Source organism: Streptomyces sp. NBC_01216, from assembly GCF_035994945.1.
Taxonomy (GTDB): domain Bacteria; phylum Actinomycetota; class Actinomycetes; order Streptomycetales; family Streptomycetaceae; genus Streptomyces.
On sequence record NZ_CP108677.1, the window covers coordinates 5249324 to 5305425 of the forward strand.

Genomic DNA, 56102 nt, shown 5'->3' on the forward strand with positions numbered 1-56102 from the left:
GTAGCCGGCCCAGGCCAGGCCGGCCAGCGCCGACCAGGGAAGGAACTCCTTGATCCGGCGCCGCGCCGCCCCCGCTCCGAGCGAGACCACCGAGCGGCCCGCCGGGGCGAAGCGCGCGATCACCACGAGGAGGCCGCCGCCGCGCGCGAGCGCCGCGCCGAGACGTTCCTGCGCCCGGGTCAGACGGCGTGAGCGGGCGATGGCCCGGTCCAGCCGTGCCCCACCGCGCCAGGCCAGCCGATAGGCGACGAAGTCGCCCAGGACCGAAGCGGTGGCCGCGCACAGGAGCAGCGGCAGCACGGCGGGTACGTCCTGCGACGCCGCGGTGGCGGTCGCCGCCGCCGTCGCGCCCGTGATCACCAGGATTCCGCTCGGCAGCACGGGCAGGAAGACGTCGAGAAGCACCGACGCCGCCACCGCCGCGTAGATCCAGGGGCCCGCGGTCAGCGACCCCAGGCTGTCGAGCATGTTCACAGCGGGAGCCTACGCGGGGCGGGCGCACCGCACGGCCGGAGGGGCCGGAATTCGCCCTTGCGGCATCCGGCGCCCGCGGCCGCGGTGCCCCGGCCCCGCGCGGCGGGGACATCCGCCGTACGGGGCCGCGGCGCCTGGCCTACGCCGTGAGCGGTGCGCGCTGCTCCTCGGGCCGTGCGGAGTCCTCGCCGCGGGCGCCCAGGAGCCGGTCGAGCGCGAGCGCGCCCGGACCGGTGAAGACGAGCAGCAGGAACACCCAGCAGAAGAGGGCCGCGCCCTCCCCGCCGTTCTGGAGCGGGAAGAGCGACTCCGGCTGGTGCACCGTGAAGTACGCGTACGCCATCGAGCCGGAAGCGAGGAAGGCGGCGGTCCGGGTGGCCACTCCGGCCAGGACCAGGGCGCCCGTGGCGAGGTGGATCACTGCGGCGTACCAGCTCGGCCAGGTCCCGGCCGCGACGGTTCCGCCGCCGAGGACCCCGAAGAGCGAGGCGGCGCCGTGGCAGGCGAAGAGCAGGCCGACGACGATGCGGAAGAGGCCGAGCGCGTAGGGCCGCGCCTGGTGCAGACGGTTCGTCAGATGGTTCATGGGGGATGGACTCCTTCGGTCGTGTCCGTGCGCGGATGCGACGGACATGGGGGCGGAACCGATGAGGTCGCTAGGTTAGGCACCCCTCACTTGTACTTGCAAGTTCAACATTTGGCCTGAGTGTTCCGCCGGCGCCGTCGGGCGCGCCCGACGTGCTGGTCACGCGGGGTCGAGGGAGCGTTCGTCCCTCGTCACCAGCCTGTTCCCGGAACGGGCCTGAGCGAGCGTCAGCTTCGTCGAGCGACCGCGCAGGGTCAGTGTCATGAGCTGATTGCCGAACCACGGCCCGCCCGTCCGCCGCCAGTCGATGGACGGACGGCCCGCCCGGCCGTGGCGGGCGAAGGCCCGCCCCAGCCGACGGCCCGCACGGCTCCAGCCGAACCGGAAGCCGAACCGGATCGAGGCGGGGACCGCGTTGTGAAGGGGGGAGCAGGTCAGCTGGACGACACGAGCCCGAGGCCCTTCGCCCGGCCAGCGAGGCTCCGCCACATAGGCGTGGTGAACATCCCCGGACAGCACGCAGACGGTCGCGGGCGGCCGGAGTCCGCGGCCGTCCCCGAGGTCCACGCCCATCATGGGGTCACTCCCCGTGTCCGTGCCCGTCGCGCCGTCCGGACCCGGGGCTCCGCCGGCTTCCGCCAGCAGACGGGTCAGGGCCTCGAAGGAGGCGGGGAAGGCCGCCCAGTGTTCCAGGTCGGAGCGCTGCCGCAGCATCTCGCCGAACCGGGCCCAGCGTCCCCCCGGCCCGCCCCGTTCGCCCCGGCACAGTGCCGCGCTCCAGCCCTCGACGTCGTGGATCAGCGGCGGCAGCAGCCAGGGCAGCGAGGTGCCCACCAGCAGGTGGTCGTACGAACCGGGGTCGGCAAGGGCCTGCTCACGCAGCCAGGCCGCCTCGTCCGGGTCCAGCATCGCCCGCGCGCCCTCCTCCAGGACACGGGCCGCCCGGGTATCCACCAGCAGGACGCGGGTTCGGCCGAAGTCCCTGCGGTGACTCCAGCGCACCCGGGCCGCATCGGCGTGCGCCTCCGCCGCGAAGCGGCGCAGCCGCTCGGTCCCGTCGGGTGCCGCGCACACCTCGGCGTACAGGGGGTCGGCCGCCAGCTCGGCGGGGGAGAGGTTGCCGAGGTGCTGGTACACCCAGTACGACATCAGCCCGCTCACCACGCGCTCGTTCCACCAGGGCGTGGATCGCATCGCCGCGAGCCAGGCGGCGCTGGTGTTCCAGTCGTCGATGACGTCGTGATCATCGAAGATCATCAGGCTGGGGACGGTGGAGAGCAGCCAGCGGACCTCGGGGTCCCGCCAGGACTCGTCGTAGAGCCGGGTGTACTCCTCGTAGTCGCCCACCTCCGCGCCCGGCGCGTCGCCCGGGTCACGACGGGCGGCCAGCCAGTCGCGGGTGGCCGCCGAGGTCTCGTCCGCGTACACCTGGTCGCCCAGGAGCAGCAGGACGTCGGGGCGCTCCGGGGAGGGGCCGGCGGCCAGCGTGGTGGCCAGGGCGGCGAGAGCGTCCGGCCCGACGGGGTCGCGGCCGGACGCGGGTCCGGCCGCCCAGCGGCAGGAGCCGAAGGTGATCCGGAGGTCGCCGGCCGGGGTGCGGACGGTGCTCGGGGGGAAGGGGGGACGCGGCGGCGGCCAGACGCGGCGCCCGTCGAGCAGGACCTCGTACGCGGTCGCCTGGCCCGGTGTCAGTCCGGTCACCGGGACCAGGGCGTAGTGGTGGCCGGCGATCTGGAAGGTACGGGTCAGGCCGCCGGCGCCGTCCGCGCACCGGATCTCCGCCGCGCAGGGGCGGTCCGCCTCGACCCACACCGTCGCGGAGGTGCCCGTCACTCCGTCGACGTACCGCAGTACGGGTCCGAGTCTGAGTCCGGCCGCCATCGTGTTCCTCTCCGCCGTCGGTCGCCCCGCCGTACGGTACGGAACGACGGGGCGGACCACACGGGTTCCGGTGTCAGCAGCCGTTGAGGACCGTCTGCAGGGCACTCTTCTCGGCGGAGTCGACGTTCAGGTTCCAGTAGTGCTTCACCTGGACCCACATCCGGGCGTAGGTGCAGCGGTAGGCGGTGCGCGGGGGCATCCAGTCCGCCGGGTCCTTGTCGCCCTTGGACTGGTTGACGTTGTCGGTGACGGCTATGAGCTGCGGGCGGGTCAGGTCGTTGGCGAAGGACTGCCGCTTGGAGGTCGTCCAGGAGGCGGCGCCGGAGCGCCACGCCTCCGCGAGCGGCACGACGTGGTCGATGTCGACGTCGGAGGCGGCCGTCCAGGTGGCGCCGTCGTACGCGGAGTACCAACTGCCGCTGACCGAGGCGCAGCTGGAGTTGGTGACGACGTTCACTCCGTCCCGCTTGAGGACGGTCTCGCGGGTGTTGCAGCTGCCTGACTGGGTGATCCAGTGCGGGAAGAGGTCACGGCTGTAGCCGCTGGAGGAACCTTCCGCCTTGACGGTGAGCGAGGTGAGGTACGTTCGGGCCGTCGCCGCGCTCACCGGGGTGGGCGGGGCCGCCTGGGCTGTGGGGGCGGTGGCGAGGAGAGCGGTGGCGGTCAGTGCGGCGGCGGCGCCGGCGACGGTCGCGCGTCGAACGGTTCGACGCGCGTAGAACATGGCGGCGAGCATGTGAACTCCCTTGGTGTGGGGGAACCTTGGCCGTGCCGTCCCGCGTCCTGCCGGGCGGCCCGGTCATCGTGGCGGCGCGAGGTTTCCGCGGGGGATGCGCCAGGTGACAGGGTGACGACATGGACACGTCACATCAAGGGTTCGGGCTGTATCCGACGAGGCGTCAATCGCCCTGCGGGGGGATCGAAGCGCTCGTGCGGAGCCGGTGTCACTCCCGCCGCGGTTCCGGCGCTTCCGGCCATCGCCTGTCGCGCCCCTGGGTTCCCTTCCGCCCGCCGCCGCGACGGGGTGAGGTACCTCGCGCGGCCTCCGGCACGTCATCGCACCGTGTCGCCTCGTTCGCCTCGGCCGCCGCGCGGGCGTGGGTCGCGATCCCTCCGGGGGCCAGCCAGGGTGACCCGCCACGGGATGATCTCGGTGAATCAGCAGTGCGGCTCGGGGAGGTCGTGCTCGTCTTCCTGGACGTCCAGGGGTCGCGGCCGGTGTCGGCGCGCGGCTGCTGGGCGTCCAGGGTGCCCGGGCTCAGTCGATGCCGGTGTCCGCCTCCGGTTCCTTTCGGGCGTTGTTCCTGAGGTTGGCGAAGGGCAGAGCTCCTCCGTGGAGTTCTTCGAACTCGTCGATCAGGTCCTGCTCAGCCTCACCCGCGTCGTCCTCGGCCGTCGGTCGCCAGGCGGCGAGCAGTACGTCCGAGCCGACCAGCTGCCAGATGTAGCGACCGCCCCAATGGCCGGCCGGCAGACCGGCGCCGTGGCGGCGGTAGTCGGCGAGCCGCTGATGCAGTCCGTCCTGGCCCGTGGCCTTGCCGATGTACACGACCGTCGGCCCCGTCCACCCAGGCATCGCCGAGTTTGTCGGCCGTCACGGACGGGTCGCGGCCCTTGAGGTGTCCGGCAGGGCTGGTGGGGAGGAACGACGGGGGCGAGGTGTCCGTGCGGATCACCACGTAGATTCCCTGCCCGGTGGGGACGTTGCTGTCGGGCAGTGCACGGAACGGCACGAAGCCGCGGAAGCCGCGTGCGGTCAGGGTCCTCTGCGTCAGCTCTGGTGTCGGGCTCAGGCCAGGCGTCGTGTCAGGCGCATCTGACGGTCCTTCGGCCCAGTTCTCGTAGCCGCTATGGCCAGGTGGCGGTCTGGCTCTCGGTGATGCTCGGGACGTTCCGTCGACAGCAGAGCCGCCCGCGGCCTCCGTGGCGTCCCTCGCTACTCGTCCTCCGGTGCCTCCGGGCAGGGTCGATCGAGCGGTCCGCAGGGTCGGACGTTCCCGGTAGCGTCCCCGCGATGGTGCGAGCCGGTGCTTCTGTGTGTGGAGAACGACGATCCGACAACGGAGCTTCAGGTACAGCTTTTCGAGGGGCGGGGATCGCGCCGGGAGACGTCGCTCCCTGGAACGCCCACCCCTGGTACATCAACCGCTCGCCGAGGCTGCCGAGCTTCTGGCCGGCGTCGAGGTCCTGAAGCGGCTTCTGGGGTTGATGCCGAAGATCGGGGTGGTGCTTCTCCAGGGCGGCGAAGCCCAGGAAGCGGGGCGCCGCCCGCGAGGCGCACCCCGGAGTCGTCCGTGAACGGAGTCTGAAGGTGGTCGGCACCTACCGCCTGGGACAGCGGGGTCTCTTCGTGCGGACCCGGATGAACGCGCCCGCCGCGCACGGCACCGAGTCGTCGACTCCCGCCAGGCCGTCGGTGGCGTGCTCCGTGGGGAGGGCGGGCAGACGTGGAACTCGGCCGTGCCGGCGCGCGGACCAGGCCGTGGATCATCTGCCCGATGGGCGAGAGGTACCGGCGGCGCCCTGCGGGCGGTAGAGCCCTCGGGCGCGGGCCAGGCTGATGGGCCCGCCCTGGTGCAGGTGCAGGAAGAAGCCCAGCTGCCACGCCTGCGCACTGCCGGCCTGGCGGTTGGCGGGGGCCACCCAGGGCGGGTAGACGCGGAAGGCTCGTTTCCCACCGGAACCGTTCACCGAGACGACGCCGTGCCGGCGGAGCGCGTCCATGGGAAAGACGAACTGGCCGAAGTGGTGATCGTCGCGGGTGCTGATGACGAAGAGGTCGACGGGGTCCGTGGCGTCGAAGGGCTGGATGGGCCCGGCCGGGGACCTCTTCCAGACGGTGACGAACTGGCCGACCTTGGTGGGGGTCGTCCTGGCCGCGCGAAACCGGATGGCGAGGCCGTCGAGGGTGAACACGTGGGCGGCGTACTCGGCACTCTCGGCTTCGGGGACCGGCTGCGAGCAGGCGAACCCGCAAGGGTCGTACACGAGCGCCTTCGCCGCGATGAGGTCTCGGTGGGCCGGGGCGGTGTCCAGCCAGGGTTCGGGGCGCAGATCGACTGACTGCTCGCGGTCCGTGGACATGAGCCCACCCTGTCACACCCACGGGACCGGGCGACCGGTCACATGATCCCCGATCACCCACGCGCACTGACGATCATTCGGAACGACTCGCCCGGCGCAGGACGGTCATGCGGATCGTGCCGTCCTCGGACGCCGTCAGCGAGAGGTCGGTGAGGTCCCGGACGTGGATGTCCGGGCCGAAGACCGCCGCGCGCGGGCCCACGCCCACGACGCGCATGCCCGCGGCGCGCCCGGCCTGGATGCCGGCCTCGGAGTCCTCGAAGACCACACAGTCCTCCGCCGCGAAGCCGAGCTCCGCGGCGCCCTTGAGGAACCCTTCCGGATCGGGCTTGCTGGCGCCCACGCACTCAGCCGTGACGCGGATCTCGGGCATCGGCAGGCCCGCCGCGTCCATCCGGGCGTCGGCGAGCGCCGTGTCCGCCGAGGTCACCAGGGCGTGCGGAAGGGCGGCGAGGGCGGCCATGAACGCCGGGGCGCCCGGTACGGGGACGACACCGTCGAGATCCGCCGTCTCCTCGGCGAGCATCACCTTGTTGTCCGCGTGGTTCTCCTCCATGGGCCGCTCGGGGAGGAGGACGGCCATGGTCGCGTACCCCTGACGCCCGTGGACGACCTTGAGGGCCTGCTCGGGGTCGAGCCCGTGCCGGACGGCCCAGCGACGCCAGCAGCGTTCGACGACCGCGTCGGAGTTGACGAGGGTGCCGTCCATGTCGAGCAGGAGGGCGCGGGCGGTGAGCGTTGCCGGGGTGTCGGCGGGCATCGAGAGTCTCCGAAGGGGTGGGAGGAGAACGCAGTGGACCCGCCCGCCGGTCAGGGAATGCGAGCGGGACCCACTTTGTTTTTACACGATACAAAACGCGGCACGGCGCCGCCAATCCGTCCGTATCGCGGACCTCAGGGGCTCGTCGCCGCCTCCAGCGAGCGCCGTGTGTTCGGCCCGTAGACGCCTTTCTGGTCCCCGTTGATGGCCTGGTACGACTGGTAGACCTCGACCGCGTGGCGGACCTTCTTGTCGTACTCGCCGTTCGACGGGCCGTTGTACAGCCACAGCTGCCGCAGGCGGTCCTGGAGCTCCCGGACCTCCGGCCCCGAGTCGCCCTGGCGCAGGGTCGGGCCGAGCGGGTCCTGCGTCGGTGACGGCGTCGGCGCCGTGGTGGTGCTCGGGGGAGCGGAGGGAGAGGTGCCGACGGTGGGGACGGACGGTGCGGCCGTCCGGGTGGGCGAGGGTGACGCGGAGGCCGTGGGTCGCGCGGACGGTGAGGCCGACGCGGAAGGCGTCTCCGAGGCGGAGACCGACGGCGAGACCGACGGCGCCTCGGAGACGGTGACGTTCTCGGACGCGCTGGTGGTCACCGTGGGGACGGCGGCCCGTTCGTCGGAGTCGTCCCCCTGGTCGAGCAGGCCGGACGCGAAGGCCCCGGCCCCCACGACCGCGACCGCCACGGCCGCCGCCAGCGCGACGACGGCGCCCCGTCGGCGGGTGGCCGGCCGCTCGGGGCCGTACCCCATCGCGTACTCCGGGGCCGTGCCGTCGGACGGCGCGCCGGGCCCGGTGCCCGGTCCGGCGTGCGGAGGGAAGTCCCACTCGGGGCCCTGGGCCGCGTCGGGTCCGGTGTCGGGTGCGAACCCCCCGACGGTGCCGTACGCGACGTCCGGCCGCGGAGCGTGCGTGGGTTCCGCGCCGGCCGCCGGCCAGGCCGCGGCGTCACCGCCGCTCCCCGGCCCGCCGGCGCCCCGGTGACCTCCGGCCCCCGGGAGCAGCAGCGGCATCGTCTCGGACGGGTCTCCCGCCGTGCCCGATGCGGGGGTCTCCGACGGCAGCGGCCCGGAGCCGGACTCCGGCGGCAGCGGCCCGGGGCCGACGGCCCCGGGCGCGTGCAGGGACAGCCCCTGCGCCGTCCCCGGGGCGTGTCCGGCGGCGTCCCGCGGGCCCTGCGCGGCGTCCTGCGCCTCCCGCGCGGGGCCCGGCGGCCGGCCGTGTCCCGCCACGGGGCCGGAGCCGGCCTCCGGCGCGCCCCGGGGCGGAGCCGTCCACGTCGGTACGGGCGGCGGCGGAGCCTTCGGCGGAAGTCCCTGCCCCGGCCCGTAGGCGCCCTCCGGCGCCTCCAGCGTCACGTACGGCCGGATGCGCAGCGGGTCGAAGTCCTCCGCCACGGCCCTCTCGGTCCGGCACGCACAGCCAGGTCTGTGCGCACCGCATTCAGGACATGCTTGTCCACTCACCGTGGATCCCCTCCCCATACCAACGTGCGAGCGATTATGCAGGCCGTTCGTGTACAAGGAACGGGGGGCGGCTCTCCTCCCGCAGGCCATAACCGGACATTCGGATCAGGATGGAGGGGAATCGACCCCGAGGAAGCCCTCCGGAGATGCCCATGGCCCAGGAAGTACGCACGTCGGACTTCGACGGTGGCGCCGCGTCAGGTGAGGGGAACAGCCGACGCGGTGTCATCGTCGCCATCGGCGCACTGCTCCTCGGCATGCTGCTCGCCGCACTCGACCAGACCATCGTCTCCACCGCGCTGCCGACGATCGTCAGCGAACTGGGGGGCCTGGAACACCTTTCCTGGGTCGTCACCGCCTACATGCTGGCGTCGACCGCCGCGACGCCGCTCTGGGGGAAACTCGGCGACCAGTACGGACGCAAGAAGCTCTTCCAGAGCGCCATCGTCATCTTCCTCATCGGCTCCGCGCTCTGCGGCATCGCGCAGAACATGCCGCAGCTCATCGCCTTCCGCGCGGTCCAGGGCCTCGGCGGCGGCGGGCTCATGGTGCTGTCGATGGCCATCGTGGGCGACCTCGTCCCGCCCCGTGAACGCGGCCGGTACCAGGGCCTCTTCGGCGCCGTCTTCGGCGCCACCAGCGTCCTCGGCCCGCTGCTCGGCGGGCTGTTCACCCAGCACCTCTCCTGGCGCTGGGTCTTCTACATCAACCTGCCCATCGGCATCGTCGCGCTCTTCGTGATCGCCGCCGTACTGCACATCCCGTCCCGAGGCACCCGCCACACCATCGACTACCTCGGGACCTTCCTCATCGCCTCGGTCGCCACCTGCCTCGTCCTCGTCGCCTCCCTCGGCGGCACCACCTGGGCCTGGGGCTCCACGCAGGTCATCGGGCTCACCATCCTCGGCACCGTGCTCCTGGTCCTCTTCGTGCGCGTCGAGCAGCGCGCCGCCGAACCCGTCCTGCCGCTGAAACTCTTCCGGATCCGCACCTTCTCCCTCGTCTCCGTCATCAGCTTCGTCGTCGGCTTCGCGATGTTCGGCGCGATGACCTTCCTGCCGACCTTCCTCCAGGTCGTCCAGGGCATCACCCCGACCATGTCCGGGGTCCACATGCTGCCGATGGTCCTGGGCCTGCTCATCACCTCGACCGCCTCCGGCCAGATCGTCTCCCGCACCGGCCGCTGGAAGGTCTTCCCCATCGCCGGCACCGGCATCACGGCCCTCGGCCTGCTGCTGCTCAACCAGCTGACGGAGACCACCTCCACCTGGCGGATGAGCGTCTACTTCTTCGTCTTCGGCGCCGGGCTCGGCCTGGTCATGCAGGTGCTCGTCCTCGTCGTGCAGAACGCCGTCTCGTACCAGGACCTGGGTGTCGCCACCTCGGGCGCCACCTTCTTCCGCTCCATCGGGGCGTCCTTCGGCGTCGCCGTGTTCGGCACGATCTTCACCAGCCGGCTCAACGCCAAGCTCGACGAGGCGCTCGCCGGACAGACGCTGCCACCCGGCACCGGCCCCGGCCAGATCGCCGCCGACCCACGGGCCATCTCCGCCCTGCCGCCCGAGCTGCGGCCCCCGGTCCTGCACGCGTACGCGACCGCCATCACCGACGTCTTCCTGTACGCGGCGCCCGTCGTCCTCGTCGCCTTCGTCGTGGCCTGGTTCCTCAAGGAGGACACACTGCGGGGCTCCGTCACCGCCCCCGACACCAGCCAGACCCTCGCCTCCAACCCGGTGGAGCGTTCCTCCCGCGACGAGTGCGCCCGCGCCCTGTCCCTCCTCGGCTCGCGCGAGGGACGCCGCGAGATCTACGAGGAGATCACCGCACGGGCCGGCCTCGACCTGCTGCCGGCGGCGAGCTGGATACTGCTGCGGATCCGCCGGCACGGGACCGTCGAACCGGTCCGGCTCGCCGAGACCACCCCGGTACCGCTGAAGGTCGTCACCGACGCGTCCCGCCAGGTGGAGGAGCGTCACCTGGCGCAACGCGAGGGGGTCCAGCTGATCCTCACCGAGGAGGGACTCAGCGCCGCGACCCGGCTCGCGAAGGCCCGGGAGGACTCCCTCGCCGAACTGCTCGGCGACTGGTGGGGCCCCGAACGTCCCACGGACCTGGTGGCCTTGGTCGAGGAACTGACGGCCGAGCTGTGCGGCTCGGACGCGGAACAGCCCCGCACTCCCGAACCGCCCGGCGACCACCACGCGTAGGCACCGCCGCCCGGCCGCCGTGGCGCGGGACCCCGTGCCCGGCCGCCGACTCCCGTACCACCGGGCGGGGGAGACGACGACGTACGCGGGCGTCCCCGGGATCAGAGGGCCCTGCCGTACCAGACCTCCATGTACGGTCCGTCGCAGTAGGCGGGGATCTCCCCGTACCCGTGGCGGGTGTACAGCGCGCGCGCCTCGACCAGGTCGAGACGGGTGTTGAGCACCGTTCGGCGCGCACCCAGCTCGCGGGCCGCCGTCTCCAGACCGTCGATCAGCCGGGCGCCGCCGCCTCTGCCACGGAACGGCGGGCGGACGTAGACCCGGGTCAGTTCGGCGCGCTCGTCGTCCAGCATGAGGACGCCGCCGCAGGCGGCCGGCTCCCCGGCGAAGCGGCCGACGAGGAACGCTCCGGTGGGCGGCGTCAGGAGTTCCGCCCCGTCGTCGGCCAGCCCCGCGTCCGTCTCGGCTTCGGTCGCCGGTCGCTTCCAGTAGCGGCCGGCGACCTCGCCGTAGTAGTCGCGGCGCAGGGCGGTGGCGTGCGGGGTGTCGACACGCTCGGCGGTGAAGATCCAGTCCATGCGCGCCATGGTGGACCGGACGGCGTCAGGTGCGCCGCCCCATTTTTCGCGTGCCCGCCGCGCGCCCGCGCCTCGGCCGCCGTCTCCGCCCCGCCGGGGCCCGCCGCGGACTACTTAGGGGACGACTGCTGGACGACCTCGAAGGACCACAGAGTGGAACCGGTCGCGGCGGGCTTCGGCCGCTCGCCGCCGCCCTCACCACCCTGGTGGGCGGCCTTCATGGGACCGTTCATCCAGTTCTGGAAGTCCTCCTCGCTGCGCCAGCGGGTGTACACCAGGTACTGGTCCGTGCCCTCCACCGGGCGCAGCAGCTCGAACCACTCGAAGCCGTCGGAGCCCTCCACCGCCCCGGCCCGCGAGGCGAAGCGCTTCTCCAGCACCTCCCGCTGCTCCTCCGGGACGGTGAGCACGTTGATCTTCACGACACCAGGCACAGGACACCTCTCGGGAAACACGGGCCTGGCGCTGCGCCGGCCCTGATCGCGTACTCGCAGTCTCCTACATCCGCCGGTCGGAGCGGCGTCAGGGTGACACCCCGGACGCCGCCCGCGCCTCGGCCGGTGCGGGCCCGCGCTCCCGGCCGGTCCCGGTCAGCCGACGACGCGCGCCAGCAGCAGTCCGTCGTACCCCTTGGAGCCGACCGTCTGGAAGGCGGTCGCGTCCAGCCGGGGCTCGCGCGAGACGAGTTCGACCATCTCGCGGGTGCCGGTGATCGCGGGGTCGTCCGGGTGCGCCTCGGCCACCTTCCCGCCGCGGACCACGTTGTCGACGATGATCACCGTGCCGGGGCGGGAGAGCCGGAGTGCCCAGGACACGTAGTGCGGGTTGTTCACCTTGTCCGCGTCGATGAAGACCAGGTCGAACGGGCCCGCGCCTTCGGCCTCCAGCCGGGGCAGGGTGTCCAGGGCCGCTCCGGTGCGCACCTCGACGATCTTGTCGAGACCGGCCCGCGCGATGTTGGCGCGTGCCACGTCCGCGTGGGCCGGGTCGTACTCCAGGGTGATCAGCCGACCGTCCGCGGGCAGCGCGCGGGCCAGCCAGATCGTGCTGTAGCCGCCGAGGGTGCCGACCTCCAGGATGGATCGCGCGCCCTGCACGGTGGCGAGCAGGTTGAGCAGCTTGCCCTGGTTCGGGGCGACGGCGATCTCCGGGAGCCCGGCCGCCGTCGAGTCGGCGAGGGTGGCGGTGAGGATCTCGTCGGCGGGGGCCAGCAGTTCGGTGAAGTAGCCGTCCACGGAGTTCCATTGATCATGTGTCATATCGTCGAACGTACCGCAGCGCCGTGTCGCCCGCCCCTGCCGCCACGACGACGGCGCCATGGGGGCCTGGTGTCGCGAGGGACATGGCGCACGCGACGCACGCGTGCCGGACGCCCGCGGTCCCTCCGGTCCCGCCGGGGGAGCCGCACCGCTCAGAGCCTGTCGGTCGAAGGCCGTCGGACGGGCTCTCAGCCGGGGATCCGGACCCGGAGTTCCTTGATGCCGTTCAGCCAGGCGGCGCGCAGCCGGCGTGGTTCCCCCGCCGGTCGCAGGTCGGGCAGGACGTCCGCCAGCGCGTTGAAGATCAGCTCGATCTCCTTGACGGCCAGTGACTTCCCGAGGCAGAAGTGCGGGCCGCCGCCCCCGAAGCCGAGGTGGGGGTTGGGGTCTCGGGTGATGTCGAACGTCCCGGGGTCGTCGAAGACCTCGGGGTCGTTGTTGGCGGAGGAGTAGAAGAGCCCGATCCGGTCACCCTCACGGATCTTCTGCCCGCCGAGCTCGGTGTCCTGGGTGGCCGTGCGCTGGAAGGAGACCACCGGGGTGGCCCAGCGCACGATCTCCTCGGCGGTCGTCGCCGGGCGTTCCCGTTTGAACCGCTCCCACTCGGCGGGGTGGGTGAGGAAGGCGTGCATCCCGTGGCTGATGGCATTGCGCGTGGTCTCGTTGCCGGCGACCGCGAGCAACAGCACGAAGAACCCGAACTCGTCGGAGGAGAGGTTGCCCTGCCCCTCGGCGGCGACGAGCTGGGACACGATGTCCTGGGCCGGACACTTCTTGCGGGCTGCGGCGAGGTTCATCGCGTACCCGATGAGCTCCATGGCGGACTCGGCGCCGACCTCCTCCGTGATGGCGTACTCGGGGTCGTCGTACGCGACCATCTTGTTCGACCAGTCGAAGATCCGGGCGCGGTCCTCCTGTGGGACGCCGATGAGTTCGGCGATGGCCTGGAGCGGCAGTTCGACGGCGACCCGGGTGACGAAGTCGAAGGAGCCGTCCGCGTCCGCGCCGCGCCGCGCCTCCTCGGCGATCCTCTTGGCGCGCTCGCGCAGCGCGGCCTCCAGCCCGCGGATCGCGCGCGGGGTGAAGCCGCGCTGGACGATCTGACGGACCCGGGTGTGCTCCGGCGGGTCCATGTTGAGCATGATCAGCTTCTGGACGTCGATCTGGTCCCGTGTGACGTGCTCGTTGAAGCGGATGACGGCCGTGTTCTCCGCGGAGGAGAACAACTCGGGCCGGGTGGAGACGTACCTGACGTCCGCGTGCCGGGTGACGGCCCAGTACCCCGCGTCGTCGAAGCCGGTGACACCGGCCGACTGGGCGCACCACCAGACGGGTGCCGTCTGCCGGAGCCGCGCGAACTCCGGATGGGGGACGCGGCTGTGGAGCAGGTCGGGGTCGGTGGCGTCGAACCCTTCGGGGAGGTGGGGGCAGGACATCGGCAACACGCTCCATGGTCTGACGGCCCATCAGAATGGCGGGAAAGGTAGTAACGAGTTCCACAAGTGGCAAGGCCCGCGGCGGGAAGTGTTGCCGGGGGCCGCGCGCGGGCGTGTGCACGACCCTTGCGTACCCGCGGTAGCAGTCATAAGACTGCACTCAGAACTAGAACGCGTACTAGTTCCCTGCGGCGGGGTGCCGGGACACCCCGTCCGGGCGAGGAGAGGACGAGCTCATGGCCGCGGAACCCGTCATCGTCGAAGCCGTACGCACCCCCATCGGCAAGCGCGGAGGCGCGCTCGCCAACCTGCACCCCGCCTACCTGCTGGGCGAGACCTACCGTGAACTCCTGGGGCGCACCGGCATCCACGCCGACTGCGTCGAGCAGATCGTCGGCGGGACGGTCACCCACGCCGGCGAGCAGTCCATGAACCCGGCGCGCAATGCCTGGCTCACCATGGGACTTCCCTACGAGACCGCCGCGACCACCGTCGACTGTCAGTGCGGTTCCTCGCAGCAGGCGAGTCACATGGTGGCCAACATGATCGCCTCCGGGGTCATCGACGTCGGCATCAGCTGCGGCGTGGAGGCCATGTCCCGGGTCCCGCTCGGTTCGGGGACCAGGCACGGCCCCGGAAAGCCCTGGCCGGACGAGTGGAACGTCGACCTGCCCAACCAGTTCGAGGCCGCTGAGCGCATCGCCCGCCGTCGTGGTCTCGGCCGGGAGCGGGTCGACTCGCTCGGCCTGCTGTCCCAGGAACGGGCCGCCGTGGCCTGGGCCGAGGAGCGGTTCAAGCGGGAGACCTTCGCCGTCCAGGTGCCCACCACCGAGGAGGAGCAGGCGGCCGGGCAGGGCATGTGGCGGCTCGTCGACCGCGACGAGGGCCTGCGTGACACCAGTATGGAGGCGCTCGCCCGGCTCAAGCCGGTGATGCCGACCGCCGTCCACACCGCGGGGAACTCCTCGCAGATATCGGACGGCGCCTGCGCCCTGATGTGGGCGTCGAAGCGCATGGCGAAGGCGCTCAAGCTCCGTCCGCGCGCGCGGATCGTCGCCCAGGCCCTGGTCGGTTCCGACCCGCACTTCCACCTCGACGGCCCGGTGGACGCCACCCGCGCGGTCCTCGGCAAAGCCGGGATGTCGCTCGGGGACATCGACCTCGTCGAGATCAACGAGGCATTCGCGTCCGTGGTGCTGAGCTGGGCCCGGGTCTTCGAACAGGACCTGGAGAAGGTCAACGTGAACGGGGGCGCCATCGCCCTCGGCCACCCGGTGGGAGCGACCGGGGCACGGCTGATCACCACGGCACTGCACGAACTGGAGCGAACCGACAAGGAGTTCGCGCTGATCACGATGTGCGCGGGCGGAGCGCTGGCCACCGGCACGATCATCCAGCGGCTGTAGTACGGGCCGGGAGACGGGGGCGGGTCCGGCCGGTCAGGGCGGGGGCGGCTTCCGGACACGGCGTCCCGGGGTCGGGTGCCCGTCGTCCCTCTGCCCCGCCCCTCTCCCGCGCGGCTCCCGGCGCTCGGGCGGCCGGTTCCCGGCCCTGAAGGGCCGGGTCAAGCCGACCGTTCCAGCAGCCGGTCCGCCTCCTCCACGAGTCCGGCGAGGTACGAGGCCGCCGCCGGCGTCCGCCGGGCCAGCGCCGCCGCCTGGCCGGCCCACAGGTTCACGTATCCGGAACGCCCTCGCCTCCCGGCCTCCCGGCGGATCGGCCGCATCAGGGCGTTCTGTACGGGATAGGGCGGTACCCGGTCCTCGTGGGCGGCCATCTCCCGGACGAAGTCGTTCGGGATGCCCCGGGCGGTGCGCCCGGAGAAGAGCCGGGTGAGGACCGTCGTCCGGGCCCGCGGAGTGCCGAGCGTCTCACGGTGCACCGTGCTCGCCCCGGACTCCCGGGCGGCCAGGAACCCGGTGCCGACCTGGACCGCGTCCGCGCCGAGCGTCAGGGCGGCGGCCATCCCGCGGCCGTCGGCGATGCCGCCCGCCGCGATCACCGGCACTCCGACCGCGTCCGCCACCTGGGGGACCAGCGAGAACGTGCCGACCAGGGACTCCCGGACCGGCCGCAGGAAGGCCCCCCGGTGCCCGCCCGCGTCGCTGCCGGAGGCGACGACCGCGTCCACGCCCGCCCGCTCCAGGGCGACGGCCTCGTCCACCGTCGTCGCCGTGCCGATCAGTGCGATGCCCCGGCGCCCGGCCTCCTCGACCAGGTGACGGGGCGGCAGTCCCATCACCAGACTGACGACCGGCGGCGCGGCGGCGAGCAGCGCCTCCACCTGCGCCTCGAAGTCCGGCAGTGCCGCCACCTCGGCGGCGGTCGGCGCGGACGTGCCCAGTTCGTCGTAGTACGGCCGCAGGCGGGCCGCGTGCGCGGCCAGCTCCTCCTCCGACGGACGGAAGGCGGTCTCGCCGTCGAGCGGCACCCAGAGGTTCACGGCGAACGGCCTGTCCGTGCCCGCCCTCAGCCGGGCCACCAGGTCCGTGATCTCCGCCGGTTCGAGGACGTGGGCCCCGTACGAGCCCAGTCCGCCCGCCTCCGAGACCGCCACCGCCAGTGCGACGGAGGAGAGTCCGCCGCCGAACGGGCCCTGGACGACGGGGAGGGAGAGCCCGAGGAGTTCGCCGAGCCGTCCCGGCCTCATGCCGTGACCGCCAGGTCGCTCTCGGCCCGGCGGCCCAGGCTCTGGCGCAGGGTGGCGCGGGCGACCCGCTCGCCCAGGTGCCGTGCCGTGCGCAGGTCCGCCGCGCCGGGAGCCTGGTCGGGGCCGAGGTCGGCGGGCGACTGGGCCATGGCGCCGACGAAGCCGCCGAGCCGGTTGAGGTCCTCGGGGCTGCCGGCGGAGGAGTAGATCCAGCCGGGGGTCAGACCGAGCGGCACCCAGGTCATGCCGTGCTGGGCGGCGAACACGGTCATCGACAGCAGCGCGTTGTCCTTGTTCCCGTTGACGCCCGCCGAGTTGGTGAAGCCCGCCGCGAGTTTGTCCTGCCAGCCGCGCTCGGCCCAGACCGGCGCGCTCGCCTCGGCGAACGCCTGGAAGACGGCGGAGGTGGAGCCCATGTACGTCGGCGACCCGAAGATGATCGCCTCGGCACCGGCCAGGGCGGTCCACAGGCTTTCGTCGAGAACCGAGACGTCCCGCGCGTCGGCACGGACGCCGGGCACGGACGCCACGCCCTCGGCGACGGCGGCGGCCTGGCGGGCGGTGTGCCCGTAGCCGCTGTGATGCGCGATGACGACGGTGATCGGGGGTACAGCCATGGAACAGCCTCCTGGGTCGTCGGCGGGCCGGATGCCCGCTGACACCAAGAACGCTAGACGACCGGTCAACTAAAAGCCAGCCGGGGGCCTCCCATGTAGTTGACCGCTCGTATAGTGGCCGTCATGGGACGCACCAGCACGGCACGCGAACGGCTCCTGGACGCCACCGGCGCACTCATGCGCAGCCGCGGCTACAGCAGCCTCGGCGTCGCCGAGATCTGTGCCCGCGCGGATGTGCGGAAGGGCAGCTTCTATCACTTCTTCGAGTCCAAGCAGGCGCTGACCGTCGAGGTCGTCGACGCCTACTGGGAGAGCGAGCGGGACTGCTGGGCCGGCGTCCTGGCCGCGCCGGGGTCCGCTCTCGACCGGCTGCGCGCGCTGCTGGAGGCCATGGCGGCGGTCCAGCGCCGGATGAAGGAGACCTCCGGCACGGTCGACGGCTGCCTGCTGGGCAACCTCGCCCTGGAACTGAGCACCCAGGAACCGGATGTCCGGGCCCGCCTGGAGACGATCTTCGACGAGCAGATCCGGCTGGTGGCCGGTGTCCTCGGGGACGCGGCGGCCGAAGGCGCGATCACGCCGGACCGCGCCTCCGCGGCGGCGGCCCGCGCGGTCGTCGCCCAGTTGGAGGGCATGGTGCTGTTCGCCAAGCTCAAGAACGACCCGGCGGTGCTCGACGACCTCTGGCCGCACACCCTCATGCTGCTGGGCGCCTGAGAGCCTGTCGGGTGACCTTCGATCGGCAGGCGGGCGCGTTCTGGTATGTGCGATTCCAAGGCGCCGGGATGTCGCTGTGGCGGAACTGCCAGGGCATGCCGACAGCACCGGCAGCGCGCGCGCCAGGGCGTGACCGCCCGGCCAGAGGCCACCCGACTGGGTCTGAGGGGCCGTCGGTCGCCCCGGGGTGACCGACGGGCTGCCCTTCTGTCGGGCGGGGCGCCGGCGCGGAGCCCGGAAAACGCGGCGGGCCCCGCTCCTCCGGTGGGGAGGGCGGGGCCTTGCGTCCGCGTCCGCGGCGGCCGGTGGCGGTGGAGCGGGCCCGGGGTCGGGCTCTGGTGTCCGGCCGGTCCTCGGACTCAGTACCAGCCGTTGGCCTGCCAGAACGACCAGGCGGCGTTCGGGCTTCCGTAGCGCTCGTTCATGTAGTTCAGGCCCCACTTGATCTGCGTGGCGGGGTTCGTCTTCCAGTCGGCACCGGCCGAGGCCATCTTCGAGGCCGGCAGGGCCTGGACCAGGCCGTAGGCGCCGCTTGAGGAGTTGGTCGCGGTGAAGTTCCAGCCCGACTCGTGCTCGACGATCTTGCTGAAGGCCTGGTACTGGCCGGCCGGGACGATCTTCTTGGCGATCTCCTGGGGGCTGGCGGCCGAGGCCGAAGCGGTCGTTCCCAGTACCGCGCCCGAGGCTGCCAGCAGCACGGCTGCGGAGGCGGCGACGGTCTTCTTGCGGTCGGAGACACGAGTGGCGAGGGAGCGGAGCAAGGTGCGTACCTAACGTCGGGGACTTGGTCGACGCCGGGCGTTTCGGGCAAGCCGGAACCAGAGCCCGGGAAATCCGGGAACCGGGGGGATCGGCCTGTCCGGGGGAAGCAGCGGCGAACGCTTGCCGCCCGGCGACGTCCACCAGAGAAGCAGGGCGGGAGGACCGGCGCAACGACCCCTTGTACTAGTGCGGTTCGCACGACCGTGGAAGCGTCCGCGGCGACGCTACGGGTGTTTTCGCAGGCCAAGAGGGCCTATGGGGTGATTTGGGCGGGTCTCGACTGTCTACTATTCCGGGCCGTAGGGGACTTTGGTCATGTGGGCCGCCTCACCGCGAAGAGGTCCTTCCGCGGCCTCGAATGTGACCTGGGCCTCGAAATTGGCCCGCCGGGTGGCCCGCCGGAGCGCCTTCAGGAGGGTGCCGCCGACGGTCAGGGTCAGGACGACGGTGAGCGCGGCGCGCCCGAGGTCCCAGCCGACGGACGTCGCCAGTACGTAGGCCAGGAACCGCACGAGGTTCTCCCGCACCGGGTCGCCCGGCACGAAGGCGATCCCGTGCGCCAGGCCGCCGACCGTCACCCAGCCGTACAGATTGGTGACCGTGCCGTACGCGAAGGCGGCCAGGAACCCGTACGCCGAGAGCATCAGCAGCTCGCCCCGGCCGCGGAGCCGCTCCGGTCCCGGCAGCAGGCCGGCGCCCATCGTGAACCAGCCCATCGCCAGCATCTGCACCGGCATCCAGGGGCCCACCCCGCCCGTCAGCAGCGCGGACGCGAACATCGTGACCGAGCCGAGGACGAAGCCGAAGCCCGGTCCGAGGACCCGGCCGCTCAGCACCATCAGGAAGAACATCGGCTCGATGCCGGCGGTCCCCGCTCCCAGGGGCCGCAGCGCCGCCCCCACGGCGGCGAGCACGCCCAGCATCGCGACCGCCTTCGCGTCCATCCCGCAGTCGGAGATCGTCGCGACCACCACCCCGATCAGCAGCGGAAGCAGCGCGGCGAACAGCCAGGGCGCGTCGGCGGCATGGGTGGTGACCGCCGCGTCACCGTCCGCCAGAAGGGGCCAGCCGACGGCGATCAGACCGATCACGGAGACCAGGACGAGGGCGGCGACCGAACGCGGCCCGAGCCGGACCGGTCGTGTCCGGGTGCTCACAACGCCTCCCGCACCTGTTCGACCGTGAGCCACGGCTGGGGGGCCAGGATCTTCGCGACCTGGGGGGAGAAGGCGGGGGAGGAGACGACCACCTCGGCGGTCGGACCGTCCGCGACGATCTCACCGCCGGCCAGGATCACCACCCGGTGCGCCAGCTCCGCGGCGAGTTCCACGTCGTGCGTGGCCAGCACGATGGCGTGGCCCTCGGCCGCCAGCGTCCGCAGATGCGTGACGAGGCGGGCCTTGGCCGCGTAGTCCAGGCCCCGGGTCGGCTCGTCGAGGAGGATCAGGGGCGGGCGTCCGGTCAGCACGACGGCCAGGGCCAGCGCGAGACGCTGCCCCTCCGACAGATCGCGGGGGTGGGTGTCGTCCGTCACACCCGGAAGCAGCGCGGAGACGAGGGCGCGACAGCTGCCGGGTCCGGCGCCCGCGTCCGCGTCGGCCGCGTCGCACTCCGCGCCGACGGTGTCCGCGTACAGCAGGTCGCGGGGTTCCTGCGGCACCAGGCCCACCTGCCGGATCAGCGTCCGGGGGTCGGTGCGGTGCGGGGTCCGGTCGCCGACGAGGATTCCGCCGGACGTCGGCTCGATCATCCCGACGACGGCCCCGAGCAGTGTCGACTTGCCCGCGCCGTTGCGGCCCATGAGCGCCACGGTCTCTCCCACGGTGACCCGCAGGTCGACCCTCCGCAGTGCCTCGACCCGTCCACGCCGGACTCCGAGCCCGCGCACCTCGACCAGTGCGCCCGAGCCGTCGGGCTTCCTCGCCGCCCCGGCGCCCCGGCGCCGTCGGAACAGCGAGAAGCCCGAGCGACGATCGGTCGCGGACGGACTCCCGGCCCGGCCCGCTTCCGCCGAAGCCGACCGAGGCAGGGGCATCGGGGCGGACGGGGGCGTCGAAGGGGACGAAGGCGAGGGTGAGGGCGGCGCCGGGGCCGGGGACGGGAGTGGACGCGCCGGAGTGGCGTCCCGGAGACGCTCCCGTAGTTCGCCCGCCCCGCGTCGGGCGTCCCGCACGGTCAGCGGCAGCGGTTCCCAGCCGGCGAGCCGGCCCAGGGCCACGACCGGCGGATACACCGGCGAGACGGACATCACGTCGGCCGGCGGACCCATGACGCCGTCGGGCAGCAGCAGCACCTGGTCCGCGTACTGCACCACCCGCTCCAGACGGTGCTCCGCCATCAGGATGGTCGTCCCCAGGTCGTGGACCAGGCGTTGCAGCACCGCGAGGACGTCCTCGGCCGCCGCCGGGTCGAGCGCCGAGGTCGGCTCGTCGAGGACCAGGACCCGTGGGTGCGGGGTCAGCACCGAACCGATCGCGACCCGCTGCCGCTGTCCGCCGGACAGGGTGGCGATCGGCCGGTCCCGCAGCTCGGCCAGCCCCAGCAGGTCCAGGGTCTCCTCCACCCGGCGCCGCATCACCCCGGGCGCCAGGCCCAGCGACTCCATTCCGTACGCCAGCTCGTCCTCGACGGTGTCCGTGACGAAGTGGGCCGAGGGGTCCTGCCCCACGGTGCCGACGACGTCGGCCAGTTCGCGGGGCTTGTGCGTCCGGGTGTCGCGTCCCGCGACCGTCACCCGGCCCGTCAGCGTCCCGCCGGTGAAGTGCGGCACCAGCCCCGAGACGGCGCCGAGCAGCGTCGACTTGCCCACGCCCGACGGACCGACGAGCAGGACCAGCTCACCTTCGGGGACCGTCAGGTCCAGGCCCCGCAGAGTGGGCTGGGCCCCCTCCGCGTACGTCACGGAGACGTTCTCGAAGCGGATCACGCGGAAACCTCCTCGGCGCGGGGCGCCGGTGCGACGAACGCGGGCAGCAGGCCCACCAGGACGGAGGCGGCGGGCCACAGCGGCAGCTCCGGCGCCACCAGCGGCACGACTCCGGGGTGCAGCGCCTCGTACATGTACGCGTTCGCCAGGATCATCAGCGCCGCGACGGCGACACCCGACGCGGCGACCAGCCATGCCCGCGGGCCCCACCGGTCGGGCCGGTAGCGGGTCCGTGCCGCACGCCGCCCGCCCAGCCGCAGCCCGGCCACGGCGGCGGTGAGCCCGCCGACCACGAGCGGCAGCCCGTACCCCGCGCCCTCCGCCGCCAGCAGACCGTACGAACCGGCGCACACACCGAGCAGCCCGCCCAGCGTCAGCACGTTCGTCGTCCGACGCACGGCCGCCGGGACCCGCGCCGTGCGTCCGTAGCCGCGCGCGTCCATCGACGCCGCCACCGCGACCGAGCGCTCCAGCGCGCCCTCCAGGACCGGAAGCCCGATCCGGAGCACCGCCCGCACCCCGCCCGTCGGCCGCCCGCGCAGCCGCCGGGCCGTGCGCAGCCGCAGCACGTCCGCGACCATGTTCGGGGCGAACGTCATCGCGACGACGACGGCCACCCCCGCCTCGTAGAGCGCGCCCGGCAGGGACTTGAGCAGCCGCGCCGGGTTGGCCAGCGCGTTCGCCGCGCCCACGCAGATCAGCAGGGTCGCCAGCTTCGCCCCGTCGTACAGGGCGAACACCACCTGCTCGGCGGTGACCCGTCCCCCGATCCGGACCCCTTGGGCCCAGGAGGGCAGCGGCACCTCGGGCAGGGTGAACAGGACGTGTGAACCCGGGATCGGCGAGCCCAGGACGACGGAGAAGACCACCCGCAGGAACACCACGAACAGTCCCAGCTTCACGAACGCCCCGTACGAGCGGGCCCAGGGCGCGTCGGTACGGCGGGCCCCGACGACGTAGCCGGCCACTCCCACGATCAGCCCCAGGACCAGCATGTTGGTGGTGCGGGATGCGGCCACGGCCAGACCCAGTGCCCACAGCCACCAGGCGCCGGCGTGCAGGGCGTTGGAGCGGTTCGCCTCCGGGGCGCGGAGCGTCGTCATCGCCGGCGACGGGCCCGCAGGACGGCGGCTCCTCCGAGTACGAGCACGGCGGCTCCGCCCGCGACGATCCCGACGGACGGTCCGCCGTCGTCACGCTGCTCCCCGTCTTCCGGCGGCGCGGCGGCCGAGGCGGTCGGCCGCCCGGCGGGCGTGCCGGACGGTTCCCGCTCCGACACCTGCTCGCCGCAGCCCTTCGCCGGGTAGCCCTCGATCCCGCACAGCAGCGCGGCGCTGTCGTAGCGCAGCGGCTTCGCGACCGCGGCCAGCGCCTCCGCGCCGGTCGCCGCCTCGCGCACCTGCGCGCAGCCGACCTTCAGCGCGGGCTCCGGCGGCGTCTCGCCCGGCGGGGCGTCCGCCGGACCGCCGAAGTCGATCACCACCGCGACCCGCTTGGCACCGGCCTTCGGCTCGGTGGCGGAGCAGATCGCCTGGAAGTCGGGGGCGGCGGAGGGCCGGGCGGCGTCGCTGGAGTCCTTGCTGACCGCGAAGCGGAAACCGTTCACGTCCCCGTCGGCGGGCCGGGCGGTCGCCGGGCCCTGGGTGGCGTACGTCCAGGCGCCGCCGTCGCTCTCCCAGAAGGACCAGTAGCGGTAGCCGACGGCCTGAGCCGGCGCGGCGGCGGCCATGGTCAGGAGGAGCGGCGCCAGGGCGGCCGGGAGGAGACCGGCGGCGCCACGGGCCGTGGCGCTTCCGCCGAGGAGCCGGGTCCTCACTTCTTGCGGCCGCTGATCAGGAAGCCGATGCCGACGCCCACGACCATGCCGATGCCGATGATCCACCACAGGTCGAAGGAGCCGGAGTCCTCGTCCTCGGCGGTCTCGTCCGCCGAGGACCCGGCCGCCGCCTGGGGCGCCGGGCCGGTGGCGCTCAGCGCCTTCACGAGGTCGGTCGAGCCGAAGTGGCGCGGGTCGACGTCCATCGCGTTCGAGGCGAAGACCAGCTGAGCGTAGGCGGCGGGACCGCTGTCCCGCGCCCAGTCGGCGGAGTTCTGCTGCAGCCAGGTCAGAGCGCCGTCGGCCTCCTTCATGGCGCCGGCAGCGGCGAGCGCCACGACGGCGTCGGCGGTGTTGCCGTGGTCGGGCAGTTCGGCGGCGTCGGCGGCCCCGGGCATCGGCGGGGTGTTCAGGTGGCCCGTCTTCGCCAGGGCGGCGGCCAGGTAGGAGGCGCCGTTCAGGGCGGCCCGCTCGGCGGTGGGCTTGGGCAGGTCCGTGCAGGCCGGGGCCTGCTCGGGGGTGACCCCGTCGGCGGTCATGCCCTTGCCGAGCCCCGCGAGGGTGGCCGCGGCGGTCGCGTCGGCGTTGGCGAGCAGCGTGCCGTTCTTGTCGGGCTGGTAGGCGAAGGCGCCCGCCCCCTCCTGCGCGGCACAGGGGATCGCGAAGCCGAGCAGCGCGTCGTACGGGGTCCTCCCGTCGACGGACTTCACGTCGCCCGGCTTCTCGCCCAGCGCGGTGAGCGCGCCGATCACGACCGAGGTGGAGTTGGCGTCGCTGGGGCCGCCAGGGTTGTAGCCCCAGCCGCCGTCCTTGTTCTGCACGCCCTTGAGCCAGCCCGCGCCGGCCTTGGCGGCCTTGGCGACCGCGTCCGGGTCGGTGCTCTTGGCGCGCACCGCGTTCAGGGCCTGCACGGCGACGGCGGTGGCGTTGGTGTCGAGCATCGTGGCCGGATCGCACGCCTTGGCCGGGTCCGGACGGTAGGAGGCGAAGGCGCCGCTCTCGCACTGCTGCTGCCGAAGCCATGCCACGGCCTGCTCGGCGGGCTGGACCTGCTGCGTCCGCAGGGCGATGAAGGCGAGGGACTGGCGCCAGACGCCGTCGTAGGTCGGGTCCTTCTCGCCGTACAGCCCGGCCGGGACCTCGGGCGCGGGGGTGGGCGACGGCGACGGCGCGGCGAACGCGGTGGGGGCCGTGCCGGTGCAGAGCACAGTGGCGACTGCGAGCGCGGCGGCGCCGCGGCGGACGGTGATCATGCGTGCTGGCCTCTCCTGCGGCCGGGCACCGGCACGCACAAGGCACCAGGCTCGGCTCCGTATTCCTCGACGGTGCCGGCGTTCACGTCCCGGACGGGGCATTCCGGCTCGCCTTCGGCGGGCCTGGGCGGCTGCGACGACGGCTCACGGTTGCGGGTCAGCGCCGGATTCCCACCGGCTTCCCCCCGTACGGGCATGATGACGACCCGCTCACTGTACCGGCCCGTAACGGGGACCTCCCCGAGGGTGCGGGGCGCCGTCGGAGCCCGTCGGGTGGCTCCCGGCGGGGCGGTCACGCTCCACCCGCGCGTCCCCCGCGCCGCCGGCCTGCCCGCCGGGTCCGCGCCGGGTCCGCACGGGGGGCGTCCCCGGTGACGGGGAACACGCACCGCGCCGTGTCCGCCTTCCGGCCGGAGGTCACCCGGCGGGCTCACACCGCGATGTACGCCACCGGGTCCGTGCCCGGGGCCGGCTCCGCGCGGCCTCGCTTCACCAGGCGGCGCACATGGGCCTCGGCCTCGCTGACGGCGATGGTGCGCGAGGTGTGCGGGATCTGTGCCCACGGACGGTTCCACTCCATCCGTTCGGCCAGCTGCCAGGGGGTGAGCGGGGTCGCCAGCAGGCCGAGGAGTCCGGCCAGCCGCTCCTCGTGGTGGCCGAGCAGTTCCCGCACCCGTCCGGCCGAGTCGGTGAAGGCGTGCTGGTGGGCGGGCAGCACCTCGGCGACGCCGAGTCGGCCGACGCGCTCCAGCGAGTCCAGGTAGTCGCCCAGCGGATCTGTGACGGTGGTGTCGTCGGGGTCCTCGTACAGGCCGATGTGGGGTGTGATGCCGGGCAGCAGGTGGTCGCCGGAGAAGAGCCGGCCGTGGCCGGCCAGCCGCCCGGGGTGTTCCTCCTCCAGATGGAGGCAGACGTGGCCGGGTGTGTGCCCGGGGGTCCAGACCGCCCGCAGCCGTCGTCCGGCGAGGTCGAGCAGCTCGCCGGGGACGATCTCGCGGTCGGGCAGCGCGGAGTCCAGTCCGGGCAGACGACGGGTCCGGCCGCCCGATCTGGCGGCGAGCAGCGGGGCGGTGTGTTCCTCGGGTGCGCCGGCGGCGGCCAGCTTCCGCGCGAGATAGCCGAGCCAGACGGCCGGCTCGGCCGTGCGGGTGCGGCGTACGACGGCGGTGTCGGCGGCGTGCATGGCGATCCACGCGCCGGACGCCTCGCGGACCTTCCCGGAGAGCCCGTGGTGGTCGGGGTGGTGGTGGGTGATGACGATCCCGTGGACCTCCGCCACGGAGGTCCCCAACGTGCTCAGCCCGTCGCGTAGTTCGCGCCAGGATGCCGGATCGTCCCAGCCGGTGTCGATGAGGACGGGGCCGCGGCGGGTGTCGACGAGATGGACGAGGGTGTGCCCGAGCGGGTTGTCCGGGATGGGGACCCGGATCGACCAGACGCCTCCGCCGTGCTCGGTCACCTGGGTCATCGGACCTCATCTCTGCTCGGCGGCAAGGCACTTGTTCGGCGTCGGCCCACTATAGCCAGAACTGACACTTCATCAGTCGGATGATGTCCTCGGGCTCGCGAGGGTGCGCCCGCCGTGCGGGGTGTCCCGTTGAGTCCCCACCCCCCGGCGGTAAACCCGCTGGTGGGGGCCTGCCCGGTTCCGCGTCTGGTCAAGTGGGACCGGAACTGGTATCAGTTCTGATGCATAGTCAGAAACCGTCGTGGGTTTCCGGGAGGCAGTGGCCATGACCGAGCTTGTGGAGCACGGAAAGCTGTTCATCGGCGGCGCGCCGGTCGACCCGCTCGGTGGTGATGTCATCGAGGTCGTCTCACCGCACACCGAGGAGGTCATCGGCCGGGTGCCGCACGCCTCCGAGGCCGATGTCGACCGTGCCGTCGCCGCCGCCCGCAGGGCCTTCGACCACGGCCCGTGGCCGCGGGCCACACCGGAGGAGCGCATCGAGGTCGTCACCCGGATCAAGGACGCCGTCGCCGCGCGCCACGAGGAGATCGCCCGGTCGATCTCCTCGCAGAACGGCTCTCCGTACTCCTGGAGCGTGCTCGCCCAGGCGCTCGGCGCGATGATGGTCTGGGACGCCGCCCTCACGGTCGCCCGGGACTTCCGCTACGAGGAGCGGCGGGCCGGGGTGCTCGGGCCGCTGCTCGTGCGGCGCGAGCCGGTGGGCGTCGTCGCGGCCGTGATCCCCTGGAACGTTCCGCAGTTCACGGCCGCCGCCAAGCTGGGCCCCGCGCTCCTCGCGGGCTGCTCGGTGATCCTCAAGCCCTCGCCGGAGGCGCCGCTCGACTCGTACATCCTCGCCGAGATCGCGGCCGGGGCCGGGCTGCCCGAAGGCGTCCTTTCCGTCCTGCCCGCCGGCCGTGAGGTCAGCGAGTACCTGGTCGGGCACCCGGGCGTCGACAAGGTCTCGTTCACCGGATCGGTCGCGGCCGGGAAACGCGTGATGGAGGTCGCCTCCCGGAACCTCACCCGCGTCACCCTGGAGCTCGGCGGCAAGTCCGCGGCGGTCGTCCTGCCGGACGCGGATGTGGCCACCGCCGTCGCCGGGATCGTCCCGGCCGCCTGGATGAACAACGGTCAGGCGTGCGTCGCCCAGACCCGCATCCTGGTGCCACGCGCCCGGTACGAGGAGACCGCCGAGGCGTTCGCGGCTGCGGCCGGGGCGTTGAAGGTCGGTGACCCGCTCGACCCGGCGACCCAGGTGGGCCCCCTGGTGGCCCGGCGTCAGCAGCAGCGCTCCCTCGACTACATCAGGCTGGGCCAGGAGGAGGGCGCCAAGATCCTCACGGGTGGCGGCCGGGGACCGGACCGCGGCTGGTATGTCGAGCCCACTCTCTTCGGCGACGTCGACAACACCATGCGCGTCGCCCGGGAGGAGATCTTCGGCCCGGTCATCTGTCTCCTCCCCTACGCGGACGAGGGCGAGGCGCTACGGATCGCGAACGACTCCGACTACGGGCTGAGCGGCAGCGTCTGGACCGGTGACGTGGAGCGGGGCATCGCCTTCGCCCGCGGGGTACGCACCGGTACCTTCAACGTCAACACCTTCAGCCTGGACATGCTGGGACCGTTCGGCGGCTACAAGAACTCCGGCCTGGGCAGGGAGTTCGGGCCGGAGGGCTTCGGCGCGTACCTGGAGCACAAGATGATCCACCTGCCGGCCGGATACGAGGGGACCGGTGGTGCCTGATGGGCGACCGCTGGCGTGTGGAGGTCGACCGGAGAGTCTGCATCGGTTCCGGTATGTGCGTCGGCCACGCCCCGCACGGCTTCCGGCTGGACACGGCCCGGCAGTCGCACCCCGCCGCTCCGGAGTCCGACGCGAACGAGGGCGTCCTCGCGGCGGCCGAGGGCTGCCCGGTGGAGGCGATCCTGATCACGCTCCTCGACGGCGGGGAGCCGGTCTTCCCTCCCGAGGGGTAACCCGGAAGGCGAGGGCGGGGCCGGGTCCCGCGTGACGGAGCCGGAGCGAGGCGCGGGGAGAGGCCGTCAGCGCGACGACTCGGGCCGCCCCGGGCCCTCGGGAGGCGCGGCCGGAGACGTCAGGTCGATCAGTCGGCAGACCGTCTCGATGTCGATCTTCACCTGCGCGATCGACGCACGCCCCGAGAGCCAGGTGATCAGCGCCGAGTGCCAGGTGTGCTCGATCACCCGCACCGCGGAGAGCTGCTGGGGTGTCGGATGCTCCAGGCCCATGGCGTCCAGGATGATCGCCGTGGTGACCCGCGACACCGTGTCCACCTCGGGGCTCACGCTTCGGTCCGCGAACGTCAGTGCCCTTACCATCGCGTCCGCGAGCTGTGGTTCCCGCTGGAGCGCGCGGAACGCCCGCATCAGGGTCTCCGCCACCCGTTCCGCCGAGGTCGCGCCCGCCGGCGGGCGCTTGCGCAGGGTGGCGTGCAGGTGCTGAAGCTGGTCCTGCATGGTGGCGACCAGCAGATGGATCTTGGAGGGGAAGTAGCGGTACAGCGTCCCCAGCGCCACCCCGGCCGCCTCGGCGACCTCCCGCATCTGCACGGCCTCGAAGCCGCCCCGGCCGGCCAGTTGCGCGCTGGCGTGCAGGATGCGGCGGCGGCGGGCCTCCTGGCGCTCTGTCAGGGGTGGCGAGTCGGGTCTGTCTTCCGCGGTCATGGGTCCCGTTCCGTGCGGTGAGGAGGCGACGGTACGGCACGGTGCCCGCCGTGGCGCGAATCACCTGATCCGGCTCTTACGGCTGAGCTACCTGCCGGTAGATTCAGTGCTCCCTGGAGGATCAAGAACGATCAAGTCTGTAACTTGTTCTAGATTAGCGCGAGCGGTTACGCTCCCGCGAAACGCACGCGAGAATGGGGGCCGCGAATGACCGCTGAGGCCATAGAGGCAGGCCCCCGCAAGGGCGCGACCGGGGATGGTGACCGTCCGTTGCGGATCGCTCTCCTGACGTACAAGGGGAACCCGTTCTGCGGCGGCCAGGGCGTCTACGTACGGCACCTCTCCCGCGAACTCGCCCGGCTCGGACACAGCGTCGAGGTCATCGGCTCGCAGCCCTACCCCACGCTGGACGAGGGGGTTCCGCTCACCGAGCTGGCCAGCCTCGACCTCTACCGCTCGCCCGACCCCTTCCGGACCCCCAAGCGCGACGAGTACCGCGACTGGATCGACGCGCTCGAAGTCGCCACCATGTGGACCGGCGGCTTCCCGGAGCCGCTCACCTTCTCGCTGCGGGCCCGCCGCATGCTCGCCGCCCGCCGCGGCGACTTCGACGTCGTGCACGACAACCAGACCCTCGGCTACGGCCTCCTCGGAGGCCCCGCCGCGCTCGGAGCCCCTCTGGTCACCACCATCCACCACCCGATCACCGTCGACCGGCAGCTCGAACTCGACGCCGCCGCCGGCTGGCAGCGCCGGGCCTCCGTCCGCCGCTGGTACGCCTTCACCCGCATGCAGAAGCGGGTGGCCCGCCGGCTGCCGTCCGTGCTGACCGTCTCCGGCACCTCACGGCAGGAGATCGCCGACCACCTCGGGGTACGGGACGAGCGCATCCGCGTCGTCCACATCGGCGCCGACGTCGCACTGTGGTCCCCGGACCCGTCCGTCGCCGAGGTCCCCGGCCGGATCGTCACCACCTCCAGCGCCGACGTGCCCCTCAAGGGCCTGGTCCATCTCGTCGAGGCGCTCGCCAAACTGCGCACCGAGAACCCGGCCGCGCACCTCGTCGTCGTCGGCAAACGGGCTGAGGACGGCCCCGTCGCACGGGCCATCGAACGGTTCGGCCTCCAGCACGCCGTCGAGTTCGTCAAGGGCATCACCGACGCCGAACTCGTCGACCTCGTGCGCTCCGCCCAGGTCTCCTGCGTGCCCTCCCTCTACGAGGGCTTCTCCCTGCCCGCCGCCGAGGCCATGGCCACCGGGACCCCGCTCGTCGCCACCACCGGCGGAGCGATCCCCGAGGTGGCCGGTCCCGACGGCGAGAGCTGCCTCGCGGTGCCCCCGGGCGACGCCGGCGCGCTCGCCGCCGCCCTTGGCCGGCTGCTCGGCGACCCCGGACTGCGCGCCCGGCTGGGCGCCGCCGGACGCGCCCGCGTCCTGGCGAACTTCACCTGGGCCCGGGCCGCCCAGGGCACGGCGGAGCTGTACCGCGAGGCGATCGCCCGCCGCGGGGCCCGCCGGTGACCGCGCCCCGCCGCCGCGCGCCGCACCCCCACTCCCGCCCGGCGGGATACCCCCTGTCCCGCACCGCGGGCACGACTCCGGGCCGCCCCGCGGCCCCCGGCCATCCGGAAGGGCAGACCTCGTGCTGACCGTCGACTTCACCCGCTTCCCGCTCGCCCCCGGCGACCGCGTGCTCGACCTGGGCTGTGGTGCGGGCCGGCACGCCTTCGAGTGCTACCGGCGCGGCGCCCAGGTCGTGGCCCTCGACCGGAACGCCGAGGAGATCCGGGAGGTCGCCACGTGGTTCGCGGCGATGAAGGAGGCCGGCGAGGCCCCGGCGGGCGCCACCGCGACCGCCATGGAGGGCGACGCCCTCAACCTCCCCTTCCCCGACGACTCCTTCGACGTCGTGATCATCTCCGAGGTCATGGAGCACATCCCGGACGACAAGGGCGTCCTCGCCGAGATGGTCCGCGTGCTCCGCCCCGGCGGCCGGATCGCGATCACCGTGCCCCGCTACGGCCCCGAGAAGGTCTGCTGGGCGCTCTCCGACGCCTACCACGAGGTCGAGGGCGGCCACATCCGCATCTACAAGGCCGACGAACTCCTCGGCAGGATCCGCCAGGCCGGGCTGCGGCCCTACGGAACCCACCACGCGCACGCGCTGCACGCCCCGTACTGGTGGCTCAAGTGCGCCTTCGGCGTGGACAACGACAAGGCGCTGCCGGTGCGCGCCTACCACAAGCTCCTGGTCTGGGACATCATGAAGAAGCCCGCCCTCACCCGGGTCGCCGAACAACTGCTCAACCCGGTGGTCGGCAAGAGCCTCGTCGTCTACGCCACCAAGCCGCACCTGCCCGCCGAGGCCGCCGCCCCGGCCGCCGTCTCCGGTACCACCGCCGAGGCCGGCGCGTGACGAGCCCCGAGCGGATCGCGGAGCACCTCCTCCTGCCCGGGGTCCTCACCGCGGAGCAGGCCGCCGAGACCGTCGCCGGAATCCTCGCCGGGCAGCGCGAGGACGGCGCCATACCGTGGTTCCGAGGCCATCACCTCGACCCGTGGGACCACATCGAGGCCGCCATGGCCCTGGACGCCGCCGGCGAACACCCCGCCGCGGCCCGCGCCTACGACTGGCTGGCCCGGCACCAGAACGGCGACGGCTCCTGGTACGCCGCCTACCACGACGGGGCGCACGACCAGGTCACCGACCGCGGCCGGGAGACCAACTTCGTGGCCTACGTCGCCGTCGGCGTCTGGCACCACTACCTGGCCACCGGCGACGAGGCGTTCCTCGACCGGATGTGGCCCGTCGTCTACGCCGCCGTCGAGTTCGTCCTCGCCCTCCAGCAGCCCGGCGGCCAGATCGGGTGGAAGCGCGAGGCCGACGGCACTCCCGTGGACGACGCTCTGCTCACCGGCAGCTCCTCCATCCACCAGGCACTGCGCTGTGCCCTCGCGATCGCCGAGGAACGCGAGGAACCGCAGCCCGACTGGGAACTCGCGGCCGGCGCGCTGGGCCACGCGATCCGCAGCCACCCCGAGCGCTTCCTCGACAAGTCCCGCTACTCCATGGACTGGTACTACCCGGTTCTCGGCGGCGCGCTCACCGGCCCCGCGGCGCAGGCCCGCATCGACGCGCACTGGGACGACTTCGTGGTTCCCGGACTCGGCGTGCGCTGTGTGCTGCCCAACCCCTGGGTGACCGGCGGCGAGAGCTGCGAACTCGCCCTCGCCCTGTGGCTGACGGGGGAGTCGGACCGCGCCCTGGAGATCCTCCAGTCCATCCAGCACCTGCGCGCCGAGGGCGGTATGTACTGGACGGGCTACGTCTTCGAGGGCGACGCGGCCGTGTGGCCCGAGGAACTCACCACCTGGACGGCGGGTTCGCTGCTCCTGGCCGTCGCGGCGCTCGGCGGCGACGAGGCGACGGTGGCGGTGTTCGGTGCCGAGCGGCTGCCGAAGGGTCTCCCGCCCGAGTGCTGCTGACCGGCGTACGTACGGTGGCCGTCATGCGGCTCAGGTACTCCTTCGGCCTCACCCCCACGCCGGGCCGGCGCACCGCGCCGGCCCGTGCGTTCGGGTGTGCGCGGGTGGTGCACAACGACGCGATCGCCGCCCGCGAGGCGGCCCGCGCCGAAGGGCGCAAGGCGCCGTCGATGGCCGAGCTGTCGGCCACATTGATCACCCAGGCCAAGCGCACGCCGGAGCGGGCCTGGCCGGCCGAGGTCTCCCCGGTCGTCCGAGCAGCGGCGGGTGGGCCCCGCGTGCGGTGTGCGGCTGGACCGGGACATCAACGCAGCGATCAACGTAAAGCACGCCGCTGGCCGAGCGGGACATGCCCACGGAGCGCCCGGAAGACCACAGCCCCAGGCTGTGGCGGGGTGTGAAGAAGCGAGAAGCCACGGACTCCATGCCGGAGCCCGCGCCGCGTAGCGGAGCAGCACCGGACCGGAAGGCGGAATCCTCTCCCTTCAGAGAGAGGTTGCACGTCAAGCGTTGAGTTCCGCCAGGACCCGCAGGGTGTCCGGGTCCGGTGCCGTGACCAGCAGGTCGGTGACCGGACCGGCGCGCCACAGTTCGAGCCGTTCGGCGATCCGTTCCTTCGGGCCCACCAGCGAGACCTCGTCCGCGAAGGCGTCCGGCACGGCGAGCACGGCCTCCTCGCGGCGGCCGGCCGCGAACAGCTCCTGGACGCGACGGGCCTCGGCCTCGTACCCCATCCTTCCCATCAGATCGGCGTGGAAGTTGCGCGCGGTGTGCCCCATCCCGCCGATGTAGAAGCCGAGCATCGCCTTGACCGGCAGGAGTCCTTCGGCGGGGTCGTCGCAGACCCGGGCGCGGACCAGAGGGGCGACCGTGAACCCCTCGGGCAGCTTCTCCGGCAGCCGGTAGGCCCGTGCGTACCGCTGCGGCGACCAGTAGAGCGGCAGCCAGCCGTCCGCGAGCGTGAGCGTCTGCGCGATGTTCTTCGGTCCCTCGGCACCCAGCAGTACGGGCAGGTCGGCCCGCAGTGGGTGGGTGATCGGACGGAGCGACTTCCCCAGGCCGGTGCCGTCCGCTCCGGTGTAGGGATGGGCGTGGAAGCGGCCGTCGAGCGCGACGGGGCCCTCGCGGCGCAGGACCTGGCGGACGACGTCCACGTACTCACGGGTCGCGGTGAGCGGACTGCGGGGAAAGGGGCGGCCGTACCAGCCCTCGACGACCTGCGGTCCGGACAGCCCCAGGCCGAGCATCATCCGCCCACCGGAGAGATGATCCAGGGTGAGCGCGTGCATGGCGGTGGCCGTCGGCGTCCTGGCGGCCATCTGCGCGACCGCCGTGCCGAGCCGGATCCTGCGGGTGTGCGCCGCGATCCAGGTCAGGGTGGTGAACGCGTCCGACCCCCACGCCTCGGCGGTCCAGACGGAGTCGTATCCGAGCCGCTCGGCCTCGCGGGCCAGCGCCGGATGCCCGGCGGCGGGGCCGCGCCCCCAGTAGCCGAGGGCGAGTCCGAGCCGCATGCCCCCACCCACCTCTCTGACGGTGTGTCACATTCTGGAGGGGGGACTGTACGCCAACGGCCCCGCGCCCGGAAGGGATTCCGGGCGCGGGGCCGTCGGGGCGGAAGGCGGTGCGGGTGTCCGGTCAGCCGCGCTGGATGCCGGACGTGTCCTGCAGGACGCCGCGGCGCCCGTCCTGGGTCTGCGCGATCAGGCTCGGACCGCGCTGCTCGACCGCCAGGTACCAGGTGCCGGGGGCCAGTTCGGCGATCGGCGACGGCGAGCCGTCCTCCCCGTACAGCGGCCGGGCGACCGGAACGGCGAACCAGAAGGGCGAGAAGTCGCCGGAGGGCCGCGGGGCCTGGTTCTGCGACGGCTGGGCCGTGGCCGACTGCTGGTGGTCCTGGGCGGCGAACGGCGAACCCTGAACCTGGCTCTGCTGAGGGGCGCCCTGGCCGTACGGCTGCTGCTGGGCGCCCGGGTATCCATAACCGCCGGGGGCGCCGGGCTGGCCCGGCTGCACGCCGTACGGCTGCTGGGCCTGCGGCGACGGCGCGCTCATCAGCGGGGTGTTGAGGGCCGGTACCAGCGGCGCGGCGACCGCGGCACCCGCGAGGACGAGCGCGGCGATCAGACCCAGGACCAGACCGGCGCCGGCGTTCTCCGACTCGAAGAACCACATGAGGAGCGTCCACGCGGAGGCGAAGCCGAAGGCGGTGCCGACCTGGCCGAGCTCCAGACCGGCCACCTTGCGCTGCTGCGGCAGGCCATGTGAGACGACGATCAGCGCGGCGCCGACGATGCCGAGGAAGAACGAGCCCCATCCGAGAGGCGAGATCTCCCAGGAGTTCGGGATGTCGACCGCGTCGCAGACGGCCTTGCCGGCGTCACAGCCGGAGATACCGAGGAACGAGGCGATGAACAGCACCACCGCTGCACCGATCAGCACGCCATCGCCTCGAGTGAGGGAGCGGATATTCACGTAAGAGTCCTTCTTCGGGTCGTCTCGTCGGGGTGGCGCAAGGCACGGGGGCGGCCCCATCGTACGGAGCGAATCTATCGCCCGCCGGTTCTACCCCTCGAGGTAGGTCCTGATGCCGTCCGCGATCCCCTGGGCCGCCTTCTGACGCCACGACGCGTCGGTCAGGAGCGCGGAATCCTTCGGGTCACGCATATTGCCGCATTCGACGAAGACCTTGGGGACGGTTGAGAGATTGAGCCCGCCGAGATCGTCGCGGACGTCCAATCCGGTACCGGAGCCGATGTAGTTGGACGGTGAGGTGTGCGTCGCTCGCGCGAAGTGCGTGGCGATGTCCTCGCCGAGGGACCGTGACGGGCCGACGATCTGGGCGGTGTCGGCGCCTCCGGCGTGGACGCGTGCGGGAAGAATCACATGGAATCCGCGGTTCCCGGCCGCGGAGCCGTCGGCGTGGACGGACACGACCGCGTCGGCGCGCGCCGCGTTGCCGATCCGGGCGCGCTCGTCGATGCACGGGCCGAAGGGCCGGTCGGCGTCATGGGTGAGGACGGTCTTCGCACCCAGCGCCGTCAGGAGCTCGCGCAGTCGCCGGGAGACGTCCAGGGTGAACGCGGCCTCGGTGTAGCCCGCGTTCGTGGACGTGCCGGTGGTATCGCATTCCTTGCGGTTCGTCCCGATGTCGACCTTCTGGTTGATCTCCCGTACGTGCTGGACATTGCCGGGATTGTGTCCGGGGTCGATGACGACGGTCCGGCCGTCGAGGGGGAGGGCGTCGCCGCCATCGCCGGCCGTACCCCCCGTGCCCGCCGCTCCGGAGGGGGTCGGAGCGGGGTCGGCGGTGCGCGGCGCCCCGGCGGACGCGTTGGCGCCCGGTGCGCCCGTCGCGCTCTCGGCTGCTCCACCGCAGCCCGTGAGGGTGACGCCTGCGAGGACGCAGCCGAGCAGGGTGAGGACGGGGGTGAGGATCTTCCGGCGGTCGTACGGCACCCCGCGACTCTAGTGTGAGACCGCGCCGGCCGCGTGAGGCCCGCCGCTCGGGTCCGCCGGTCCGCCGTACGGCCCGACGCGTGCGGGCCGGGCGTGGAAGGGCGTACGCCGATCCGCCCCGGCCCGCGCGTCACGGCGGTGGGGGCCGGGCAACCCCGCCGGGCCCCGGCCGTCCGGCTTCACACCCGTCGGCGCAGGACCCGCAGCGAGTCGGTCACCCCGGTCTCCGCGAAGGCGCCCGACTCCAGCGCCCGGCGGTAGATCCGGTACGGCGCCTGGCCGCCGTCCTCCGGGTTCGGGAAGACGTCGTGGATCACCAGGAGGCCGCCCACGGCGACCTTCGGCGCCCAGCCCTCGTAGTCCGCCGTCGCGTGCTCGTCCGTGTGGCCGCCGTCGACGAAGACGAAGCCGAGCTCGCCGGACCACACCTTCGCCACCTGCGGCGAACGCCCGACGACCGCGATCACGTACTCCTCCAGGCCCGCCTTGCGCAGCGTCCGGCGGAACGTCGGCAGGGTGTCCATCAGCCCCACCTCCGGGTCCACGACCGTCTCGTCGTGGTACTCCCATCCGGGCTGCTGCTCCTCGCTGCCCCGGTGGTGGTCCACGGTCACCACGACCGTCCCCGCGTTCCTGGCCACGTCCGCCAGCAGGATCGTGGAGCGCCCGCAGTAGGTGCCGACCTCCAGGAGCGGCAGGCCGAGCTTCGCCGCCTCGGTGGCGGCCTCGTGGAGGGCGAGCCCTTCCTGCACGGGCATGAAGCCCTTGGCGGCCTCGAAGGCGGAGAGAATCTCCGGAGCGGGCATCGGTCCTCCTACTGGCGGGTAGACGTGCGAGCGCCCATCGTGCCCTAAGGTCGGCCCGCGCGGACACGCGGACCTCACGGGGCGCCCCTGTCCCCGGCACGTGCGCGGGTGGGATGTCCCAGGTGTCCATGGCGTGCCCTCACCCGACGGTCCGACCGGCGGACCGGTTGGTCGTCGTGCCTCTCCGTATCGGGGGCGGCGGGCGCGGACATCGACGCCGACCGCGGGCGGCCCCGGTGTCGTTCCACACGCTCCTGACCTTCCGTCAGAATGAAACGTGTTCTACTCTGCCGCGCATGGGCATCGCCATCACACAGGAACAGCGGGAGCTGGCCAGGTCCGTGCGCGGCTGGCTCGCCCGCACGGTGCCTCCCGAAGAGGTGCGCAAGCACCTCGACGTCCCCGGCGCCACGATCGGCCGCCCCGTCCACTGGGACGCCGCCGCCGGGCAAGGGCTGCTCGGCGTCCACCTCCCCGAGGAGTACGGCGGAGGGGCGGGTGACCTCGTCGACCTGGCCGTCGTCCTGGAGGAGACCGGCCGGGCACTGCTGCCGGGACCCTGCCTCCCCACCACCCTCGCCGCCGAGATCCTGCGGCGCGTCGCAGACCAGCGCCTCCGCCCCGCGGTGGACCCCACCGCCGACACGGCCTCCGCCACCGAGGCCGGGGCCGGTGAGGCCGCGCGCCTCACCGCCGCGCTCGCCGACGGCTCCCGGATCGCGGCCGTGGCCCTGGGAGCCGGGACCCTCACGGCCGTCGCCACCGACCACGGCCTCCTGCTGGACGGCACCGCGCCCCCCGTCCTCGCGGGCGGACAGGCCGACCTGATCCTGCTCGCCGCCACCACCGCCCAGGGCACCGTCTGGCTGGCGGCCGACGCCGCGGACCTCGCCGTACGGACGCAGGAGAGCGCCGACCCCACCCGCCCCACCGCCGAGGTCACCGCCGCCGGGGTCCACATACCCGCCCACCGGCTCCTCCCCGTCGAATCCACCCTCGTACGGGACCTCGCCGCCGTGCTCTACGCGGCCGAAGCCTGCGGGACCGCCGCGCGGGCACTGGAGACGGCGGCCGCGTACGCGAAGGTCCGCGAACAGTTCGGGCGACCCATCGGACGGTTCCAGGGGATCAAACACCTCTGCGCCGACATGCTCGTCCGGGTCGAGCGGGCCCGCGCCCTGACCTGGGACGCCGCCCGCGCGGCCGGAGCCGGTCCGGCGCGGGCCCGGTCGCTGACCGCGGCACTCGCCGCCGCGACCGCTCTCGACGCCGCCTACGACTGCGCCAAGGACTGCATCCAGATCCTCGGCGGCATCGGCTTCACCTGGGAACACGACGCGCACCTCCACCTGCGCCGGGCTCTCGTCGCCCGGCAGCTCCTGGGGCCCGGCGACACCCACCGCGTCCACGCCGTCCGCCTCGCCTCCGACGGCGCCCGGCGCGCACTGCGCCTCGAACTGCCCCCGGAAGCCGACGCGTTCCGTGCCGCCGCCCGCGAGGCCGTGGCGCCCGCCGTCGGTCTCGACCCCCGCGCCGCGCGCCGCGTCCTCGCCCCCACCGGCTACGCCGCCCCGCACCTTCCGCCGCCGTACGGACTCGGCGCCGGCCCCCTCCGGCAGCTCGCCGTCCAGCGGGAACTCGACGACCAGGGCATCACGCTCGCCGGACTCGGGATCGCGGCCTGGGTCGTCCCCTCCCTCCTCGCCCACGGCACGCCCGAGCAGCAGGCCCGCCATCTCGGTCCCACTCTCCGCGGGGACCGGCTGTGGTGCCAGCTGTTCTCCGAGCCGGACGCCGGCTCCGACCTGGCCGCGCTGCGCACCCGGGCCGAGCGCACCGACGGTGGCTGGGTGATCAACGGGCAGAAGGTGTGGACGAGCGCCGCGCGGTCGGCAGACTTCGGCATCCTGCTCGCCCGCACCGACCCCGAGGCCCCCCGGCACCGGGGACTCACCTACTTCCTCGTCGACATGAGGAACACGGCGGGGATCGACATCCGGCCGCTGAAGGAGATCACCGGCGACACGCTCTTCAACGAGGTGTACTTCGACGACGTGCTTCTGCCCGCCGACGCCGTCGTCGGCGCCGTACACGACGGCTGGCGCGTCGCCCGCGACACCCTCGGCAACGAGCGCGTCCACATGGCCGACCAGGTCGCCTTCGACAGCGGACTGGAGGCCCTGATCGGCCGTGCCGGCGACGCCGACACGGCCGTACGGGCCCGGATCGGCGCGCTCGCCGCCGAGGCCCACGCGCTCGCCTGCATGGGGCTGCGCACGACGATGCTCCAGGTCTCGGGCCTGGAACCGGGGGCGGGAGCGAGCGTCCGCAAGCTCGTGCAGACCGTCCACCAGCAGAAGGTCGCCGAACTCACCCTCGAACTGCTGGGCCCGGAGGGAGCCGTGCGGGAGGGAGCGGGCGAGCGGGCCGTGCACGGGCTGCTGATGTCCCGCTGCCTGACCATCGCGGGCGGCACCACGCAGGTTCAGCTCAACGTCGTCGCCGAGCGCCTGCTCGGCCTGCCGCGGGACTGAGAGGAACGGAAAATGGCCAAGGCGTACGTCGTCGGTGTCGGGATGACGAGGTTCGAGAAGCCCGAGACCCGCGACTGGCGGTACTGGGACATGGCGAGGGAAGCCGGGACGGCGGCGCTCGCCGACGCCGGTGTCGGCTACGCGCGAGTGGAACAGGTGCCGGTCGGCTACTGCTTCCAGGCGTCGACGGCCGGTCAGCGCGCCGCGTACGAGCTGGGACTCTCCGGGGTCCCCGTCTACAACGTCAACAACAACTGCGCGACCGCCTCGACGGCGCTGATGATGGCCCGGCAGTTCGTGCAGGGCGGGATGTCCGACTGCGTCCTCGCCCTCGGCTTCGAGAAGATGACGCGCGGCGCGCTCGGAGCGGGCGCCGACGGCGGCGACCTCACGAGCTCGCCGGTGGCCCGGCACTACGGGATCATGGCCGCGGGCCACGGCTTCGCGACGTCCCCGCCCACCGCGCAGCTCTTCGGCAACGCGGCCCGCGAGCACATGGACCGGTACGGGACGACCCCGGCGCAGTTCGCCGCCGTCGGCGCCAAGAACCACCGCCACTCGGCGGACAACCCGAACGCCCAGTTCCGGGACGTCTACACGGTCGACGAGATCCTCGCCTCCAAGACCGTCCACCGGCCGTTGACCAGGCTCCAGTGCTCGCCGACCTCGGACGGGGCCGCCGCCGCGGTCGTCGTCTCCGAGCGGTTCGTGGTGGAGCACGGGCTGCACGACCGGGCTGTCGAGATCCTCGCGCAGGCGATGACGACGGACACGGAGGAGTCGTTCGCGTCGGGCTCCTGCATCGACGCGGTCGGCCGGCCGATGTCCCGGGCCGCGGCCCGGCGGGTGTACGAGACGTCGGGGCTCGGCATCGAGGACGTCGACGTCGTGGAACTCCACGACTGCTTCTCGGTCAACGAACTGTTGACCTACGAGGCGCTCGGGATGTGCGAGGACGGCGCGTCCGGCAAGCTCGTCGAATCGGGCGCGACGACCCATGGCGGGCAGTGGGTGGTGAACCCCTCGGGCGGGCTGATCTCCAAGGGCCACCCGCTGGGTGCCACCGGCCTCGCGCAGACGGCCGAACTGGTCTGGCAGCTACGCGGCGAGGCGGGCGCCCGGCAGGTGCCGGGAGCGCGGGTCGGGCTCGCGCACAACATCGGGCTCGGCGGGGCGGCCGTGGTCACCCTGCTGCGCGGGGCGTAGGACCGCGGTCCCGGCCCCTCCGCCGATATCCGCATGTACGGGCCACGGGCGTTCTGCCAGCATGACAGGCATGGTCCACCCCGAGTCCGTCGCCGAGCAGTCCGCGTCCCCGGGTCCTTCCCCGCGTATCTGGCCGGTCGTACTCGCCGCGTGCGCGGGACAGTTCCTCGTCGTCCTCGACGTGTCCGTGGTCAATGTGGCCCTTCCGTCGATGCGGACCGATCTCGGTCTGTCGGCCGTCGGGCTCCAGTGGGTGCTGAGCGCGTACGCGATCGCCTTCGCCGGCTTCATGCCGCTCGGCGGGCGGGCGGCCGACCTGTTCGGCCGGAAGCGGATGTTCCTCCTGGGGCTCGGGCTCTTCATCGTCGCGTCCGTGGTCGGCGGCCTCGCGCAGGAAGGCCGGCAGCTGGTCGCCGGGCGCGCCGCGCAGGGCCTGGGCGCCGCGATCCTGGCTCCCGCGACACTCACCATCGTGACCTCCGCCGTCCCGGCGGGGCCCGCCCGGACGCGTGTCATCGGCACCTGGACGGCGGTCGGCGCGGCCGGCGGCGCGGCGGGCGGGTTGGTCGGCGGGGTCCTGGTGGACCTGTCCTGGCGCTGGGTCCTGCTGATCAACGTTCCGGTCGGAGTCCTCATCCTCGCCGGTGCCTCGTTGTGGCTGCGCGAGAGCCGGACCGCGACGGGCCGACGGCTCGATCTGCCGGGTGCGGTCCTGGTCACCGGCGGGCTGGCCGCCGTCGCGTACGGCGTCGTGCAGACCGAGGAGGCAGGTTGGGGCGCCGCGGAGACATGCGTCCCCCTGCTCGGCGGACTCGCCCTGCTCGGGGTGTTCCTCGCCGTCGAGGCACGCGCGACGGCGCCGTTGGTGCCGCTGCGGGTCTTCCGCTCGCGGGCCGTGTCGGCGGCCAACGTGGCCATCATGCTGTGTGGTTCGGCCTCGTTCTCGACGTGGTTCTTCATGACGGTGTACGCGCAGAACATCCTGGGGTACACCCCGCTCCAGGCCGGCCTGGCGCTGGTTCCCAGCTCGGTCAGCGTCATCGTCGGCTCGAAGCTGGCGCCCCGTCTGATGCCGGCGACGGGCGCGCGGAACCTGGCCGTGATCGGCGCTGTGGTGGCCGCGGCCGGATTCGGCTGGCAGTCGACGATGACCGCCGACGGCACGTTCCTGGGGATCATCCTGGGGCCCGGGATCCTGATGATGACCGGCATCGGACTGCTGTCCACACCGCTGGCCACCCTCGCCACGTCGAGCGCGGCACCCGGCGAGGCGGGCCTCGTGTCCGGCCTGGTCAACACCTCCCGCACGATGGGCGGCGCGCTGGGCCTCGCGGTCCTGGCCACGGTCGCGGCGGCCAGGACGGGGGGCGTGACCAGCCCCCGGGCCCTCACCGAGGGGTATGCCCTGGTGTTCCGGACGGGGGCGGGGGTCCTGCTGGCCGCAGCGCTGTTCATGCTGTTCTGCCTGCCGAAGCCGGAGAGGGCGCCGGTGCCCGCCCCCGCGGCCTGACCGCCCGTGGCGTCAGGCCGTGGGCGACGGGCCCCCTGGCCGGCCCGGCCAGGACGTGTCGCGGGAGTCCCTCCTGGCGCCCGTGACGCCTGGCACGCACGCTCGCCGCGTTGTCGGAGTCATCCGGGTACGCCCGGTACGAGGATGATCCTCCGTCGCGCGATCGGCACGCACCAGGCGCCGCGGGCCCCGCTCTCCGGGCGGACGGAGCTACTTCCGCAACACGTCCTAGAGCCACCCCTGGCGACGGGCCGCCCGGACCGCTTCCATCCTGTTGCGTGTGCCCGTCTTGCCGATCGCCGACGAGAGGTAGTTGCGTACCGTCGGCTCCGACAGGCGCAGCGTCGCCGCGATGTCCGCGATCGTCGCACCGCCCACCGCCGCACCCAGGGCGTCCCGTTCACGGGCCGTCAACGGGTTCGGGCCCGCGCTGAGCGCCGCCGCCGCGAGAGCCGGGTCGATGACCGTCTCGCCGCGCAGGACCCGGCGGACCGCCTCCGCGAGCTCCTCCACCGGGCCGTCCTTCACCAGGAAGCCCGCCGCCCCGGCTTCCATCGCGCGGCGCAGATAGCCGGGGCGGCCGAAGGTCGTGAGGATCAGGACCCGGCAGTCGGGGACCTCGGCACGCAGGTCCGCCGCCGCGTCCAGTCCCGACCGGCCCGGGAGCTCGATGTCCAGGAGCGCCACCTCGGGACGGCTGACCAGCGCCGCGGCCACGATCTCGTCACCCCGGCCGACCTGCGACACCACCTCGATGTCCGGCTCCATGCCCAGCAGCAGCGCGAGCGCGCCCCGCATCACGCCCTGGTCCTCGGCGAGGAGGACTCTCGTACGCCCGAGGGGTCGGTGGTCCCGCGGCATCTCGTCCACGGAGAACAGCGTAGGGCTGCTCGCCTGTCGCGGCGCGCCCGGAAGGCTCCGGACACGCGGGACCCGCCCGGCTGGTCGCCGGACGGGGTGAGTGATGCGAGGAAGGCCAGGGAGGAATCGGTCCTGCGCTACGCGGGCGGAGGGTGGGGGCGCCTCTTCGACGCGCCGCCCACCCTGGAGTGGCCGCTCCCCGAACCGATGGGCCCGCGCCCGGTGATCGGGGAGTTCGCCATGGCCGATGTCGTGACCGTACCGACTCACCTGTCCGTCCCCGAGGTGACCGCATGCATGACCGGCGGCGCGGCCCGCGACCTCGCGTCCCCCGACACGCCCCCGCCGGCCGCCCCCGGCCCCGTCAGGCTGCCGTGTCGAAGCTGTAGTGGGGCGTGTGGTCGAGCAGGTCGGCGGGGGCCACGTCGTACCAGGGACGCATCGTGTCGTGCAGGTCGATGACGTCCGGGGTGCCCGATGCGGGCAGGTAGGGGGAGCGGGGATGGCGGGCCTGCCACTCCGCCCACAGCTTGTCGACGAAGGCGTGGTGCATCCAGAAGACCGGGTCGTTGGGGGATACGCCGGTCGCCATCTGGCCGCCGACCCAGACGTGGACGCGGTTGTGGAGGTTCACGCCGCGCCACCCCTCCAGGTGATTGCGGAAACCGTCGGACGAGCTGTTCCAGGGCGCCATGTCGTAGGTCTCCATCGCCAGGACGGAGTCCACCTCGGCGCGCGTGGGCAGCTGCCGGCCTCCGGCGCCCAGGTGGCGGCGGAGGTAGTCGCGGCCGTCGACGCGGACGTTGATGGTCCAGCGGCCGGAGTCGCGTGCGAACGGGCCGTCGGTCACCCGGCCGTCGCGGGCGCGACCGGTGCCGCCGAGGAAATCGGCCGCCCAGAGGGAGGAACGGGTGGTGCGGTCGGCCGTCCAGTCCCAGTACGGCAGGCTGACGGTGGGGTCGACGGACTGGAGCGCCCGCTCGAACTCTATGAGGAAGCGCCGATGCCAGGGCAGGAAGGACGGTGAGCGGTGGCCGACGCGCTCGCCGTGGTCGGTGTCGCTCATGATGAAGGCGTTGTGCGTGGTGACGAAGGTGTCGTAGCGCCCGGTGCGCTTCAGTTCGAGCAGCGCGTCGACGAAGCGCCGCTTCTCCTCGGAGGTGAGGGCGGCCTGGCTCTTGCGTACGGTCATGAGGGTGTGGCTCCTGGGTCGGATCAGGCGAGGGCGAGCTGTACGAGCGGGGCGCCCTGGAGTTCGCGGACCGCGGCGCGGGCCGCCGCCCTGGGCGTGGCGACGGGCTCGTAGTGGGAGATCACGCTGATCCAGGTGCCGTCGGCGTTCCGCATCACATGCAGTTCCTCGCCGTCGATCGTGACGGTGTAGCCGCCGCCGTGGTGCCCCCCGTGATGTCCGCCGTGCGCGGGGCCGCCCGTGATGCGGCGGCCCAGGTACGCCTCGTCGAAGGACTCCGGGACGGGTTCGGCCGCCCGATCGGCGGTGCGGGGGGCTGTGGCGCGGGCCGGAGAGGCCAGGACGAGGCCGACGGCGGCGCCCGCGGCGCCGGCGGCGACGCCCAGGGCCTTGCGGCGGGTGATGCTGGACATGGAATCCCCTTGGTGGTCTGTGCGACCGGGGGTTGGTCATATGCCCCCGGCAGAACATCCGTACCCGGGGGTCCCGGCGTGCCGGAAATCACCGCCCCGTGGTTGGTCGCGAAGCGGACAACCTGCCGCGAAATGTGTAAAGTTGAACGAGGTTGATCTTGCCGTGCGCGGGGGGGAAATGGGCTCGGAGCGGAAGGCTCCGCCGCGAGGACGGCCCTCCCCGGGACGATCTTTCGGGCCGGGGCGCGGAATGTGGTGCGGTCCACTTCGCCAGAATGTCCGGAACCGGCCGCAGGCCGCGTCCGGCGGGAACCGGCCCGGCCCCGCGTCCGACGCGGCGCCGCCGCGGGCACGTGAGTCGCCGTGCCGGGCGTCGCGACAGGGCGTAGGCGGCCTGCCGCGGCACTGGCTGGAGGTGTCGCCCAGGGTCCGCGGGCAGTTCCGCCGTCTCCCGTCGGCACCCCTGGTCGTTCGGCTCCGTCGCCCTCGGGCCGTGCTCCCCTCCGTGGTCTCCGGTCCGTCCGCCCGCCCGGCCGCCGCCTTCGCTCTCCGGCCGCGTTCCCGCCACCCCTTCGGGCCCCGCATGGCCGCTCCCCTCATGCCGTTCTGCCGGCGCGGCGATACGAGGCGACCGCGTAGGTGCCGAGCAGCAGCGCCCAGACGGCGATCACCGTGATCGTCGTGGCGTCGGGGGTCCTCCCCTCGGTCACCGCCCGGCCCAGTTCGGCGAAGCGGTGGGTCGGGGTGTACGCGGACAGGGCGCGCAGCCAGTCGGGGAACAGCGCGACCGGGAACCACAGGCCACCGACGACGGCCAGGCCCAGGTTGCAGGCCAAGTTGACGACGCCGGTCGTCTGGACGGAGAACCGGTAGCCGTTGCCGATGCCGAGCAGGGTGAACGGAAACGCGCCGATCCACAGGGCGACGGCGACCGCCGCCCACTGCCAGGCCGCCATGTGTACGCCGTTGACGAGCGCCCCGGCGAGCAGGACTGCGGTGATCGAGGGCAGCACGATCACCGAGCCGGTCAGGGCGCGCCCGGTGACCACCTGGCGCGGGGTCATCGGGGTGACCCGCAGCCGGCGCAGCCAGCCGATCGACTTGTCCTCGGCGACGCCGGTGCCGACGGAGAGGGCGGCGCCTAGCGCTCCGTAGGCGGCCATGCCCACCATGGCCGCGGTCTTCCATTCCGGCGCGTCGGTACCGAGGTTGGTGAACAGGAGGTACATCAGGACGGGCATGCCGATCCCGAAGACCACGAATCCGGTGTCGCGCAGGGTGCGGCGGACCTCGAGCCGGACGTACTCGGTGATCATCGGGCGTTCTCCGGGGTGGTGTGGCCGGGGGCGAGGGTCAGGGTGAGGAAGGCGTCGTCCAGGGAGACGGGGGCCACTTCGAGGCCGCGGATCGCGTCGCGGGCGGCCAGGGCGACGACGGTGGCGTCGGAGTCCTCGGTCCGTAGCCGGGCGCGGTCGCCGCGGATCTCCACGGAGGTGACGCCCGGCAGGAGCGCGAGGTCCTCGGTGGGGCCTCCGGCCAGGTCGAAGGAGACGAGGCTGCCGCCCGCCGCGCGCTTGAGTTCCTCGCTCGTGCCGTCGGCGACGATCCGGCCGGATTCGATGACGACGATCCGGTCGGCGTGGGCGTCGGCCTCCTCCAGGTAGTGCGTGGAGAAGAGGACGGTGTTGCCGAGCCGCGCGTAACCGCGCATCGAGTCCCAGAAGGCGTGGCGGGCCTCGACGTCCAGGGCGGCGGTCGGCTCGTCCAGGACGATCAGTTCGGGTCTGCCGACGAGCGCGAGGGCGAAGTGCACGCGCTGGACCTGCCCGCCGGACAGGCGGTCGACGCGACGCCCGGCCAGGTCGGCGAGGCCGGCCGCCCCCAGGGCCTCGGCGACGGGCATCGGTGCCGGATACGTGCGCGAGACGAAGGCGACGAGCTCGCCGACCGTCACACGGGGGACCGGCCGGCCCTCCTGGAGCATCGCGCCGACCCGGCCCGCCTCCACGGCGCGGGCGGGGGCCTCGCCGAAAAGCCGTACCCGGCCCGCGTCGGGCTCGTCCAGGCCGAGGAGCAGGCCGACCGTGGTGGATTTCCCGGCACCATTGCGGCCGAGCAGGGCGACGGTCTCGCCCTGGCGGACGGCGAGGTCGACACCGTCGACGGCGCGGACCTCCCCAAAACTCTTCACGACGCCTTCGAAGGCGACAGCGGTCTCGTTCCTCATGGCCACGAGGCTACGGAGCGCGGCGCCCACGGCGGCAGGCGCACAGGTACCGACCCGGCCGTGACAGATGTCCCGGGTGGTGAGACCGCTCCCGGCCACACTGGTTCTGACATGTCGTCAGGAGGGTTCACAACCATCGGCGCCTCGGCTATACATGAGGATCACCGACCTAGAACGCGTTCTAGAACGGCGCGTTTGGGGCCGGTCCCGCACGGCCTCGGTGCGGCCGACGGTGCGGACGGCCGCACCGGGGTCCTTCCCTCTTCACGGTTCCTCCCGGATCCTCAAGGAGCAGCGTCCCGATGCCCATAGATGCCGCCAAGGCCGTCGCCGCCGAGCCCCGCAGCGCCGAGATCGGCTGGACCCGCAAGGACGTCCAGCTCTACCACCTCGGCCTCGGAGCGGGCGCGCCCGCCACGGACCCCGACGAGCTCCGCTACACCCTCGAGTCCAGGCTCCACGTCCTGCCCAGCTTCGCCACCGTCGCCGGTGCCGGCATGGCCGCCCTCGGCGGGCTCTCCGCACCCGGGATCGACGTGGACCTCGCCGCCGTGCTGCACGGCGGCCAGAGCGTCACCCTGCATCGCCCGATCCCCGTCGAGGGCCGCGCCGTCACCACCTCCCGGGTCGCCGCCGTGTACGACAAGGGCAAGGCCGCCGTGCTCGTCCTGCGTTCCGACACCGCCGACGACGACGGCCCGCTGTGGACCGGCGACGCCCGGATCTTCGTCCGCGGCGAGGGCGGCTGGGGCGGCGACCGCGGCCCCTCCGACCGGCTCTACCCTCCCGCCCGTGAGCCGGAGTGCACCGTGGAGCGGGCCGTCCGTGAGGACCAGGCGCTGCTCTACCGCCTCTCCGGCGACCGGAACCCGCTGCACGCCGATCCGGAGTTCGCCAGGGCGGCCGGTTTCGAGCGGCCGATCCTCCACGGGCTCTGCTCGTACGGCATGACCCTCAAAGCCGTGGTGGACACCGTCCTCGGCGGCGATGTCACCCGGGTCCGCTCCTACCGCACACGCTTCACGGGCGTCGTCTACCCGGGCGAGACCCTGCGCGTCCGGATGTGGACCGGGGACGGCCGCGTCCAGGTGACGGTGACGGCCGTGGAGCGCGACGACGCCCCGGTCCTCGCCGACACGCTCGTCGAACACTCGTAGCCCCATCCCGGAGGGAGCCACACCATGCGCGCAGCCGTACTGCACGAGATCGGCCAGGAGAAACTCGAGGTGCTCGACGACGTCGAGGCGGTGGGCTTCGGCCCCGGCAAGGTGAAGGTCCGGGTCCGGGCGACCGGACTGTGTCACTCCGACGTCTCCGCCATGAGCGGGGTGCTTCCGCAGCCGGCACCCTTCGTCCCCGGTCATGAGGGGGCGGGCGAGATCGTCGACATCGGCGACGGCGTCACCGGGCTGACCGAGGGCGGGCGGGTCCTGCTCTGCTGGCTGCCCGCCTGCCGGACCTGTCCCGCCTGTCGGCGCGGCCAGACGCACCTGTGCCTGGCCGGGTTCATGAACGCGGGGACCCCCAACTTCAGGCGTTCCGGCGGCGACGTGTTCGGCTTCGCCGGGACCGGCACCTTCGCGGAGGAGGTCGTCGTCGACGCGGGGTGCGCCGTCCCGATCCCCGACGACGTGCCCTTCGACATCGCAGCGCTGATCGGCTGCGGAGTGACCACCGGTCTCGGCGCGGCCGTCAACACGGCTCAGGTGGAGGCCGGTTCGTCGGTCGCCGTCATCGGATGCGGCGGCGTCGGCATCTCCGCCATCCAGGGGGCCAGGCTCCGGGGGGCGGCCCGGATCGTCGCCGTCGACCCGGTCGAGTCGCGCCGCGAGGCCGCCCTGCGCTTCGGCGCTTCGGAGGCGGTGGCGCCGGACGGGCTCGCCGACGCCAAGCAGCGGATCACGTCCGGCGAGGGCTTCGACTACGTCTTCGAGGTGGTCGGGAGATCCGCCACCGCGCGGACCGCGTACGAGGCGACCCGGCGCGGCGGCACACTGTGCGTGGTCGGGGCGGGAGCGCTCGACGACCACCTCCGGCTGAGCATGTTCGAGCTCTTCTTCGACGAGAAGCGCATCCTGCCGTCGATGTACGGCGGCGGCGACGTGCTGCGTTCGTACGAGCGGACCATCGCCCTGTGGCGGGCCGGCCGGATCGACCTGGAGTCGCTGATCACCCATCGGGTGCCGCTGTCGGGGATCAACGAGGCGCTGGAGCAGATGCGTACGGGCGTCGCCCTGCGCACCTGCATCGAGGTCTGAGCCCCACCCCGCGCACCCGCGTCGAGGTCTGCGTCACGCCGCGCACCGCATCGAGATCCGAGAGGACACCGCGAGATGGCACTCCCGCTGGAGGGAATGAGCGCGATCGTCACCGGCGCCGGCCGGGGCCTGGGCCGGGCGGAGGCCCTGGAGCTGGCCCGGCTCGGCGCCGCGGTCGTCGTGAACGACTACGGGCGGCCGGGGCGCGACGGCTCCGGGGCGGCCTCGGCCGCACCGGCCGAGGGGGTCGCGGAGGAGATCCGCGCGACGGGCGGTCGGGCGGTCGCGCACCTCGGCGACGTCGCCGACTTCGAGACCGCGCGCGGCCTGGTCGGCCTGGCGGTGAGCACGTTCGGGAAGCTCGACATCCTGGTCAACAACGCGGGCATCCTGCGGGACCGGATGGTCTTCTCGATGAGCGAGGACGAGTGGGACTCGGTCGTCCGCGTCCACCTCAAAGGCCACTTCGCCACCACGCACTTCGCGGCGGCGCACTGGCGCGGGCGCGCGAAGACGGGAGGGTCCGGGGTGTACGGCCGGATCGTCAACACGTCATCGGAGGCGTTCCTGGCCGGCTCGGCGGGTCAGCCGAACTACGCGGCGGCCAAGGGCGGGATCGTGGGCCTGACGACCTCGACGGCGCTGGCGCTGGCGAAGTACGGCGTCACGGCGAACGCGATCTGCCCGCGGGCACGGACCCGGATGACGGAGGACGTCTTCGCGGGCTTCGCGGAGCCGGCCGCGGAGGGGGAGCGGGACCCGCTGTCGCCGGAACACGTGGCACCCCTGGTGGGGTACCTGGCGTCGCCCGCGGCAGCCGGGGTGAACGGCCAACTGCTCGTCGTCCACGGCGGCATGGTGGCGGTCGTGGACCGGCCGAAGGTGGCGGCCAAGTTCGACACGGCGAAGGACGTCTTCACCTACGAGGAACTGGACGCGTTGCTGTCACCGCACTACGCGGGGCGGCCTCCCGGGGAGACCTTCGCGGCGGCGGAGGTCCTGGGCCTGAGGAAGGACTGAGCGTCCGGGCGCGGCCGCCTTGTCCCGGCGCCGGGTGCCGACGCGCGGCCGGGCGGGTCGGGGTGGCGGCACGGTGCGGCCACCGCCCCGGGTGGGGCAGGACGGACCGGCCCCGGGATCTCCCGGGGCCGGTCCGTCCGTCAGTGCGCTTCCGGATCGCGGCGGTGGCGGCCGTGCGGAGAGGACGTGGTGTCCTCCGTGGGCGCCGAGGGTCCGCGGTGCTTTCCGGAGCCGTTCGCCTCCGAACCGTCCATGCTTCCTTGCGACATGCTGGATCTCACCCCGTAGTGATCTCTGGTGCTGTGCGATCCGAGAGTCTAGTGCCGGTCGGAGCGGGGTGTGCCCGTCAAGGAACGGTGTCCGGCGCGGTACATCGCACGGCTCCTGGCCGACCCCTCGGCGGCCTGCCGGCCGCCTCGGCCCCGGGTGAGAGCGGTGGACGCGGCGACGGGGCGGGCCGGAGGGCCGGGCGGCGAGCGGGAGCGCCGTCAGAGCCCGTCGGGTGGCCTTCGGCCGACAGGCTCTCAGCCGCCGGCCTTGGCGTCCGTCAGCGGCGCCTGCTGGAGCGGGACCGGCCGGCAGACCCGTGGTTCGAGCGCGGCCGGCTCCGGTTCGCACGGATGCTCCAGATCCGTCAGGCCGCACGGTGTCTCCTCGGTCGTGAACGGCAGCCGCAGCAAGCCCTCCGGGGTCCACAGCCCCGCTCCGGCCAGCCAGCCGTCCGGAGCGGCCCGTTGGAGCATCCGGCGGGCCGAGGGCCGCCACATGCCGACCCAGCTGCCGGCCGCCGCATCGATCCGCAGCGCCACCCCGCAGCTCTCCGGCAACAGTACCTGCCCCGGCTGCACGGCGAACGGCGTCACCGCCGCGTCGTCGAGCCGCAGGCAGTCCGGGAAGCGCACCGGCAGCAGACTGCCCAGCACCCCCCAGCCCAGCCGGTCGTGCCCCGGCGACGGCGCGTCGGAGCGGATCAGCAGGAGTCCGCTGTCCGGGTCCGCCACAAGCAGCCGGTCGTCGCTCTCCTCGGTGATCTGGAGGAGCGGCGTCACCTCACCGCCCCGCTCCAGGTCGACCGCCACCGCCTTCACCGGACCGCCGCCCGCCTGCCGGTCGAGCGCGAGCATCCGCCCCGTACGGTCCAGCCAGACCCCGCCCGTGCACCGCCCCTCGATCTCGGCGACCCGCTCCGGCCCGAACGCCCCGCCCGCCACCAGCCACAGCGTGGTGGTGTCCGGGCCGACGCACATCGCGTAGGCGCAGATGCCGTCGGGCGACGGGGGAAGGAGGGTCAGCTCCTCGGACTCGACCGCTCCCAGGGGCAGTTCGCCGGTACCCGGTCCGGTCGGGTAGAGCAGCGAGAACGTGTGGCGGCGCCCGTCCACCCGGCGGGCGACGAGCACACGTCCGTCCGCCAGCGGCAGCAGCCGCGTGCCGGCCTCCTCGGGCTGGTCCAGCGGCAGCGGGACGGCGTACGGCTCCGGGCCGTCGAGCGTCCACCGCTCCGCGTACAAGGCGTCCCCGGCGCCCGCGAGCCGCGCCGCGTACGCCCCGTTCGCCGTGATGATGATCTCTGTCGGCCGTACCGCGCCGTTTTCCTCCGCCGCGGTCTCGATGGCACAGGCTGTCATCGACTCGTCACCTCCGGCCATCGAAGCTAGTTTTCGCACGTCGAGCCGAACAACACGACTTCGGGCAATTCACACATAGGTGTGGCGGTGAACCGATTTTGCTGAAGCGAGGGGGTCGCCTGTGCTGCCGGACCACGAGGGGAAGCCTGGTGAGGTGACCCTGAGCGGAGCCTCCAGCTCCGAGTGAGGGCGCCTCCCGTGCCGTCCGCCGTCCGCCCCGGGCGCCCCGGGGGCGAGCCCCGCACGCCCCTCCGCCGGACGTGTCCACGCGGCGTCCGTCCGCCGCGCTTGCGTCCGCCGGCCCCGCGGGCGGCGACGGCGTCCCGCGCACCCGCGCAGGCGGGAGGGCGGGTGGCGCCGCCCTGGCTTGGCGGGCGCCTCGGCGGCACCCGGCCGGGGCGACGGCCGTGGCGCGGACGCCCTCGCTCGGGGGCGGTCTGCCGGGCGCGCTCCCCGCGGACCGACGGTCCGCGCTCCGCCGCGCCCCGGACGGGCCCTCCTCCGCGTCACCGGCCCGTGTCCCGACGGTGCCGCCCGGACCGTCGGGACGCCCCCGGGACGCCGCGGAACCGCCCTCACCGAGGCGGAGGATGGCATTCCCACGTACCAGGACGATGGCGTTCCCAGGTATCCCGGAGGGGGCCCAGTGCCGTCGCCCGACGGCCCGGACGGGCGGCCCGGCCCCTCCGGTCTGACGCTGTTGGCGAACTCTTCGGGTCCTCGACTTCGCCCTGCGATCAGGGATCTGTGAAATCGGATCTGACCGCAGTTCCGTGAAACCCCAGGCCATCCAGGACAGTGAGCTACTGGCGGCGCTTGTCGCGCACGAGCAGTTCCGCGATGACTACGCGGGCGGCGGCGTCGATCCTGCGGGGACGCGCCACGGCCCGTACTGGCCCAAGCACGTCACGGCGCATGTCTACCGGCCGGTTGCCAACGCAGACGGACGCACTACGCACCCTCCACAGCTGGGCCAGCCAGCACGGCTCCATCCCGGAGTCTCCGGAGGAGACCCTCACCTCGACGGTGCATGCCCCGATCGACTCGGCCACCAGCTGCTACCACCTCCAGGACCTGGGACACCAGCAGTTCCACGACTGGGGCGGCGTGCACGTCGACTTCCATGAATACATCGCCATCGATCAAGACCGGGCCCTGCTGACGCTCCTGGTCGCAGCCGACGACTGAGCCCGAGATCGTTCACGAAACTGCGGACAGAGCCGTGAAATCGGTCAGTGCCGCTCTCCGCTCCCCGCTTGACTGCCGGAGGCAACGGTGGCCGGGGTCGCCCGTGCTGTGTCGGGTGCTGGTGCCGGCCCCCGCCCGGAATCAGCGTCGTGAAATCATCCAGCGATACAGGAAGTCGCTGGACCGCGTCCAGCAGGTCCCGGCCCGCGTCGCAGGCCACCGGCCGGTCCCGGAACTCCGACAGAACCGAGTAGTCGAACCCCGGGTCCTCCAGTTCCAGGCCGAGGGCGTACGTCCAGTCGATCCGAGCCCTGACCGCCTCGGCCGCCTGTCGGTCGGTCAGCCCCTCCACGAACTGAAGCACCACTACCAAAGCCAGCCGGCCTGACGACCACGCGGGCTTCCCTCTGCGCGGAAACGCCACGGCGAAGTCCTCGTCCCGGAACAACACCCCCGGCTCGTCCCGGATCCGGATCGCCAGACTCTCTCCTGGAAACGCCCGCCGAGCCACCCGAACCGTCCCGGCCGGAATCTCCCCCGGCTCCTCCACACGCAACGACACGAACGCCCTCCCCGAAAACAACGTCGGCCTTCACGACCACAACCAGGTCATGAAGGCCGACGTCACGCACAGGGCCCGGATTCGCCAACAGCGTCCCTCCGGTCTTGGCGGGCCGCCCGGTACACCGGGCGGCGGCCGATGCGGCGCCGGGCCGCTCCGGGCATCCGCGGGCGGGCGGCGGGGCGGGTACCGGCATCCCCGCTGCCCACAGGGCAGGACAGCGGGGCGCGGCGGCCAGGTAGCCTGTGCTCCGTGCCCCGTCTGTCTGAAGTCATCGCAGCGCTCGACGCCCTCTGGCCACCCGACCGGGCCGAGCAGTGGGACGCCGTCGGCACGGTCTGCGGCGAACCCGACGCCGAGGTCGGCCGCGTCCTGTTCGCCGTCGACCCCGTCCAGGAGATCGCCGACGAGGCGGTCAGCCTCGGCGCCGACCTGCTCGTCACCCATCACCCGCTCTATCTGCGCGGGACGACGACGGTCGCGGCCTCCCAGTTCAAGGGCCGGGTCGTGCACACGCTGATCAAGCACGACATCGCCCTGCACGTGGCGCACACCAACGCCGACACGGCCGATCCCGGAGTCTCCGACGCCCTCGCCGGCGCCCTCGACCTGCGGATCACCGGTCCCCTGGTCCCCGAGAACAACCTCGGAAGGATCTGCGAGCTCGACCACCCCGAGACCCTGGCCGAGTTCGGGGCCCGTGCCGCCGCGCGACTGCCCGCCACCGCGCAGGGCATCCGTATCGCGGGCGACCCCGCCATGCCCGTACGCCGGGTCGCGGTCAGCGGCGGCTCCGGCGACAGCCTCTTCGACGCGGTGCGCGCCGCCGGAGTGGACGCCTTCCTCACCTCCGACCTCCGCCACCATCCGGTCTCCGAGGCCACCCAGCACGCGGCCCACTCCGGCAAACCGGGCCCCGGTCTCGTCGACGCCGCGCACTGGGCCACCGAGTGGCCCTGGTGCGAGCTGGCGGCCGCCCAGCTCGACGAGATCTCCGACCGCCACGGCTGGGACCTCCGGGTCCACGTCTCGAAGACGGTCACCGACCCCTGGTCCTCCCATCACACCTCCCCTGGAGCCCCCAACTGAACGCCGCGCCCGCCGACCAGATCCGACTCCTCGACCTCCAGGCCCTGGACGTACGCCTCCAGCAGCTCGCCCACAAGCGCAGGTCCCTGCCCGAGCACGCCGAGATCGAGTCGCTGACCAAGGACCTCACCCAGCTGCGCGACCTGCTCGTCGCCGCGCAGACCGAGGAGAGCGACTGCGCCCGCGAGCAGACCAAGGCGGAGCAGGACGTGGACCAGGTACGCCAGCGTGCCGTGCGGGACCAGCAGCGTCTCGACTCCGGCGCCGTCTCCTCGCCGAAGGACCTGGAGAGCCTCCAGCGCGAGATCACCTCGCTGGCCAAGCGTCAGGGGGACCTCGAGGACATCGTCCTGGAGGTCATGGAGCGCCGCGAGTCCGCACAGGAGCGCGTCGCCGAACTGACCGAGCGGGCCTCCGCCGTCCAGACCAAGGCCGACGACGCGACCGCCCGTCGTGACGCCGCGCAGGCCGACCTGGACCGCGACGCCGCCGCCGTCGCCAAGGAGCGCGAGCTGGTGGCCGGTTCCGTGCCCGCCGACCTGATCAAGCTCTACGAGAAGCTGCGCGAGCAGCAGGGCGGAGTCGGCGCCGCCCGGCTCTTCCAGCGCAAGTGCGAGGGCTGCCACATCGAGCTGAACATCACCGAACTGAACGAGGTACGGGCCGCCGCGGCGGACACGGTCGTGCGCTGCGAGAACTGCCGCCGCATCCTCGTCCGCACGTCGGAGTCCGGCCTGTAATGACGGCCAGGGAACTGATCGTCGAGGCCGACGGCGGCTCCCGGGGCAACCCGGGTCCCGCCGGTTACGGCGCGGTGGTCCTGGACCCGGCGACGGGGGAGACCCTCGCGGAGACGGCCGAGTACATCGGCGTCGCCACGAACAACGTCGCCGAGTACAAGGGCCTGATCGCCGGTCTGAAGGCGGCCCGCGCGCTGTTCCCCGACGCGGCCGTCCATGTCCGGATGGACTCCAAGCTGGTCGTCGAGCAGATGTCCGGCCGCTGGAAGATCAAGCACCCCGACATGAAGCCGCTCGCGGCGGAGGCCGCCAGGGTCCTCCCGGCGGACCGGGTCCGCTACGAGTGGATTCCGCGCGAGCGCAACAAGCACGCCGACCGCCTCGCGAACGAGGCGATGGACGCGGGCAGACAGGGCCGCCAGTGGGAGCCGTCGGCGTCCGCGGCGGCTCTGGAGGCCCGCGCCGCGACGTCCGCCCGGACCGCCCCGGCACCGCCGGGGCCCCCGGGCGACGCGGCGGCGGGCGCGGCCCGCGCCCGCGCCGCACTCGCGGGCGCCGGAACCGAGGGGACCGCCGGCGCGGCTTCCCGGACCACCACGGCCGGCCCGACGCGCGCGCCCCGGACCGACGACGCCCTCTTCGCCGCGGACGAGGCCGTCGCGGCCCAGGCCCGCGCCGCACTGACCGCGGCGGGCGCGTCGCGGCCCGCGACCGCGGCGCCCGGACCGTCCGAGCCCGAACTCTCGGCGCAGAGCGGCGACTTCGAGGCCGAGGCGGGTACCGAGGGGCGCGTCGGCCACGGCACGCGGAGCGGTCCGCACGCCACCGCCGACGAGGCGCCCGCACAGGGCTGGACCGCTCCGGACATGGGTACGCCCGCCACCTTCGTCCTGCTGCGCCACGGCGAGACCGCGCTCACCCCCGAGAAGCGGTTCTCCGGGAGCGGCGGCACCGACCCCGAACTGTCGGCCGCCGGACTGCGCCAGGCCGAAGCCGTCGCCGCGGCGCTCGCGGCACGCGGCACGATCCAGGAGATCGTCAGCTCGCCGCTCAGGCGCTGCCGTCGCACCGCCGAAACCGTCGCGGCCCGCCTCGGTCTCGACGTGCGGATCGAAGAGGGCCTGCGCGAGACGGACTTCGGGGCGTGGGAAGGACTGACCTTCGCCGAGGTGCGCGAGCGGCACCCCGAGGACCTCGACGCCTGGCTCGCCTCGCCCAAGGCCGCGCCGACCGGCGGGGGAGAGAGCTTCGCCACCGTCGCGCGCCGCGTCGCCACCACCCGGGATCGGCTGACGGCCGCGTACACGGGCCGCACG

The 56102-nt window shown here is 73.2% G+C and carries 51 protein-coding genes, 2 pseudogenes and 1 riboswitch (2 of these 54 running past the window's edge); of the genes and pseudogenes, 20 read left to right on the forward strand and 33 right to left on the reverse strand.

All coding sequences use genetic code 11. The features are described 5' to 3' along the window. The 8 genes from OG393_RS23500 to OG393_RS23535 form a co-directional block, all read right to left on the reverse strand. Positions 1-468, reverse strand: partial view of a DedA family protein gene (locus tag OG393_RS23500; RefSeq protein ID WP_327378518.1) — the 5' portion only. Its footprint begins 147 nt before the window's first position; 468 of the gene's 615 nt are visible here — the first part of the coding sequence; its start codon is at positions 466-468; the stop codon falls past the left edge of the window. A gap of 145 nt (positions 469-613) precedes the next feature. Further along, entirely contained in the window at positions 614-1051 is a 438-nt protein-coding gene (locus OG393_RS23505; RefSeq protein WP_327378519.1) for a DoxX family protein, read from the reverse strand. A 168-nt stretch (positions 1052-1219) separates the two neighbouring features. Next, positions 1220-2941: an alkaline phosphatase D family protein gene (locus tag OG393_RS23510; protein ID WP_327376672.1), complete on the reverse strand. Its 1722-nt coding sequence runs from the start codon at positions 2939-2941 to the stop codon at positions 1220-1222. A gap of 73 nt (positions 2942-3014) precedes the next feature. Further along, positions 3015-3677: an HNH endonuclease family protein gene (locus OG393_RS23515; RefSeq protein ID WP_442817349.1), complete on the reverse strand. Its 663-nt coding sequence runs from the start codon at positions 3675-3677 to the stop codon at positions 3015-3017. 522 nt (positions 3678-4199) lie between these two features. Next, positions 4200-4517 (reverse strand): hypothetical protein, encoded by a 318-nt coding sequence (locus OG393_RS23520; RefSeq protein WP_327376673.1) that lies wholly within the window; start codon positions 4515-4517, stop codon positions 4200-4202. 911 nt (positions 4518-5428) lie between these two features. After that, complete coding sequence (locus OG393_RS23525) at positions 5429-6025, reverse strand: MepB family protein (protein ID WP_327376674.1); 597 nt, start codon at positions 6023-6025, stop codon at positions 5429-5431. Positions 6026-6098: 73 nt separating this feature from the next. Continuing rightward, positions 6099-6785, reverse strand: a complete 687-nt coding sequence (locus tag OG393_RS23530) for an HAD-IA family hydrolase (RefSeq protein WP_327376675.1) — start codon at positions 6783-6785, stop codon at positions 6099-6101. Positions 6786-6919: 134 nt separating this feature from the next. After that, positions 6920-8179 carry a peptidoglycan-binding domain-containing protein gene (locus OG393_RS23535; RefSeq protein ID WP_327376676.1) on the reverse strand — a complete coding sequence of 420 codons (1260 nt, stop codon included), beginning with the start codon at positions 8177-8179 and terminating at the stop codon, positions 6920-6922. 221 nt (positions 8180-8400) lie between these two features. On the opposite strand from OG393_RS23535, the gene OG393_RS23540 reads away from it, so the two are divergent. Then, positions 8401-10455 (forward strand): MDR family MFS transporter, encoded by a 2055-nt coding sequence (locus OG393_RS23540; RefSeq protein ID WP_327376677.1) that lies wholly within the window; start codon positions 8401-8403, stop codon positions 10453-10455. A 101-nt stretch (positions 10456-10556) separates the two neighbouring features. Here OG393_RS23540 and OG393_RS23545 read toward each other — a convergent pair whose 3' ends face one another. From OG393_RS23545 to OG393_RS23560, 4 genes are all read right to left on the reverse strand, one after another. After that, positions 10557-11033, reverse strand: coding sequence for a GNAT family N-acetyltransferase (locus OG393_RS23545; protein ID WP_327376678.1), 477 nt, complete (start codon positions 11031-11033; stop codon positions 10557-10559). Between the two features lie 110 nt (positions 11034-11143). After that, entirely contained in the window at positions 11144-11467 is a 324-nt protein-coding gene (locus tag OG393_RS23550) for an antibiotic biosynthesis monooxygenase family protein (protein WP_327376679.1), read from the reverse strand. Positions 11468-11623: 156 nt separating this feature from the next. Beyond that, on the reverse strand, positions 11624-12292 hold the full coding sequence (locus OG393_RS23555; RefSeq protein WP_327376680.1) for an O-methyltransferase: 669 nt from the start codon (positions 12290-12292) through the stop codon (positions 11624-11626). Positions 12293-12480: 188 nt separating this feature from the next. Beyond that, complete coding sequence (locus OG393_RS23560) at positions 12481-13728, reverse strand: cytochrome P450 (RefSeq protein WP_327376681.1); 1248 nt, start codon at positions 13726-13728, stop codon at positions 12481-12483. A gap of 236 nt (positions 13729-13964) precedes the next feature. On the opposite strand from OG393_RS23560, the gene OG393_RS23565 reads away from it, so the two are divergent. Further along, positions 13965-15134 (forward strand): steroid 3-ketoacyl-CoA thiolase, encoded by a 1170-nt coding sequence (locus OG393_RS23565; protein ID WP_327376682.1) that lies wholly within the window; start codon positions 13965-13967, stop codon positions 15132-15134. A 158-nt stretch (positions 15135-15292) separates the two neighbouring features. On the opposite strand, the gene OG393_RS23570 is transcribed toward OG393_RS23565, so the two are convergent. Both OG393_RS23570 and OG393_RS23575 read right to left on the reverse strand, forming a co-directional pair. Further along, on the reverse strand, positions 15293-16378 hold the full coding sequence (locus OG393_RS23570; protein ID WP_327376683.1) for an NAD(P)H-dependent flavin oxidoreductase: 1086 nt from the start codon (positions 16376-16378) through the stop codon (positions 15293-15295). Further along, complete coding sequence (locus tag OG393_RS23575) at positions 16375-16995, reverse strand: flavodoxin family protein (RefSeq protein ID WP_327376684.1); 621 nt, start codon at positions 16993-16995, stop codon at positions 16375-16377. The genes OG393_RS23570 and OG393_RS23575 overlap by 4 nt, the downstream gene beginning before the upstream one ends. 123 nt (positions 16996-17118) lie before the next feature. Between OG393_RS23575 and OG393_RS23580 the strand changes: the two genes are divergently transcribed. Then, positions 17119-17712, forward strand: coding sequence for a TetR/AcrR family transcriptional regulator (locus OG393_RS23580; RefSeq protein ID WP_327376685.1), 594 nt, complete (start codon positions 17119-17121; stop codon positions 17710-17712). Positions 17713-18071: 359 nt separating this feature from the next. Here the strand turns inward: OG393_RS23580 and OG393_RS23585 are convergent, their stop codons facing one another. The 7 genes from OG393_RS23585 to OG393_RS23615 all read right to left on the reverse strand — a co-directional run bounded on the left by OG393_RS23585 (position 18072) and on the right by OG393_RS23615 (position 25937). After that, on the reverse strand, positions 18072-18473 hold the full coding sequence (locus tag OG393_RS23585; protein WP_327376686.1) for a transglycosylase SLT domain-containing protein: 402 nt from the start codon (positions 18471-18473) through the stop codon (positions 18072-18074). Positions 18474-18761: 288 nt separating this feature from the next. Next, entirely contained in the window at positions 18762-19664 is a 903-nt protein-coding gene (locus OG393_RS23590; RefSeq protein ID WP_442817350.1) for an ECF transporter S component, read from the reverse strand. Further along, positions 19628-21400 carry an ABC transporter ATP-binding protein gene (locus OG393_RS23595; protein WP_327376688.1) on the reverse strand — a complete coding sequence of 591 codons (1773 nt, stop codon included), beginning with the start codon at positions 21398-21400 and terminating at the stop codon, positions 19628-19630. The genes OG393_RS23590 and OG393_RS23595 overlap by 37 nt, the downstream gene beginning before the upstream one ends. Further along, on the reverse strand, positions 21397-22503 hold the full coding sequence (locus OG393_RS23600; protein WP_327376689.1) for an energy-coupling factor transporter transmembrane protein EcfT: 1107 nt from the start codon (positions 22501-22503) through the stop codon (positions 21397-21399). Before OG393_RS23600 ends, OG393_RS23595 begins: the two co-directional genes overlap by 4 nt. Then, entirely contained in the window at positions 22500-23129 is a 630-nt protein-coding gene (locus OG393_RS23605; protein ID WP_327378521.1) for an SCO2322 family protein, read from the reverse strand. The genes OG393_RS23600 and OG393_RS23605 overlap by 4 nt, the downstream gene beginning before the upstream one ends. 83 nt (positions 23130-23212) lie before the next feature. Beyond that, complete coding sequence (locus OG393_RS23610; protein WP_327376690.1) at positions 23213-24469, reverse strand: prenyltransferase/squalene oxidase repeat-containing protein; 1257 nt, start codon at positions 24467-24469, stop codon at positions 23213-23215. Positions 24470-24565: 96 nt separating this feature from the next. Further along, positions 24566-24654: riboswitch (cobalamin riboswitch) on the reverse strand. Positions 24655-24899: 245 nt separating this feature from the next. Then, a complete protein-coding gene (locus OG393_RS23615; protein WP_327376691.1) occupies positions 24900-25937 on the reverse strand; it encodes an MBL fold metallo-hydrolase in 1038 nt (345 codons plus the stop codon). Positions 25938-26202: 265 nt separating this feature from the next. Between OG393_RS23615 and OG393_RS23620 the strand changes: the two genes are divergently transcribed. Further along, a complete protein-coding gene (locus tag OG393_RS23620) occupies positions 26203-27666 on the forward strand; it encodes an aldehyde dehydrogenase (RefSeq protein ID WP_327376692.1) in 1464 nt (487 codons plus the stop codon). After that, entirely contained in the window at positions 27666-27899 is a 234-nt protein-coding gene (locus OG393_RS23625) for a ferredoxin (RefSeq protein ID WP_327376693.1), read from the forward strand. The genes OG393_RS23620 and OG393_RS23625 overlap by 1 nt, the downstream gene beginning before the upstream one ends. 66 nt (positions 27900-27965) lie before the next feature. Here OG393_RS23625 and OG393_RS23630 read toward each other — a convergent pair whose 3' ends face one another. Continuing rightward, positions 27966-28607, reverse strand: a complete 642-nt coding sequence (locus tag OG393_RS23630; RefSeq protein ID WP_327376694.1) for a TetR family transcriptional regulator — start codon at positions 28605-28607, stop codon at positions 27966-27968. A 207-nt stretch (positions 28608-28814) separates the two neighbouring features. Between OG393_RS23630 and OG393_RS23635 the strand changes: the two genes are divergently transcribed. From OG393_RS23635 to OG393_RS23650, 4 genes are all read left to right on the forward strand, one after another. Then, positions 28815-30128: a glycosyltransferase family 4 protein gene (locus OG393_RS23635; RefSeq protein WP_327376695.1), complete on the forward strand. Its 1314-nt coding sequence runs from the start codon at positions 28815-28817 to the stop codon at positions 30126-30128. Between the two features lie 121 nt (positions 30129-30249). After that, entirely contained in the window at positions 30250-31023 is a 774-nt protein-coding gene (locus tag OG393_RS23640; protein WP_327376696.1) for a class I SAM-dependent methyltransferase, read from the forward strand. After that, positions 31020-32093, forward strand: a complete 1074-nt coding sequence (locus OG393_RS23645; protein WP_327376697.1) for a prenyltransferase — start codon at positions 31020-31022, stop codon at positions 32091-32093. The genes OG393_RS23640 and OG393_RS23645 overlap by 4 nt, the downstream gene beginning before the upstream one ends. 23 nt (positions 32094-32116) lie before the next feature. Further along, positions 32117-32494 carry a helix-turn-helix domain-containing protein gene (locus OG393_RS23650; RefSeq protein WP_327376698.1) on the forward strand — a complete coding sequence of 126 codons (378 nt, stop codon included), beginning with the start codon at positions 32117-32119 and terminating at the stop codon, positions 32492-32494. Positions 32495-32596: 102 nt separating this feature from the next. Here the strand turns inward: OG393_RS23650 and OG393_RS23655 are convergent, their stop codons facing one another. From OG393_RS23655 to OG393_RS23670, 4 genes are all read right to left on the reverse strand, one after another. After that, positions 32597-33607, reverse strand: a complete 1011-nt coding sequence (locus OG393_RS23655) for an LLM class F420-dependent oxidoreductase (protein ID WP_327376699.1) — start codon at positions 33605-33607, stop codon at positions 32597-32599. A gap of 124 nt (positions 33608-33731) precedes the next feature. Then, entirely contained in the window at positions 33732-34568 is an 837-nt protein-coding gene (locus OG393_RS23660) for a hypothetical protein (RefSeq protein ID WP_327376700.1), read from the reverse strand. A gap of 90 nt (positions 34569-34658) precedes the next feature. Continuing rightward, positions 34659-35552 (reverse strand): N-acetylmuramoyl-L-alanine amidase, encoded by an 894-nt coding sequence (locus OG393_RS23665; protein ID WP_442817351.1) that lies wholly within the window; start codon positions 35550-35552, stop codon positions 34659-34661. Between the two features lie 179 nt (positions 35553-35731). After that, positions 35732-36358, reverse strand: coding sequence for a class I SAM-dependent methyltransferase (locus tag OG393_RS23670; RefSeq protein ID WP_327376701.1), 627 nt, complete (start codon positions 36356-36358; stop codon positions 35732-35734). 296 nt (positions 36359-36654) lie between these two features. On the opposite strand from OG393_RS23670, the gene OG393_RS23675 reads away from it, so the two are divergent. The 3 genes from OG393_RS23675 to OG393_RS23685 all read left to right on the forward strand — a co-directional run bounded on the left by OG393_RS23675 (position 36655) and on the right by OG393_RS23685 (position 41608). Beyond that, complete coding sequence (locus tag OG393_RS23675; RefSeq protein ID WP_327376702.1) at positions 36655-38892, forward strand: acyl-CoA dehydrogenase; 2238 nt, start codon at positions 36655-36657, stop codon at positions 38890-38892. A gap of 12 nt (positions 38893-38904) precedes the next feature. After that, a complete protein-coding gene (locus OG393_RS23680) occupies positions 38905-40098 on the forward strand; it encodes a lipid-transfer protein (RefSeq protein WP_327376703.1) in 1194 nt (397 codons plus the stop codon). Between the two features lie 70 nt (positions 40099-40168). Further along, positions 40169-41608, forward strand: coding sequence for an MFS transporter (locus OG393_RS23685; RefSeq protein ID WP_442817352.1), 1440 nt, complete (start codon positions 40169-40171; stop codon positions 41606-41608). A gap of 228 nt (positions 41609-41836) precedes the next feature. Here OG393_RS23685 and OG393_RS23690 read toward each other — a convergent pair whose 3' ends face one another. Next, positions 41837-42469, reverse strand: a complete 633-nt coding sequence (locus OG393_RS23690) for a response regulator transcription factor (protein WP_327378523.1) — start codon at positions 42467-42469, stop codon at positions 41837-41839. A gap of 165 nt (positions 42470-42634) precedes the next feature. Here OG393_RS23690 and OG393_RS23695 point away from each other — a divergent pair. After that, positions 42635-42823: pseudogene (locus tag OG393_RS23695) on the forward strand (saccharopine dehydrogenase); the annotation flags it as partial. Between the two features lie 10 nt (positions 42824-42833). On the opposite strand, the gene melC2 reads toward OG393_RS23695, so the two are convergent. From melC2 to OG393_RS23715, 4 genes are all read right to left on the reverse strand, one after another. Then, positions 42834-43661, reverse strand: coding sequence for a tyrosinase MelC2 (gene melC2, locus OG393_RS23700; RefSeq protein WP_327376705.1), 828 nt, complete (start codon positions 43659-43661; stop codon positions 42834-42836). Between the two features lie 23 nt (positions 43662-43684). Next, on the reverse strand, positions 43685-44074 hold the full coding sequence (gene melC1 / locus OG393_RS23705) for an apotyrosinase chaperone MelC1 (RefSeq protein ID WP_327376706.1): 390 nt from the start codon (positions 44072-44074) through the stop codon (positions 43685-43687). 596 nt (positions 44075-44670) lie between these two features. Beyond that, complete coding sequence (locus tag OG393_RS23710) at positions 44671-45390, reverse strand: ABC transporter permease (RefSeq protein ID WP_442817353.1); 720 nt, start codon at positions 45388-45390, stop codon at positions 44671-44673. Then, positions 45387-46301, reverse strand: coding sequence for an ABC transporter ATP-binding protein (locus OG393_RS23715; RefSeq protein ID WP_327376707.1), 915 nt, complete (start codon positions 46299-46301; stop codon positions 45387-45389). The genes OG393_RS23710 and OG393_RS23715 overlap by 4 nt, the downstream gene beginning before the upstream one ends. Positions 46302-46603: 302 nt before the next feature. Between OG393_RS23715 and OG393_RS23720 the strand changes: the two genes are divergently transcribed. From OG393_RS23720 to OG393_RS23730, 3 genes are all read left to right on the forward strand, one after another. Next, positions 46604-47458 carry a MaoC/PaaZ C-terminal domain-containing protein gene (locus tag OG393_RS23720; RefSeq protein ID WP_327376708.1) on the forward strand — a complete coding sequence of 285 codons (855 nt, stop codon included), beginning with the start codon at positions 46604-46606 and terminating at the stop codon, positions 47456-47458. A gap of 24 nt (positions 47459-47482) precedes the next feature. Next, positions 47483-48559 carry a Zn-dependent alcohol dehydrogenase gene (locus OG393_RS23725; RefSeq protein ID WP_327376709.1) on the forward strand — a complete coding sequence of 359 codons (1077 nt, stop codon included), beginning with the start codon at positions 47483-47485 and terminating at the stop codon, positions 48557-48559. A gap of 75 nt (positions 48560-48634) precedes the next feature. Next, on the forward strand, positions 48635-49579 hold the full coding sequence (locus tag OG393_RS23730) for a 3-oxoacyl-ACP reductase (RefSeq protein ID WP_327376710.1): 945 nt from the start codon (positions 48635-48637) through the stop codon (positions 49577-49579). A gap of 524 nt (positions 49580-50103) precedes the next feature. Here OG393_RS23730 and OG393_RS23735 read toward each other — a convergent pair. After that, positions 50104-51207, reverse strand: a complete 1104-nt coding sequence (locus tag OG393_RS23735; RefSeq protein WP_327376711.1) for a hypothetical protein — start codon at positions 51205-51207, stop codon at positions 50104-50106. A 930-nt stretch (positions 51208-52137) separates the two neighbouring features. On the opposite strand from OG393_RS23735, the gene OG393_RS23740 reads away from it, so the two are divergent. After that, positions 52138-52395: a hypothetical protein gene (locus tag OG393_RS23740; protein ID WP_327378630.1), complete on the forward strand. Its 258-nt coding sequence runs from the start codon at positions 52138-52140 to the stop codon at positions 52393-52395. Positions 52396-52576: 181 nt separating this feature from the next. Here OG393_RS23740 and OG393_RS23745 read toward each other — a convergent pair. Then, a pseudogene (locus tag OG393_RS23745) lies at positions 52577-52957 on the reverse strand (transposase); the annotation flags it as partial. 252 nt (positions 52958-53209) lie between these two features. Here OG393_RS23745 and OG393_RS23750 point away from each other — a divergent pair. The 3 genes in view from OG393_RS23750 to OG393_RS23760 are tightly spaced (each overlapping or abutting the next) and all read left to right on the forward strand, a layout consistent with a single transcriptional unit that may run on beyond the window. Continuing rightward, positions 53210-54046: a Nif3-like dinuclear metal center hexameric protein gene (locus tag OG393_RS23750; RefSeq protein WP_327376712.1), complete on the forward strand. Its 837-nt coding sequence runs from the start codon at positions 53210-53212 to the stop codon at positions 54044-54046. Beyond that, positions 54043-54786: a zinc ribbon domain-containing protein gene (locus tag OG393_RS23755; protein ID WP_327378525.1), complete on the forward strand. Its 744-nt coding sequence runs from the start codon at positions 54043-54045 to the stop codon at positions 54784-54786. The genes OG393_RS23750 and OG393_RS23755 overlap by 4 nt, the downstream gene beginning before the upstream one ends. Then, positions 54786-56102 carry the 5' portion of a bifunctional RNase H/acid phosphatase gene (locus OG393_RS23760; protein ID WP_327376713.1) on the forward strand. 177 nt of this gene lie beyond the right edge of the window, so the window shows 1317 of its 1494 coding nt (coding positions 1-1317); its start codon is at positions 54786-54788; its stop codon lies off the right edge, out of view. The genes OG393_RS23755 and OG393_RS23760 overlap by 1 nt, the downstream gene beginning before the upstream one ends.

Excerpts from the sequence above, each read along its gene's own strand:
- melC2 (WP_327376705.1), bottom strand. The coding sequence starts at position 43,661 with ATGACCGTACGCAAGAGCCAGGCCGCCCTCACCTCCGAGGAGAAGCGG.
- OG393_RS23540 (WP_327376677.1), top strand. The coding sequence starts at position 8,401 with ATGGCCCAGGAAGTACGCACGTCGGACTTCGACGGTGGCGCCGCGTCA.
- OG393_RS23575 (WP_327376684.1), bottom strand. The coding sequence starts at position 16,995 with ATGGCTGTACCCCCGATCACCGTCGTCATCGCGCATCACAGCGGCTAC.
- OG393_RS23650 (WP_327376698.1), top strand. The coding sequence starts at position 32,117 with ATGCGGCTCAGGTACTCCTTCGGCCTCACCCCCACGCCGGGCCGGCGC.
- OG393_RS23635 (WP_327376695.1), top strand. The coding sequence starts at position 28,815 with ATGACCGCTGAGGCCATAGAGGCAGGCCCCCGCAAGGGCGCGACCGGG.
- OG393_RS23730 (WP_327376710.1), top strand. The coding sequence starts at position 48,635 with ATGGCACTCCCGCTGGAGGGAATGAGCGCGATCGTCACCGGCGCCGGC.
- OG393_RS23610 (WP_327376690.1), bottom strand. The coding sequence starts at position 24,469 with ATGATCACCGTCCGCCGCGGCGCCGCCGCGCTCGCAGTCGCCACTGTG.
- OG393_RS23690 (WP_327378523.1), bottom strand. The coding sequence starts at position 42,469 with ATGCCGCGGGACCACCGACCCCTCGGGCGTACGAGAGTCCTCCTCGCC.
- OG393_RS23565 (WP_327376682.1), top strand. The coding sequence starts at position 13,965 with ATGGCCGCGGAACCCGTCATCGTCGAAGCCGTACGCACCCCCATCGGC.
- OG393_RS23710 (WP_442817353.1), bottom strand. The coding sequence starts at position 45,390 with ATGATCACCGAGTACGTCCGGCTCGAGGTCCGCCGCACCCTGCGCGAC.
- OG393_RS23530 (WP_327376675.1), bottom strand. The coding sequence starts at position 6,785 with ATGCCCGCCGACACCCCGGCAACGCTCACCGCCCGCGCCCTCCTGCTC.
- OG393_RS23670 (WP_327376701.1), bottom strand. The coding sequence starts at position 36,358 with ATGCCCGCTCCGGAGATTCTCTCCGCCTTCGAGGCCGCCAAGGGCTTC.
- OG393_RS23580 (WP_327376685.1), top strand. The coding sequence starts at position 17,119 with ATGGGACGCACCAGCACGGCACGCGAACGGCTCCTGGACGCCACCGGC.
- OG393_RS23560 (WP_327376681.1), bottom strand. The coding sequence starts at position 13,728 with ATGTCCTGCCCCCACCTCCCCGAAGGGTTCGACGCCACCGACCCCGAC.
- OG393_RS23545 (WP_327376678.1), bottom strand. The coding sequence starts at position 11,033 with ATGGACTGGATCTTCACCGCCGAGCGTGTCGACACCCCGCACGCCACC.
- OG393_RS23510 (WP_327376672.1), bottom strand. The coding sequence starts at position 2,941 with ATGGCGGCCGGACTCAGACTCGGACCCGTACTGCGGTACGTCGACGGA.
- OG393_RS23725 (WP_327376709.1), top strand. The coding sequence starts at position 47,483 with ATGCGCGCAGCCGTACTGCACGAGATCGGCCAGGAGAAACTCGAGGTG.
- OG393_RS23715 (WP_327376707.1), bottom strand. The coding sequence starts at position 46,301 with ATGAGGAACGAGACCGCTGTCGCCTTCGAAGGCGTCGTGAAGAGTTTT.
- melC1 (WP_327376706.1), bottom strand. The coding sequence starts at position 44,074 with ATGTCCAGCATCACCCGCCGCAAGGCCCTGGGCGTCGCCGCCGGCGCC.
- OG393_RS23675 (WP_327376702.1), top strand. The coding sequence starts at position 36,655 with ATGGGCATCGCCATCACACAGGAACAGCGGGAGCTGGCCAGGTCCGTG.
- OG393_RS23625 (WP_327376693.1), top strand. The coding sequence starts at position 27,666 with ATGGGCGACCGCTGGCGTGTGGAGGTCGACCGGAGAGTCTGCATCGGT.
- OG393_RS23600 (WP_327376689.1), bottom strand. The coding sequence starts at position 22,503 with ATGACGACGCTCCGCGCCCCGGAGGCGAACCGCTCCAACGCCCTGCAC.
- OG393_RS23685 (WP_442817352.1), top strand. The coding sequence starts at position 40,169 with ATGGTCCACCCCGAGTCCGTCGCCGAGCAGTCCGCGTCCCCGGGTCCT.
- OG393_RS23655 (WP_327376699.1), bottom strand. The coding sequence starts at position 33,607 with ATGCGGCTCGGACTCGCCCTCGGCTACTGGGGGCGCGGCCCCGCCGCC.
- OG393_RS23615 (WP_327376691.1), bottom strand. The coding sequence starts at position 25,937 with ATGACCCAGGTGACCGAGCACGGCGGAGGCGTCTGGTCGATCCGGGTC.
- OG393_RS23735 (WP_327376711.1), bottom strand. The coding sequence starts at position 51,207 with ATGACAGCCTGTGCCATCGAGACCGCGGCGGAGGAAAACGGCGCGGTA.
- OG393_RS23555 (WP_327376680.1), bottom strand. The coding sequence starts at position 12,292 with ATGACACATGATCAATGGAACTCCGTGGACGGCTACTTCACCGAACTG.
- OG393_RS23680 (WP_327376703.1), top strand. The coding sequence starts at position 38,905 with ATGGCCAAGGCGTACGTCGTCGGTGTCGGGATGACGAGGTTCGAGAAG.
- OG393_RS23605 (WP_327378521.1), bottom strand. The coding sequence starts at position 23,129 with ATGGCCGCCGCCGCGCCGGCTCAGGCCGTCGGCTACCGCTACTGGTCC.
- OG393_RS23570 (WP_327376683.1), bottom strand. The coding sequence starts at position 16,378 with ATGAGGCCGGGACGGCTCGGCGAACTCCTCGGGCTCTCCCTCCCCGTC.
- OG393_RS23520 (WP_327376673.1), bottom strand. The coding sequence starts at position 4,517 with ATGCCTGGGTGGACGGGGCCGACGGTCGTGTACATCGGCAAGGCCACG.
- OG393_RS23720 (WP_327376708.1), top strand. The coding sequence starts at position 46,604 with ATGCCCATAGATGCCGCCAAGGCCGTCGCCGCCGAGCCCCGCAGCGCC.
- OG393_RS23620 (WP_327376692.1), top strand. The coding sequence starts at position 26,203 with ATGACCGAGCTTGTGGAGCACGGAAAGCTGTTCATCGGCGGCGCGCCG.
- OG393_RS23525 (WP_327376674.1), bottom strand. The coding sequence starts at position 6,025 with ATGTCCACGGACCGCGAGCAGTCAGTCGATCTGCGCCCCGAACCCTGG.
- OG393_RS23515 (WP_442817349.1), bottom strand. The coding sequence starts at position 3,677 with ATGCTCGCCGCCATGTTCTACGCGCGTCGAACCGTTCGACGCGCGACC.
- OG393_RS23630 (WP_327376694.1), bottom strand. The coding sequence starts at position 28,607 with ATGACCGCGGAAGACAGACCCGACTCGCCACCCCTGACAGAGCGCCAG.